The following is a 57,671-nucleotide window of genomic DNA, read 5'->3' on the forward strand; positions in this document are numbered from 1 at the left end:
TTTTGCTCTAATGATTCTGTACCTCCTTGTGCTAATTTGCCTAAAGGCTCTAATGCATGAGCCAAAGCTAATGACAACGCGGGGTGCTGTTGGCGTATTGTGTCGCTACTCGCATCTAATGCCATTAATGTTGCGTTATCCAACAACAGCATTTGTTGGCCATATAAGTCTCGGAATAAACCTGAGGTAGTAAATACAATGTCACGACGCACGCGATTTTGTAATGATTGATGTTTTAAGCCTTTAACTAAACCGCGGGCATTCCAAACTGGCTCTAAGCCAAGCATGTCTAAGCCAAATGCAATCATCACGCCTTCATCTCGCACTACGTCCGATGCTCACAAGATAACCGCTTCTTTTTTATCGGCTTGCTGGCTATTATTTTCTCGGGCAGCTTGCGCCATTTCTTGACCTAATTGCCAAGCTAATCGGCTCGGAATTAACGAGCTATCTAATGCGTAGAAATTACGCCCTGTCGGCAAACTAGCTGGACTGCGGATAGGATCATTGCCTTGTCCCGGTTCTATAAAGCCACCATTTAAACCGTTTAACAAAGCCTTCATTTCCGCTTGTGGAGAGGCAACTAATTTGTTTTTAAGCTCTGGCTTGTTTTGGTCTTGCTCAGTCTTTTTATCCAACATAGATGACAGCATCATCTCAACCGCATCCGGTTGCCAATCTTGACCAAAAACATGTAATCCCAATGGCATAAAGCGTTCTTGTAAATCCGTTAAGTAATGACCAACCTCATGTACCAACATATCATCGTCGACTTGCTCAAAGCTGATACCCATCACAGCTAGTTCCGCCGACATGGCTTGCGCGAGCTCATCTTTTAGTTCTAATGTTTCGACTTTATCTCTAATCTGTTTAACAAGACGCGCTTCTATAATTTCATTGCTGCCGTGATTCGCCTCAAAGCTTTCGACCAATTGACGTAATTGCAGCAATTCATCATATAACGGTGTACTAGCTAGTGGCGGGGTTAAGTGATCCACCATTACCGCTAAACCACGGCGTTTTGCTTGAATGCCTTCACCGACGCCGTCAACGATATATGGGTATATACCAGGGATATCACCGGCAATAACCCGTGAGTAATCATCAGGAGCTAAGCCTACCGAACGGCGTGGTAAAAATTCATACGTAGAATGACGACCTAAATGCACCAAGGCATCCGCTTTAAACTCGTCGCGTAAATAATGATAAAACGCCAAATATTGGTGTGGTGGTGGAAATGCGAGATTAGCATGCAATAACTCTTCATTAATCTCCCATCCACGTGGCGGCTGTGGACCAATAAATACATTGCCAAATTGCATACCCGGCAATAGTAATTGACCTTGGTATGTCATCACTTGTCCCGGTGCTTGTCCCCAACCACCTAGGCCCTCAATGCCGGTTTTGCGAATAGCGGTTATGGTTTGCTCGGCATTTTGCATACAAGGTGTAAACGCCAACGCCTGAATGGCTTGCTCGTAACACTGTTCAAGTGTTTCAAGTAATGCTAACGCACGCACACGTCCGGGATGGTCAACGCCTTCCAATAAGTGGTGCATTTCTTCTATCGTATGATGTAAGGCTTCTTCAGCCAATTCGCGCTGTTTAGCTTGGATAGCTTGGCTGATCTGTTGATGCATTAAACCAAACGGCCCTTGCTCCATTTCTTGTTGAATGGTTTGTGGCAGGGTTTTGTACCAATTTGCATATTGCTCACTTGGCATTGTCGCAATGCGCTGGCTCATTTTTTCAAGTGCGGCAGCATCACGCGGTAAATTAACCCCACGCGCTTGCATTAAATCTAACAAAGCGTCCTGACTTGGCGGAAGCTCACCTGTGTTATAACCAGCCGCTTTTAATTGCTGCAAAATTTGCCAAATAGAAGCTGGCACATCTAAGTTATCTGCACCGATATTGTGACGCCCAGGTGGATGGTTGTAGTAAATAATGGCCACGCGCTTGCTCTCATTATCTGTACTCGCTAGCTTGTGCCAGCGACTTAATCGTGTCAAAACGCTAGTGATACCAGTTTGTTCTGGCACAACACCTTGTACTTGAATGCCTGAGTACTTATCAGCATAAGCTTCGCCTAGTGTTGCTAATGCCAAAGGTTGGCTTGCGCCTTGTAATTCAGGCATGGCGACTTGATAATAAACTTTATCCTGCGCTAATCCATCAGATGACAATTGCCATTCAACAGCAGTTCGATCACGAATTTTAATCGCTTTGATCACAGGTACATTTAATTCAGTTAAAAGTTCGGTGACTTGCTCACGCCCTTCACCTCCACCTAGAACAAAATCTTGTAAAACGATAATACCGGCTAACTTATCTTTAATAACACTAAGTTGCTCAACCGCCTGAACTGTCGCGTTACCCCTGTAAGCCAACGCCGTCAGGCATTGCAAATCAAACTCACTACTGGCTTGCTGACAGATTTGTCGAATAAGACTGGCATCGGCAGGACGCCCACCGCCGGCATGATCAATTATCGCTATTACTGGCTGTTTGCTGTTGAGAGTAGCAACCAATTGCTTATCTAACGCCGAAAAATAAGTTTGCTCATGGTACCAACGTAATTGTGGAGTCGGTTCGGGACCCTCTATCGGCAGAGGATAGCCAAGCTGAGTTGATAGCCAAGCGAATAATCTAGCTGTATTTTCAGCGCCACCCGCTTGCCAATAGCCACGAGCCTGTAACCATTTCGCTTGATTAGGATAGCTTTGTTTTTGTTTAGCTAAATCACTGAGAAAGTCTTGTCCTGGTAATTGCTTGGCTATGGATCTCAGTTGCTCATCACTATCAAAAACCTTAGCTTGTTTAAAACGACTTAAGGCAACCAGCCTATGATCACTATTAAAAATAAGGTTATCTTTACCTGAACTTTGGATAAGCGCTTGCAACGGGGTAACGGAACTACCATATAAGCCAACGCCAATCACAGCCAAACTATTATTAACTAAGCTTTGTTGCTCTGTAGGCGGCAAAGCAGCAAACTGAATATCACTACGTGCTTTTACTGTAATGGCTAATTGATTAGGGTTTTGAAGATGCAGCAAACGCGAAGCTTCGGCAATGGTTTCAGCGTTACGCTGCGAGGTTAACAGCAGTAAATAGTTTTCGTTGGCAGCAGACCAAGCAGTTTGGCAAACCAATAAGCTAAACAGCAAAAATAGACGCATTGTATTCTCTAGCTAATATTAAACAATCAGTGAGAATAACGAGCACGCGCGCAACTACCACTAGCCACAGCCAGCCGCAATAAGACGATAGCCAATCAAGTATTCTCGCTTGATCGATAGGAAAATTGTCTCTTGTGTCATGTATCTGGCTTATATTGGCGAGCAATAAATACAGTTGCGAGTACAGCTCCGGATTTTTTCTGATGATTTTTAAATCACAAGAAATACCGGATTCCATGATGCGACATAAGATAATCATTAATAAAAGAACATGCCACCACAAGAATTTGCAGGGTGTTTTACAGACCTAACTAATCAATGTCAAATGAATTAGCGTGAGCTTGTTGGTACAAAGGCGAGACTTGTAATATCGCGTCGTTAATCGACTGCATAACATCGGGGTGGCGAGATAAATATTGCTTTGAAATATATAGCCCAAATGGTTTTTCTACTTCTACTATTTTTAAATAGTTTGTTAAATCCACTCCTTGAGCTAGCGCCGCGTTTTCAAATACCACCTCAGCTAACAATATTGCATGAATTCGCTTTTTATTTAGCATTAGCAACAATGAGTCAATTGAGCTTGGGCTTGCAGCTACCTTGTATTGGTTTTTTAACAACCATTTATGGGTATTGGTATTAAGGTAGGTGCCAATTTTAGCTTGCGACTTAAACTCGGCATCATTAGGTTTTAAATCGGCATTTTTCAAAAGAAACCAACACCAACGGTTAACCACCAAGGGTTGGGAAAATACGGCAAACCTGTCTCGCTCGTTATTTTGTGATGCGAGGAAAAAGCCATCAGCGCGCTGAGCCTTCACTGAATATAACGCTCGCCCATAATCTGTTGTCGCCGTTATCTCGTACGGCAAACCCGCTTTATCCAATGCTTGACTCACTAACTCAATGCCAATGCCTTGACTTTGCCCAGAATATTGATAGGTATAAGGGGGAAAATGCGGAAAAATTAATTTTAGCGGTTCTTGTGCCACTGTAGGTATTAAAGCGCCTGTAATCATTAGGCAAAATATAATGGAAGCTGTTAAAAGCGTCTTCACTGCGTTGCGCCTCCACCACATTGTGGATTATTTCAATAAATTAAATAAGCAAAGCAGTTAAACAGTAATTTGTCCAATTTACGCAAAAAGAAAGCGGCAAATTGCCGCTTTCTTACAAGGTTTCAATACAAATTCGCATCACCGCGTTTTTACTCTTGAATAAACTTAACAGTACCTGGGTTTAGAACTGTGCTTAATCTGTTTATGTAAAGACGGTTTGTTTCCGTATCAATAATCTCAACGCCTGGGTTAGCAGGGTTTGCGACACTAACCCATAAGAAATCTGCATTATCTAAAGTGATATACGAAATATTTTCTGTCCCCGTGTTAGCAACATTAACTTCGCTAATAATCCCTGTCGTTGGTGAAAATTCATATAATGAGTTTGGTTTTTGATATCCAGTATCAGTAAAGAAATAGCCTTTATTATTATTAACAATGACACTACCTCGAATCACTGCACTTATATTATTAGCAATATCATCGGCTGAAAGCACTTCTCTAAGCGAGTAATCATTGACATTAATCGCTTCGATTTTACTTAATGAAATATCAGTTGAGCTATAAGAGTTGCGAGACGTAATATAAACCTCGCTTCCATAAGCGGTAACACTGTCTTCCAATGGATTAAAACCTGTTAAAGGAACACCTTTAACACTATCTGTATCATCCGCATTAGTTTCAATTTCAGTATCAGTATTCACGTCAAATACGGCTACATATGCTGTTTGTGCTGCCCATGCATCGTCTAATCGTTGCATGGCAATAAATAACTTATCTCCGTGGATAGTAGCAGCAGAAGGTCTAGGTGTACCACTTGAGTTATTTTCAACATAACTAGATAAATCTAACTCACCTGTTTTAAAATCTGTCGCTGTCGTAGCTTTAGGGTTTACGATCCAAACTTTACCTGAGCCATAACGGATTACGTAAGCTTTTTCAGCACTCGCAAAGACCAGGGCGTACGGGTTACTACTTTCTGTATCTCCACTATCTTGAGTTGTAAACTGCCATACTTGATCTGCGGGTTGATTGGCGTCGTACTTACCTATGGTATCTATGGTCCAACGACCAATATGATAAACTTCAGACATATAGGTTTGAACACTATAGTCAGATTTGCTTTTTACGTAATAACTGCTTGTAACTGATTCAAGAGCCGGATCAAGAAAAGCCACTTCAGACGACGAGTTATCAGGTGATTTAGTTTGTACTACAGCATTTGCAGGTTTTCTAACTGGCGTTGTATCGACAGGCTCTTCTGAATCATTAATCGCTTGCTCTAGCTCTTCAATTGTTTTGATTAATTCATCAATAGATTTCGATTGCTCGCCAATTAATGCCGCTTGCTCATCAATAGATTTTGTAAGTGCATTGATTTCGCCTGATTCATCATTTTCATTACACCCAACGAGTACAAATGACAACGCCAATATTGAACAAAGTAATTTAAAATTAAGTTTCATAGTTAGTCTCTGTATGAAAGTTTAAGGAATATATTGCGCCCTTCTGAAGGGCGATTAGCTAAATCTTTGTATTTGTCACTAAAAACATTTTTAGCAAGCAGGCTCAAATTGACCTTTTTAAAACGATAGTTTGCTGAAAAATCAAACGTGTTACTGTCCGCGGGGTTACCATTGCCAAAGCCGGAAGTGGAATTATCTGATAAATTTGGCCGATTAAAATGCATGTCACGATTGGTAAATGCATCGAAACGAAAATTCAAATCTGCAGCAGCACGCCAAATCAAGCTGGTACTAAATTGTTTGCCATATGTACCGGGTAATTTATTGCCATCAAATGCGACAAGGTCTGATTCAATCTCACTATCAATCAGGCTAAGTTTAGCCATAGCGGTGAACTGAGGCGAAAACGTCCAACTGGAATCGAGCTCAACTCCCACGACTTCAGCACTGCTAACATTACGGAAGGATCCAACACCTTCTGAAGAAAAAATAGGCACAATAGAGTTAGATAAATTGCGGTGATATAAAGATAAATTTACGTTTGAATTAGCATTTGACCATTTGGTATTAAGGGATATCGTATTTGATAGTTCAGGGGTTAATTCATCGTTACCCTTCATTTGTCCACGATCACCAAATAACTCATACATGCTAGGCATTCTTAACCCGCGACTGAAAGACGCATTGAACAAATAATTGTTAAAACGAAAATTACTACCAAACTCACCACTTGAGTATTGTTCACTTGACTCGACACGGCCTTGTTCGTCTGCTCGTCTTGGCATATTTTTATCTTTATTGTGGCTAGAAGTTACTGCGCTGTATAAAGAAAGTTCACCGTCTGTACTAGTCCACTCAATCCGACCACCAAGCTCTAAGCTATTGCGTTCGGCTTTAATATCACACGCACCAATTCCTCCGCATTTAACGACAGTACCGCGTAAAGTTTCTGAACCAAAGCGATAGTGGGAAAAATTAATATGCGGAGTTATTAACAATTGATTAATTGAAATAGGTAATCTTGAAAATGCGCCTAACGACTGGTTTTCATAGAGAAATAGATCATTTTTATTTACATGAGGTGAATCATAAAATAGCTCTTCACGCTTTAGCCAATTAACGCCAGAAATTAGATTTTTAATCAGATTATGTTGAAAGCTAGTTTCATAATACAAACCGAGTCGTTGGCTTTTGCTATCTAACTTTCTATTGTTTACAGGGTTGTTATTTTGGTAATTAGGAATTGATTTTGATTTATCATCCCATTGAGTCGTCAATCTAAACTCATGTACCCCAAGGTTAAATTCATCGGACAAACTAATCGAGTACTGACTAAACTCATTGTTTTTAATTTTTTCTTCATTAGGGGAATTGGGATCGGTAAACGGCTGCGGTACAATAGTCGAATAGTCGTTATCAGTACGTAAAGCGTCAATGTTGAATGAAACTTGATGCTTGCTGAATTGCGAGTGCAGCGATAGTGTCGCCTGTTTATAACCAAACGACCCTACTTTTGTCGATAACCGATAACCGCTACCTGATTCTCGCAAAGTATTGATACGAATCACGCCACCAATGGGTGTTGAAGCAAAGCCGAGTGATTCGTTTTTAGCAACTTCAATTGACTCGATCTGTTCAAGTGGCACCATATTCAAGTCAAAACCACCAAACTGTTCATCATTGATTAGTAAGCCATCAACATAAACTTGTACCTGTTTACTAGAAGAGCCTCTAATTGAAACAGAAACGGGGTTACCCACCCCAGTAACACTATTAAGCTGAATACCATTTACATTTTGTAATACATCTGTGAGCGTTTGCGCCGTATTAACAAACTCAGCTCGGTTTATAGATTGATAGTTTAAGGATTGATAGGTATTAACTTCGCTAATTTCTATATGCTCAACATCATCGGAGCTATCTTGCGCATTAATCGCGTTCGTAAGCAATACAAAGCAGCTAAATAACGCAACTCGATAAAGTTTACAAATATTGTTAGGTTTTATATTCATCAAATTCGACGAATACTAGACTGGCGTTTGCCAGCCTGTATCCGCCCTCCGCAAATCAGGTTTATATATTAGGCTGGTATCGGGCTTATCACTCTGTGATTTACCGTTGCGGGGGCAGCGTTGGATTTTCACCAACTTCCCATTTAACCTTTGCAAAGCTTAACAACCTCAAAGGTACCTAATACTTAATTACAATTTAAAAATTTGTACACTCAGCACTTATAGCTGAGATTTTTACCGCTAAATCTAGTTGTACACCTGCCGAGCGATATCTATCTTTGAACATAAGTTGTCAATTTCGCCTAATACTCGACGAGTCATGCGATGCAATTTATCTGAGTTAACCTCAAAAATTAGCTTGTTTTTGGCTGCTGGAATTTTAGGCCACTGTGCCCAATTAACAGCATCTGGATTTGGCTCCCCGTCTGACATAGGTTGGATAATGACTTGCGGCTTTAACGCCACTACTTGCTCTAAACCTATTTGAGGGTAATCGCCAATCAAACCAGTAAAAACATTTTGCCCGCCACATAATGTCACATGGTGCTGAGGCCAAGCTGAATTTGCCACTGTGGTTAAGGGGCGCGACCACAACTCGTAGAATACTTTTACCGGCTTTTTAGCCGAGTATTTTTGCCGAAGCGCGGCAAGCTGTGTTAAGTATTCATCCGCGATTTGTTTTGCCCGCTGCGGCTTGCCAACAATATCACCAAATTCGATCAACTCTTTGGCGACGTTTTCCAGATCGCCCGTATGTGAATACACAATATTTAAACCGAGTTGTTGCAAGCGTTGTAAATCATCAGAAGGATTACCCGAATGCCAAGCAAAGATCACATCAGGTTTATAGGCTAAGATATTTTCAATTTTAAGACGCGCATAGTTGCCTACTAGCGGTATCGACTTAGCTTCTTCTGGATAATCGGAATGGGCAGTAGCGCCAACAATGCGCTGCCCAACACCTAAATCAAACAGCATTTCAACAATGTGTGGCGCTAGTACAACATACCTTTGCTCTGATTTATCGGCATAGGATGAAAACGCCATAAAACTCAGGGCCAGTAACCACAGCTTTTGAAATTTAACGGAAAAAACACTCATTTTAACTTTACCAACCATTTACCAATCAATGCCTTTTTGCACTTTAATGCCAGCTTCAAATGCGTGTTTAATTGATTGTACTTCCGATACCGTATCAGCCATTTCAATAATACGACGGTGACAAGCACGACCCGTGATCACCACATGTTGATCGGCTGGGCGATTGGCAAGGGTATCGATAACCTCGTCTAAATCGATATAACCATAATTAGTCATGTAGGTAATTTCATCCAAAAGCACGACATTCACACTAGGATCGGATAATAGCTTTTTAGCATCTTGCCACACAGCTTGAGCTGCTGCTGTGTCTTTTTCTTTATCTTGAGTTTCCCAAGTGAAGCCCGTAGCCATAACATAAAAAGGTACGCCATGTTGTTCTAATAAATTGCGCTCGCCACAATCCCACGTACCTTTTATAAATTGCACTACACCGACATTTAAACCATGACCAACCGAACGCGCCGCCATACCAAAACCGGCGGTTGACTTGCCTTTACCATTACCAGTTACGACCAGTAACAAGCCTTTATCTTCGGTAGCTTTGGCGATTTTAGCGTCAACTTTCTCTTTAACTTTTTGTTGACGTTCTTTGTGTTTTTGCTTTTTAGTTTGTTCGCGTGTGGCGTCAGTTTGCGTATCTAGTTCTTTTTGTTCAGTCATGTCTGTACTCACTACAATTCTGTTAAATATCGATATGACTACTTCTTTATAAAGGTTTTTTGCAGGTGTAAAACCTGCCCTACAAAGAAATTGTCAACAACTCATGTCAATCGGTGTACCACTGATTCACTATCTGTTTTATTTTATTTATATCTAAATGTTGCTCACTTGCTTTCGCTAACCGTGCGATTGCCTTCTCTTCCTGTTCATCAATGCCGACGTCATTGGTGACGGTTGCCCCAGCCCATTTAGCAATCAACGCCAATGCAGCCGCTTGATCGAAAATGCCATGAGTGTAACTGCCAGCAATTTGCTTATCTTCACTTAGCCATCCTTGATCCGTTGAGCTGGTAGACGGGTTTTCATTTTGTAAGTCTACTAACGCGTGTTGTGGCAGCGAGAAATGACTTTCACCGGCATGAATTTCATAACCTTTAACGTTAGCGCTTTGCCCATCAATACACAAAGTACCTGAGACATTTTTTAGTGTTTTTTGTGCAGCTAACACTGTGTCCATTGGAATGTAACCAAGGCCATTAGCTTGCTCTGGTGCTTTGCTCTCAATCGCTAGTGGATCGGCTATGGTTTGCCCCAGCATTTGATACCCGCCGCAAATACCCCAAACTTTACCGCCGTATCTTAAATGCTTAGCAATATCTTTATCCCAACCTTGTGAACGTAAAAACATCAAATCACTGATCACGTTTTTGCTGCCCGGTAATACAATTAAATCTGCGGCAGGTAGCGGTGTTTGTTCCTGTTCTGATTTGGGATAAATAAACTGTAAATCGATTTCTGGATGCACGCGCATCGCGTCAAAATCATTGTGATTACTCATGCGTGGCAAAACAGGCACAATGACTTTTAATTTGGTTTTGGTTATCACTTGTTCCGTGCTGACAGCATCTTCCGCTGCTATTGTTAAACCATGCAAATAAGGTAATACGCCCAGTACAGGTTTGCCGGTTTTCTGCTCAAGCCAATCTAAACCAGGCTCTAGCAATTTAATATCACCACGAAACCGATTGATCACAAAACCTACAACGCGGTTTTGCTCAGAAGGTGACAATAAGGCTAACGTGCCAACCAAATGGGCAAACACGCCACCTTTGTCTATATCGGCAATAATAATGACCGGACAATCAACGGCTTCAGCAAAACCCATATTGGCGATATCACCTTCGCGCAAATTGATTTCAGCTGGGCTGCCAGCCCCTTCGACCACAATGTAATCATATTGCTCTGATAATCGTTGATGAGAATCAAGCACAGCTTGCATGGCTACTTTTTTATAATCATGATATTGCTTGGCTTCCATGGCACTTATGGCTTTACCATGAATTATGACTTGCGCGCCGGTATCACTATTAGGTTTCAGTAAAATAGGATTAAAGTCAGTGTGGCATTCTACTTTTGCCGCTTTAGCTTGTACTGCTTGCGCTCGGCCTATTTCACCACCACACGCGGTAACTGCACTATTTAACGCCATGTTTTGCGGCTTAAATGGAGCGACTTTAAACGATTGCTCAACCAATACACGGCATAATGCAGCAACTAAAGTACTTTTACCCGCATCAGAAGTCGTGCCTTGCACCATTATTGTTTTAGCTGGCGTTTTAGCTGGCACCTTTTGCTCCTTGTTTTTTATTAATCAATGAATGACTAAGCTCTGAATGACCAAGCACTGAATGATTAAGCACGGAATTGTTAAGCGCTGTCGGTTTCGTACCGATAGCCTTCACCCTGACAAATGGCTTACAGTCTGGATGCACTGTCACACTTAATTCAGTAAAACTGGCGTAATCAATAACTAATTGCGAATACAGTTTGGCATTTCGCCAATCCAAATCAAGAATATGACTTAGGATCATACGAATGACGCCACCATGCACCACCAATAAAGCGTGCGAACATTCGCTTTGTTGTAATTTAGCCAAAACCTTATGCCATGCGTTAATTATTCGAGTATGAAAACTTTGCAAGGTTTCGGCTTGCGGTAATACTGTCTCGGCTGGATTTTGCCAAAAGTTTTCGAGCTCTTGCCATTTTGCTGAATCAGCAGGGATAGATTCAAAAGCCACGCCGTCATAACAACCAAAATCCATCTCGGCTAAATCGTCAATAACCTCAAGCTGCATTTTATTTTCGTTATCACAATTCACCTGTTTAACGACTTGCTCAGCGACAGATAAACAACGCTTTTTGGGTGAGCTAAACAAACGGCAACGCTCAAAAGCCGCTGGCTTTTGTTCATCTTGTTCTACTTGTCTGGCTTGGCTTAACCGCAGCATAATTTGCTGGTTCAAGTGTTCTGCCGCTTCTGGTTGCGCGGCAATATCAGTTGCACCATATAAACCGGCTGCACCATCAACTTTTGGATGGCGCACCAAAGTAATTTGAATTTTACGTGGTTTGGCTTGGGCTTGAGCTTGAGCTTGTTGTGTAAGTACAGTTGTTTGCGTCATACCCTAGCCTTTGCCTTTTTCTAGGCTGTTTTTTAAATCTAAGGGTAATCCCGCACTGACTAACGTCACTCGCTCGGCTATTTTAGCGATAGCTTGATTAAGCCAGCCGGCGTAATCAACAAATAAACGCGACACTTGTCCCATCGGCACGACGCCTAACCCGACTTCATTAGCCACTAATACGACATCGCCTTTAGTGTTTGCTAGTGCTGATACCAGACTATCAATAGACTGTTGCAAATGCTGCTGTTTGGCTTGATACGTAGCGTTTTCATCTAAAGCAAAAATTTGGTTGTTTAACCATAGGGTTAAACAATCAACTAGCACTAAATTTTCAGTATGCAATTCGCAAATTAATTCAGCTAAATTTAAAGGGCATTCCACCGTGTACCAATTTTGTTTTAACGTATCTTGCTGTCTATCTTGCGTATGCTTATCAATGCGCGCTTGCATTTCCTCGTCGAAAGCTTGGCATGTAGCTACGTACAATACAGCCTTCGTTTTAGAACTAGATTGCCTATCGCCGATACATTGTTCAGCAAAGCTGGATTTACCAGATCTGGCGCCACCAAGCACTAAATGGATCACAAACGCTCTCCTATCGCTAACCATTGCGGATCTTGAATACCGACTTGGAAAACAAAAGCGATGCATACCAAGTAAATAATGATTTCCGCTAGTTGTTGTGCTGCACCTAAACAATCGCCGGTATAGCCACCTAATCGCGCATTGAGCCAAGCTTTAAATACACCGCGAAACAGCCATAAGGTGACAAACAATACAGCCAGTAAACCGATTATATTGCTAGCGAAAAGTGGCGAACTACATAATAGAGTAAGTGGCACACAACCGACTAACATCAACAGCAATAGATCAGATTTGCGTTGTTGATTAGCCAAAGGTTTGCTTTTACTTTGATCGCTATCGGCAACATAAGGCATATCAAATATTAAGCTGGCCGCTATCGCGCGGGATAATGGATAGGCCACCAATACGGCAATAATTAACAAACCGCTGGCTGCTAAGTAATACCAAGCCGTTAGCTTAATCAACACAGCTAAGATCAGAGTTAGCGTGCCGTACGTACCTAAGCGGCTATCTTTCATAATGGATAAGCGTTTTTCTACTGTCATGCCGCCACCAATGCCATCGGCCATATCAGCTAAACCGTCTTCATGAAACGCGCCAGTCAGTAATACGCTAAAAACAAAGGTCAATAATAATGCCATTAGCATTGGCAATATTTGACTAAATAACCAATAAACCGCGATAACCAAAATCGCTAGTACACAGCCAACCAGTGAAAAATAGCGACAGCTCTGATTAAGTAATTCAGGAGAATAATAAGTTGATTTAGGCACAGGAATGCGACTAAAAAAACTTAGCGCTAAAAAAAATAGATTAACTTGATGCTTAAGCAATTTAATCATAGCCAAGACTTAAACTGTCACTCCGGCGTCGGCAAAACTCGCCATATGCGAATAAAAATGACAAGCCGATTTCAGCAAAGGTACAGCCAACGCTGCGCCTGTTCCTTCGCCCAAACGCAATTGCAGAGACAATAAAGGCTTAGCATTAAGTTCCGTTAAACATAATTGGTGAGCTTGCTCTTGAGATTGATGGGCAAAAATAAAATAATCAGTAACCTGTTTATCCATTTTACTTGCGACTAAAGCCGCGACAGACACAATAAAGCCATCAACTAAAATTGGAATTTGCTTCTCGGCAGCCGCTAACATAGCACCAACAATTTGCACTATTTCAAAGCCACCGACTTCGGCTAACAGCTTGGTAATGTCTGTATTACCTGTGGTTTTCACTCTGTCTATTGCTTGCTGCACAAGCTTTTGTTTTAGGTTTAATTGCTCGGTACTAATACCAGTACCTAGGCCGACAACTGCTTGCGCATCATTATCGGTAAGTAAAGCTAATAAAGCCGACGCTGAGCTAGTATTGCCTATGCCCATTTCACCAAACAAAATTAAGTCGCAACCGTTATCGATAAGCGATAACGCAAGATTTGCTCCAAGCGCTAAGCCTTGTTCAACTTGCGTTGTCGCCATGGCTGGTTGCGTAGATAAATCAAATGTTGTTTGCCCTAAGCGTTGTTGATGAAAATTAGGGTTATCAGTCGCCACCTCAGACAAAATACCGCAATCCACGACATGTAAATCAATTTGATTTGCAGCGCAAAAGCAATTTATCGCGGCACCTCCAGCTAAAAAATTCAACACCATTTGGCCTGTTACCGCACTTGGCGCAATACTGACACCTTGCTCAGCAATGCCATGATCGCCAGCAAAAACCACGGCTGTCGGTTTGGTAATAGTCACTTGTTTTTGTAACACACCCGCTTTGTTACTAGCGATTAAAGCTAATTTAGCGGCGACATCTTCTAATTGACCTAGCGCACCAAGCGGTTTGGTTTTTTGATCAATATGAGATTGAATATCTGCACTGTAAGATAAATCCAAAGGTTTAATGGGTGTCATAGTGAAAGTCATATATTTAAATCTCTTTTAATCCTAGGTTGACTATAAGCTGTGCTACAAACAGCGTTACATTCGACGCCCTACATTCGACGCATAAGTGCTAAAAAGAAAATACTGCCAACGGCTGATGTCACCACACCAATCGGTATTTCTTGTCCACCTAATACACTACGGGCAAAAACATCGACCCATACCAGAAAACAACCGCCGACCAAGGCCGATGCAACCACAAGCTTGGCAGTGGTATAACCGACAAATGCGCGCACCACATGCGGCACCATTAAGCCGACAAATCCAATACCGCCACCATAAGCCACAACAACCGCAGTTATCGCCGTGCAAACCAGCAACACACAAATGCGTAAAGTGTCCACGGGAACCCCCAAAGTACGCGCGCTTTCATCACTTAACAGTAAGGCGTCTAACTGGCGAGAAAAAACCACGGCCAAGCCAATACCCAAACCCACTACAGGCGCGATAATGTAAATAGCCTGCATATCTGCTCTGGATAAGCTGCCCATCATCCAAAAAATAACGCGATTCGATGAGAAAGCATCGCCTAAATACAAGATAAAACTGGTAATAGAACTGAGTAAAAACGACACGGCGACACCAGCTAACAATAAGTGCTCAATACGCCGCCAGTTATTATTAAAAACCACGCCTATCACCACCACAACGGCGAACAAACTGCCTAAAAATGCGGCAATAGGTAAACTAATGGCAGCCAACCAGCCTTCGGCTGGGATCAAGGTTGAAATGGTTGCCCCTAACCCTGCACCGGCGACTATGCCAAAAAGGTATGGATCGGCTAATGGGTTACGCGTTACGTTTTGCATTAACGCACCGGTTACCGCTAGGCCTGCTCCCGCCAGAAAACCCATAATGACTCGAGGTAAACGGATCTGCCAAAGAATGGTGTCATAAATAGGTTGCTCACAACCTACAGTGACACACTGCCAAACGGCGGCGTAACCAAAATCGGCCACACCTATGCCCAGTGAAGCCAGCACACTCCCTAAAGAGCCAAAAAGGATCAGCACAAAAATCAAACGGCGATTGGCTAACGTTTTAACCATGCTTTGCACCTGTCATTTGACGATCGTTAATTTTATTAGGCGCAAAAGTAACACGAGGGCAAGCAAGATGTGGGTTTTGATCAACAATACAATCTAGGCGAAATACTTGCTTTAAACGCTTAGCGGTTAAAACATTATTTGGCGTATCATCGGCAACCACTTGGCCTTGGTTTAGTAATATCAATCGGTCGCAGTATTGCGCCGCTAAATTGAGATCGTGAATTGCTAACAACAATGTTCGCCCTGTGTTTTTAGCCAAGCCTATTAATTGATGCTGATAGTAAATGTCTAAATGATTGGTTGGTTCGTCCATGATCAATATTGGTGACTGCTGAACTATAGCCCGCGCTATTAAGGTTCGCTGCTGCTCACCGCCGGATAAGGTCGCATAGGCTTGATGCTGTTTGTCTAGCAAGTCAACTTGCTGAAGTGCTCGATTGATTAAATTAATATCCGCTTCGGTATCGGATTCAAACAAGGCTTTATGCGGCAATAGCCCCATACGTACCACGTCATATACGCTTAAATTAAAAATGGAGACATTGGTTTGCGCGACAACAGCAATGGTTTTAGCCAATTGATTACGGCTTAATTGCGTTATAGGTTTGCCAGTTAAACTTATATTGCCAGCAAAGTTACGATGTTCGCCATACAAGCATTTTAACAGTGAGGTTTTCCCTGCGCCGTTAGGCCCTACCACGCCAACGGTTTCACCTTTGCTTAAGGTAAAGCTAACCCCAGACAACACCGACTTGCGGTCGACTTGCCAATCTAGGTTATCTACTTTTATCAGGTGCGATACTTTCACTTATTCAAACCAGTATTAGGCTTTAAGCAAAGTCCGTATTACTTAAAACAAATTCAATTTCGGTTATAAAACCGAAAATCAACATACTTAACAAGAAATGCAGGAAGATGTGAATAAACAGCAGAAGGTACAGCTAATCATAGCCGAATTGCCAATATTCAATCGCGTTACCCGCACGACTAATAGTATTTTCCTCTTAAATGACAAGAGCATATGGGTTACCTATAGTTATATCCTGCTCTATCTGTAATCACAGGCTATTGGTATGTTAACCATCTATCGCCCTTCGACTGCTTCGCGCTCAGGGTGATTTATTTTTCGTCACTTCATGGAGGTGTTTTAAATTTAGGCCGGTATCCTGACTTAATACGATAACCTAATTCACTAACCTTCCCACTTTCATTAAAAGCAGTGGCTGTGCTTATTGCGGTCAATAAAACACTAAGTAAACAGCGTATTTCACAGTTGCGGGAACAGTTGCAGAATTTAGTAGTTGAAACCTTGCCAACTACCAGCACTGCATTCCCATTTAAGCCCATCTTTTTTAAAAAACAGGCACCTAAAATAGAATGGCGCGCAGTATAGCAGCTACTGTGCAATAACCAAGTGAGTAAATCTAATTTGATATTTGAGCAATGCTAAATTTAGCGGTCCCTCAAAAATAACAAAAATCAAAAATAACGCTTAGAAATTGCTACCTAAATCAGATTATACCAGCGGTGACCAACCACGCGCCTCAACCAAATAGGCGTAACATTTGGTCTTTTGGTAATCCATATTATTTAAGGGTAATTTAAAACTGATTATTGCAAAATCGCTTAGCTAATCGTACAGTCAATAACAATACGCTGAACTTAATGTACGCGTATAACTCGCCTAACAAAAACATAGCTAACAATCCGTCGACCTAAAAATGGACCTACTATCGATGAGCACACAGCCAATCGACAAGCATCGCCTGCTTCATGCTTTGCAAAATAGTTTAATATTTGGCGAACTACCGCCGTCATTAATCGAAGATTTAGCGCAAAAAATGCAAATTTTCGCAATTGCTGGCGGCGAAACCCTTTATCAACAGGGCCAACCATCAGACTCGTTAGCTATAGTGATTAGTGGCCGTTTTAAAGTTCAACAAACTGATAATAATGGCGAGGTGACTCACTTAGGAGAAGTCCATTCTGGTCGCTGTGTCGGTGAGCTGGGCCTTATTCTAAATCAAGCGCGAGCGGCAAACGTTATTGCCAGTCGCGACTCTTCGGTAGCAAGCCTAAGTAAAACAGATTTTGAACGCCTATTGTGTGCTCACCCAATTGAATTTAATCGGGCTATTACCCGTCGAGTTTATGAATTTAGTCTACATCATAATCAACGCCCTCCCAGTATAGGGGCGACTAATTTTGCATTAGTGCCATTAACAGCCGGCTTAAATATAAAAGCACTTGCAAACAAGCTTGCTAAGCAAATGGCGCAAAATGGCTTAGTTCATTACTTCTCGGCTGAAGAAGGTCAAGACTTTCACTCGGTTGACGGGGCTTGTATCCACTCTAGCCACCGCTTTAACGATTTAGAACAAACACACGACTATTTATTACTGGAAACAGAATACCAACTATCAGCTTGGTTTTTACTCGCCATTAGACAAGCCGATCATATTATTTTAGTGGCCGACAGTACAACGACACCGCAGCAACTAACCCTAGCAGACGATATTTTAACTGTTATACAAACCTCAGATGTTAAGCAAAGCTTAGTGCTATTGCACGACGAAACCGCTGAACACGCCAATGTCGATCGCCACTGGCCACAAATTTTCAAATTAGATGGTATATACCCTATTCGCTTAAATAAAGAAGCTGAAATAGCTAGATTAGTTCGCTTTTTAACCGGAACTGCCATTGGTTTAGTGTTAGGTGGTGGTGGGGCACGTGGCTTAGCTCACGTTGGGGTTATACAAGCATTAGAAGAAGCAAATATCCCCATCGACATCATATGTGGTAATAGCATGGGGGCATTGATCGGCGCTCAGTATGCGTTGAGTACACCCTCTAGTGAATTAATCTCCAGTACGCGCAAACTGATTTCCGGTGGTGAACGTCCAACATTACCGATTTTTTCGTTACTGGCTGGCAAAAAAATCAAAGCCGGTTTACAACAAATGTTTGGCGATCTTGAAATTAACAGCCTGTGGCAACCTTTTTTTGCAGTCTCTTGCAACCTGAGTAAAGCTAAAATTCATACTCACGATTCTGGCCCTGTGTGGCATGCCATATTAGCCAGCAACTCACCAGCTGGGATCCTGCCCCCCGTTATTCAAAACGGTGAACTCTTTGTTGACGCAGCCTTGTTAGACAATGTGCCAGTCAAGCCCATGCGCGACAAGCTTGGCTTTGGCACTTTGATAGCGGTAGACGTAGATGTACAAGAAGAGCTTAAAATCGCTAACGAAATTAATACGTTTTCGCCTTGGCGTACATTAGCTCAGTACTTCAATAAAAAACGAAACAGCCAGTTACCGAATATCATGGAAATTTTACAACGTTCTGGACATTTAGGCGGGCTAGCTAAACGAGAAACATCAATTGCCATGGCTGATTATTATTTGCAACCGCCAGTGTCACAGTTTCGACTGATGGCCTACAACAAAGGCCGGCGCATTGCAGATGCTGGTTATCAATATGCCAAACAACATATTGCAGATATTAAAAACACCATCTCTAAAAAATCGTAAAAAGGATATCGATTTGTTAACGCTTGCCACATCACAAGCTAACCGTAAAAGTAAAAAATTACCTTTATCGTTAGCGCAACAGCAAATTTGGTTAGATCAACAGCTACACCCTCAAAGCCCACATTTAACCACGGGCGGATTGGGCTTTATTAATGGACCGCTAGAGCTATCACTTTTTGAGCAAACCGTAGCCAAAATGGTTAACGAAAACGATGGGTTACGGCTTTTACCATTAACTGACGGCACGCAAATATTAATAGAACACTGGCAAGAAGACTTGCTCGAATACCATGATTTTAGTCAGCAAGAAGATAGCGAACAGGCGATTGTGCAATGGTGGGATAATACTTATCCGTCTGCTATTCCACTAGATGGTATACACAAACCTTGGCATATCTATTTAATTAAATCGACACCAGAGCGCTATTGTATCGCCATGAAATACCACCACATCATGATAGATGGCTTTAGTACCGCATTAGCCATGAATACCATGAGTGTCATATACACAGAACTGGCAAGAGCAAAATTAAAAATTACCGAGGAGCCCCTACCACTACCGGCTATTTACGCAAACGGACAAACCCAATATCAGCAATATATTACGGAATCACAAGCCTACTTGCAGTCAAAAGCTTGCGCTGCCGATGAAAAGTATTGGTTAAATTTGTTTAAGCAATTACCTGAACCATTATTGGAAGCCAAGTACCAATGCAACAACAAAGCCCAAGGTAGTTTACCTAACGCATTTAATCATTATCATCACATTGCGGTGCAGGATTATCACTTTTTTCAAGAAACGGCTAAAAATCAAAAAGCCACCACTTATCACCTTTTTATTGTCGCCATTTGTATCTATTTTTCGCGTATATACAATAAACAAGAAGTCGTGATCGGCGTACCCGTTTTAAACCGTAGTGGCAAAAAGTATAAATCGACCTTAGGCATGTTTGTGGTGATTATGCCGCTTAAAGTTTACGTTGAGCCAGACGCCACAACCGAATCATTGATTGAACAAGTTGTTGCGACTTTACGCGCGAGTTATCGCCATGCCCGCTACCCTGCCAGCATGCTAGGTCAAAAACTGGGCATGGTAGCCAGTGGAAAAGATAGATTTTTCGATATTACGGTGTCATTTGAAGCCACTAACTATAGTGCGCATTACCTAAACGCACCAACCAGCGAACCTAGGCATACTTTTGGCGATTAAGCTCGTTACCCATTATCAATTGCCATCTGTGAGTTTCATGAAAATGAACCCACTGAACTCGTGGTATCAGGTAGTGAAGAATATTTTTGTCAAAAAGAAACAACCGCGTTAGGCCAACATATTCAACGCTTACTTACGCAAATGTGTAAGCAGCCAAGCCTGCCTTATACCAAACTCAACTTAATCAACCCCGAAGATCTTGCCTTACCTAACCAAGATGATTTAAAGCCCAACGAAACCATCATCAGTTCGTTTTTACAACAGGTAGAAAACGTTCCAAACAACCCAGCTATCATTTGGCAACAAGATCAAAAGATTAACCAACTAAGCTATTTAGCGCTCAACCAACAAGCTGATCAGGTGGCTTTGGCGTTACAACAACACAATATACAGCCAGCCGATATCATTGCAGTTAAATTACCGCGAACGGCACAAACGCTTGTCGCCTATATTGCCATACTAAAAATGGGGGCTGTCTTGATGCCGATGGATCCGGATTTGCCCGCATCGCGGACTCATCAACAGCTAACCAATAGCCGTGCAAAACTCATTTTTTTAGAGACGACAGCAAGTGAACAAAATGACAACCAAGAACCCAATGTTCAAGATATAAACCAAGCACAAACTCAGCAAAAGCCGATAATAACCATTACTTTTTCGCAGTTGTTAGCATGGTGTCAAGAAACTCACCAAACAAGCAGTATCAATACCTTGCCACGTCAGCAAGATCTTGCTTATGTTATGTATACCTCAGGCTCAACAGGTTTACCAAAAGGCATATGCGTTAGCCATCAAGCATTGATAAGCCGAATTAATTGGTTAAAAAGCACACTTGAATATAGTGCTCAAGACACTTGGCTACAATCGATTCAGCTGAGCTTTGATCCCGCATTAATCGAAGTCTTTTTACCTTTATGCTCTGGTGCTAAGGTCGCGCTTGCAGGACCAGGAAAAATTGCACCGAATGAGTTAGCCAAATTAGTCCATGACTTTACGGCCACTAGCATAATATTTGTTCCCACTACATTAAATTATTTTAATCAAGCGGCGACTGAATTTGCCAATTTACCCTTGCGTGTAGCCATTAGTGGCGGCGAGGTTTTGCAACAAACTCAAGTAGACCAATTTCACAAATTAACCAACGCCAAATTATTTAATTTATATGGCCCAACCGAGGCCTGTATTTTTGCAACCAGCTACCTAACACAAGCTAATGCGCCCTATAAAGCGGTGCCAATTGGCAAACCGGTTGCAAACACCAGCATTTATATATTAGACGTTCACGGTATGCCACTGCCAAACGGCTGTATAGGTGAAATTGCAATAGCGGGTATTGGGCTTGCTAACGGATATATTAACGACGAAATAAATACAGACGCACGTTTTGTTAAAGCTCAATTTAACCCAAGTACGATCTTGTATCTGTCAGGTGATAAAGGCTTTATCAATGAGCAAGGTAACCTAGAATATGTAGCGCGTATTGATCAGCAAATTAAGTTACGTGGTCAAAGGATCGAGCCTAAAGAAATAGCATTAACGCTTGTGAAACACAGCTTAGTCACCACGGCTGCGGTTAAGCTAATTGACAATACATTGCACGCTTGGGTTGTATCACCCAATACACTTAGCCAACAGCAAATAAACCTTGTAAAACAAGCGCTACACCAAGCATTACCCGCGTATATGGTGCCACAGTTTATCCATCAACTTAGCAGTATTCCCAAACAAACAAGTGGCAAGATAAATTACGCTCAACTTACGCCAGTTACAAAACCTACAACCAACTGCACTGCACCACTTGCTCCTTTGCCAGCCCATTCTTTGCCAAACCATTCTCTGCCAAATAACAAAACCCAAGTAATTTTACTTAAGCTGGTTCGGCAAATACTCAGTAACAACAACATCAATGAAAACGATCACTTGTTTGATGCCGGAGCCGATTCACTCGCCTGCTTACAACTAATAAGCGAAATAAAAACCCATACAGGTAAAAACATCTCGTTTTCGATTTTGCTTGAGCATCCTACTGTGGTTTCGCTGGCCTCTGTGCTTGAAACATTGCAGCCACCCACCTGTATTAATTTAACTTTTAATCCGCAAGGCAAAACTCTATTTATTGCCGCATCGAGCCACAACGATGTGCTGCGTTTGACTAATTTAGCGAAAGCTTTAGGAGCTGAATATTCGGTTTACGTGCTGCAACCACCATTAACAATGGAGCCCAACAATCCGTCATCCGCTTTAACGGTTGAAAGCATAGCCAAGCACTATGCATCGGTTATTAGTCAGTACAATTTTACTCAGCCAATAACCTTAGCCGGTTTCTCGGTTGGAGGGGTTTATGCTTTAGAAACTTGCCGCCATTTATTAAACAGTAAAATAGTCGTTGAGCATTTATTTTTAATTGATACCACCTATCCTGTGCTGCCCAATATGTCGGTATTAATTTGTAAACTTTTTAACAAATTCGCGCAGCTAGTTCGACGTTTTCAACAGCCTATTATTCCTGTTTACATGCGCAATTTAGTTAATGATCCGGGATTAAGAACCCAAATTATTGGGCTTAAATCGTATCGACCTTTACCCATCAATCTGTCGACAACCCTGATCCAATCTAAACAATTACTATGGTTTCATCGATTGACTTTATCTTTTTGGGTAAAACTGTGTGCGCAAAAGCTATCGACATCATTAGTTGCGGGCAAACACAACACGTTATTTTTACCGACTCAGGTAAAGGGAGTAGCGCAAGCCATAAAACAGGCGATAACCAAAGCCAATAAGCCTATGTCGCAGACTATTTAAACAATAATACTACGGCTTGTTGACGCACTTGTTAAAACAACAAATTACTCTATGATATTGATTATTAGTTGTACTAATTAACCACCAATCTCGCCTAAAAATTTGGAGCTAACATGAAGGATGATCAAGCAAGTTCCACCGCTTTGTCTGTATTACAAGGTATAATCTATGTGTCAAACAAACCGCAATTTGCCAATTTAGTTTCAACTGAAACGGCAAATGCCGGAAAAAAAATCCTCGCGGCCACCCGTCAAGGTCAAAAGCGCTTAAAGCAATTAAGTAACCCGCTGTTCGTTGCTGCAGTCCCCTTGATGGAAAAACTCATGATGCCAGGGATCACCTTACATTATGCGTTGCGTAAAAAATATATTGAAGATACCGTGCTCAATGCCATTAATGACGGCTGTACGCAAGTACTCAATTTAGGGGCGGGGTTTGACACGTTAGCTTATCGCTTTTCAAAGCAATACCCTAACATCAACTTTATTGAACTGGATCACCCCGCGACTCAGCAATTAAAAAGCCAAGCACTAGCAGTTGACAATTCTGCCACTGACAATTTACATCTTATTTCGGTTGATTTTACCCACCAAACACTGGCGCAAGTATTAGAACAAGCAAACTGTTTTTACCCCGACAAACCAACCATTTGCATTATTGAAGGGGTGTTAATGTACTTAACCCCTGAACAAATTTACGATTTATTTTTAGCGATTTCAGGTCAAATTAAAGCACCAACCAGTATTGTATTTACCGCAGTCGAGCCAGCATCAGCTAATAAAGGTTCTTATGGCCCACTGCTAAATATTTATCTAAAAATCAAAGGTGAACCGTTAAATTGGCTGTGCAACCGCCAAGACTTGCCGACATTTATGCAAAAAACGTATTTTGAAATCGATCATATAGCCAATTTTGAGGCTTTTAAAAGTAAATATGTGCCAGAGCATAATGGCGATATGCATCGCAATGAATACATAGCATTAGTCACCAAAAGGACTTAACAATATGCCTGTTAAAGTACAATTGGCCACCACAACCGAATTAATAGACAAGGTATTTCAGTTAAGACATCAAGTTTTTGTCGAAGAAGAAGGTTTGCTAGAACCGACGGAAGATAAGCGGATCATGGATCGATACGACGCTTATCCAAGTACAACGCAAATGATCGCCATTCAAGACGATACACCGGTTGGCTGTTTTCGGCTGTCTCTTGATTCACAACAAGGTGTACCTGCCGACAATTATTTTAACTTTAGGCCGCTGTTACCCGCCGATGCCGTCATCATGCATACAGGGTTATTTTGTTTGTTATCTGACTACCGAACAAATGGCTTGGCTATGTCTTTAATCCTAATGAGCGCCTACTTTGCCCATTCTAATGGGGTGACGCATGTTGTTGCACCAATCAACCCCAAGATAGCTAGGTTACTGTCTCGTATTGGATTTACTCAAGTGGCAGACGAATTTACTGATCCGCATTTGAATGCTCAAGTTCGCCCTATGATGCTGAACATGAAAGATCTCAATGACTTTTTTCTGAATTTTATCAACAAGAACCAACTACATGATTTTCTAATGGATTATGAACGTTGGTTTTACCGTGAAGGCGACACTGTGGTACAAGGCGGTACACCAGGAAATGAAGCCTTCATTATCATTGAGGGTCAAGTCGAAGTCAGAGTGCCGAGCACAACATATAAGATCGCCCAATTGGGGCAAGGTGATATGTTTGGTGAGTTAGCCTTGATAACCGACGAAGTTCGCTCTGCCGATATTGTGGCCACATCCGAAGTGCAAATGATGGTTATGTCTAAACAGGTGTTTATTGATCGCTTTATTAATCAACCAGAACATGCATTAAAACTGATGCAACTGTTAGGCAAAAGAACGCAAAATTTAATACTGCAACTAAGAGCTAAACAAGCTGTGGTAGATTAATTATTTGTATTTATTCAGCGTAATAAAATTGAAAAGCCATAGGTCGTTTCATATCTGCACAGAAAGTAATTAATCTACCTGATTTTGATAAAAACAGCCGTTTAAAAGCGTAAAATTTTCGTGGGCGAGCATTTATGCTTGCAGAGCCTGCAAACCTTTCTGTTCAAATGAGCAAGATGTCAGAATTTTGTACCCGAAAAACTCTAAGCCCTGCATCCATACAGGCACCAAAAGTAGGAACTTGTTAACCCAGTCTCGCCAACAAAATATCGCTTTAGATGGGTATATAGTCAAAGCGATCGGGTTTTAGGGGAAGCCGTCAAGCTTCGAGACCCCATGAGCATATGCTCTATTATGTGATTGGGGCGAGTAAGCGCAGACAATGAACCATAAAATCTGAGCGAGAAGACTATAGCAAAACTTGATTTAAATTTGAAAATCATAACTGATTTTCATAAACACACTGCGTTGATCTTGCTCAATATCAATTCGCTGCTCTTTTTGCTCAGCTTTATCCGCGTAGCCTAAATAGAAAACAGTTTTAGGATCAGGCTCATAAGCGTAAATTAGCTGGGTGCTAATACGTTTATTTAAATCATCAACCTCTTCGTTGTATAAATCAATATTACGGGTTAAATCGGATTGGGTAACCACCAAACGCAAAGAGTTATCCAAATTAAATTGCACATTTAAGCGAAAATCGAGTTTATTAACATCGTACAATTCACCTAATTCAACATCTAACACCTCACGGGTATATTTGGTTGAACCCGTTATATGCTCACCTAAGCGCCAATTAGAGCCAAACTCCATTTTAGTTCTATCTGCTGGACGGGTATTTTTTACATCAATCGCATCACCTAGCGTCCAGCGCGTCCAAACTCGAATATTCTTGATGGGATCAATTCTGCCATACAAATTTAAATAGGTTAACGCAAAGACTTCTCCATCCCAGTAGGCATCTTTGCTAATAACCCCAGCCTTAGCGTGTAATTGTTTGGGGCCATCCACCCATACATGGGCTTCATATTCATTTTCTAACTCAATTCCCGTTTGCTTTTCTTTAGTGCGATCCCAATCTCCATGGATCCCCCAACGTGTCCATGGGCTGCCTTTTTTACCGAACCACCATCGACCGCCACCGAATAACACCCTATCGTAACCCACTTTACCAATCGAGCTTAAATCCGCTCTAAAGTCCGTATCATAATCAATATAACGACCAACTAAATCATAGTTAGTTTGTAAGTATTTGTATTCCAAATTAATTGCATCGCCATTTTGTTCAACTGGAATATGAGCTAAAGGATCGTTGGGTTTAGGCGGTTGTTGCCCTTGAGGTGGCTTGTGGCCTTCTGGGGATAAAAGTGGCTTGCCTTCTTTTTCTAGCTTAGTTTTACGAAAAGCTAACGTATTATCTGAACGAGAATAGGCATATTGATATTTAAAACGATGTTCATTGACAGGTTGGTATACACCATCAAGCGAAACCACGCTATTTTTGTAGCCAGTATCATTCTCGCGTTGAGTCATTAACACGCCCATATTACTGCGCTGATCGAGATTATGCTGGTAACGTGCCACTAAGTTATTAGAGGCGACCTCATTGTCACTTTCGTCTTTTAAGTTAGCTTGCCAAGAGCCTTGACTGCGTGGCACGATAAATTGACTACTGGTGTCATTAGCCAGCAAAACTCCATAATTACTATTACCCTGCTTACCGGTAAACTTTACCCCGTAATCGGGTGCCACTAAATTTCGTGTATGGACTAAAGACATGCGAGAAGTGGAAAAGTAATCACTGCCATCTAAAAAGAAATCACGGTTTTCACGATACGTCGGAGAGAAGCTACTATTAACTGTGATTTGTTCAGCATCTGCTGACGCTTGTGAAAAATCAGGATTTAACGCAACATTTAATATATTGTCCTGCGTTATCCCCCAACGCATACTCAAGCTTAAGTCGGTTTCAATACTTGTATCAGGCCAACTCGCCATCACCGTAGGATCAGCATCCGTTACTTCACGAGTCTGCACTTTTTTGGCTGTAATACTAGGGACTAACTCAATATCACTACCGGGGGTAATATCTTTAAAACCACGGTACTTAGGTATTTGACACAAAAAGCAGGTGTTGCCTCGTTCTTTTGCTTGTGAGTTTATGTTAATACGGCTATCACGTGGCATAATTCGGGTAATTTCTATACCCCATTCTAAATCACTATTTTTAGATGATGAAAAGCGTAGCGCAGAAAACGGGATCGCAAACTCAACATCATAACCCTGTTGATGCTTATAACCTGCGCCCTGCCAAACGGCATTCCAAGCGCCATTGGTTCGGCCTCGTGTTTCATCACGTAATCGATCCCACTGAACCCCATAAGGGTTGAGAGAGAATTGAAATGCCTGTTGTTGCTGATTAAATGTGTCTAGCGTAATAGTCACATGATCATCATTGCCGATACTGTCACGGCGCTTATATTCTGCCCTGATCAACTCAGGATTAAAGTCTTGTGCTTTTACGCCAACAAACAGAGATTGACCATTTTGAAATATAAACGCTTGAGTACGCACTTGGGCTTGGGTGTTATCGGTTGGATACGTCACCACGTCGACATCGACAAGTAAAGCTTGCTGCCAACTTGATTCAGAAAGCTGGCCGTCTATCTCGATAGACGATGGTAAATAAGGTATTGAATTAACTGCTGTGCCTTGCGCTGCATACGCCACTTTAATCCAACCCAAACACAACAAAACGCAGGCTAATACCGCTTTACGACTCACAAACAACCCCACTTGCGCCCTCATTTATATGACAAATATACAAATACTGCGCAGTTTAACCAAAATTGATATGTTTTGCTGCTAGTGAGGTCATTTTTTACTTTGGTTAACGAATTGTAACAAACATCCGATGTTTGAATATTATGATACAACAGCAAATAGATATGGCGCTCTCAATGTATAAAACTAAAAAGCCCAAGTGCGGCAACACTCGGGCTATAGTCTTCTCGCTCAGGCCTTATGGTTCATTGTCAGCGCTTACTCACCCCAATCACATAATAGAGCATATGCTCATGGGGATTCGAAGCTTGACGGCTTCCCCTAAAACCTGATCGCTTTGACTATGTTTTTTAAACAAGCAAGTATAGCAATAGGTTTTAAGGTTTTTTGCTGCGTCTAATTTCAGCTTTACGTACCGCTTTACGAATACGATTAGCTTTGATTCGCTCCACTTTATTGTTACGTGCAACCTCTTTTCTCATTTCAATTGGCCGCATTTTTACCATTTGACGTAGGTAATTGATCTCTTTAGTTTCAAGTTCAGCCCAACCACCCAAAGGTAAATTGCGTGGAAGGCGTAACTGACCGTAGCGAATACGAGTTAATCGACTCACTGTACAGTCTACCGCTTCCCACATGCGGCGAACTTCGCGGTTACGCCCTTCTGATAAGGTCACATGATACCAACGGTTTAAACCTTCACCACCTTGACGCGACACTTTGGTAAATTTGGCGGGGCCATCTTCTAATTGCACACCCATGCGTAATTTTTGCACGATACCATCGGTAACCTCACCAAATACGCGTGCAGCATATTCTCGCTCGACTTCATGTGATGGGTGCATTAATCGATTGGCTAATTCACCGTCTGTGGTAAATAACAATAAGCCACTGGTGTTAATATCTAAGCGACCGACTGCTATCCAGCGGCCACCGTTTAAACGCGGTAAGCGGTCAAACACGGTTTTATCATGATCAGGATCGGAACGGCTGCAAATTTCACCTTCAGGCTTGTTGTAAATTAACACTCGGCAAGGAATAGATTCAGCCGTGCTAAATTTAATTTGGTTACCGTCAACGCGTAAAACATCGCCTTCGCCAACGCGTGCACCGAGCTGGGCAACTTCACCATTGACACTCACGCGCCCTTCTGCAATAACGCGTTCCATTTCACGACGAGAGCCAACACCGGCTCTAGCCAGTACTTTCTGTAGTTTCTCTGACATCGGATTCTCCCGAATCGGATTGATTTTCGTTAGTCGGTCCAGTTTCAGGTAAGTCGTCTATAAAAGGAGACTCATTACCTAAATTAAAGGATGCGGGTGCCACTTCAGGCAGTGGCGGTAATTCTTCTAATGACGCTAGGCCAAAATAATCTAAAAAAACAGGCGTTGTCGCAAATAATGCTGGACGCCCGGGTATTTCTTTGTGGCCAATCACTTTGATCCAGCCACGTTCTTGCAAGGTTCGAATAATACTAGAGCTAACCGCAACCCCACGCACTTCTTCAATTTCACCTCGGGTAATGGGTTGTCGATAAGCGATTAACGACAAGGTTTCTAGCATGGCACGCGAATATTTGGGGGCTTTTTCTGTCCATAATTTAGATAACCATGGGCTGAGTTCACTACGGGTTTGAAAACGAAAACCCGACGCCACTTTAATTAACTCAATACCTCGACCTTCGTAGTGATTTTGTAAATCTTTAATCAAGCCGTTAACCATACGCACAGACAAATCAAATTCATCTAAAACCGTACTACGTAAATTATCGATAGACATAGGTTTGCCAGCTGCAAAAATAGCGGCTTCAATAATTTGCGTATAATGTTGCTTTTGTTTTTTAGTGGCCACGCGCTTTCACTTACTTATCCGCTTTTAAAAAGATTCCAACAAACCGCGCTGGGCCAATACACGTTCAACCGTATCAACCGTCGTTTGTGTTTGCGTATCAATCTCTAAATTGACTTTAGCACCTAGGCTTAACTTATCAAAATTAGTGATTTTCAAAGTTTCAGGGATCAGGTGCACCCAAAATTTGCCCTCAGCCACCTTGCCTATGGTTAAACTACAACCATTTAAGCCAATATAACCTTTATGAAAAACATATTTTTGCCACACCTCTGGCACGGAAAACTCAATCGCTATTTCCCCGTCGTTTTCTAAAAGCTGTTCTACTTTAGCTTGAGTATGAACATGACCAGATAAATGATGGCCGCCAATTTCATCGCCAAACTTGGCCGCTCGTTCAATATTAACCCAATCGCCGGCGTTTAAATCCGCTAAATTGGTTAAACGTAAGGTTTCTGGAATAACGTCAAAAGCTAAACTCACAGATTGACTTTCAAGCTTATGTTCAATCTCAACAATAGTTAAACAGGCACCGTTAATCGCCACACTAGCACCAGTTTCTACTCCTCTTGCTTGTTCATCGGTCAACTCAAGAATAAATTGCTTGCCGTAGGGCTTTGATTCTACAGCAACAAGTTGGGTTTCAAACTTAACAATGCCAGTAAACATGCTTTCTCTTAATATTTCGTAATTACGCTTATCATTTACGCTAAGAGCCGTTAAACTGCGCGGCCGATTAACTAAAGATTGTGGATTCTAAATTTATGGCCGTATTTGTGCAAGCTAAGCGTATCATTCAGCTAGCTTGGCCGATTGTGATCACGCAGTTAGCTCTATCCGGAATGGTCACTATCGATACCATTATGGCGGCGCGCTATAGCTCGGTTGATATGGCAGCTGTCGGCACATCTTTAGGTTTATGGTATCCCATTTCTCTTTTTGCTTTAGGTGTATTAGCTGGCTTAGGCCCAATATTTTCACGTGATTACGGTGCGCGTAATAAACGTACCGGCAATAGCCACTTTAGTAATGCCTTAGTAATAACCACGGGGCTGGTTGCTTTTACAGCTCTGCTAATGCTTTTTAAAACGCCTCTATTAGCGCCGTTAGCGTTTGACCCTGCCATGCTAACGATAATGCATGATTACCTGTTTTACTTAACGCTAGGGCTACCTGGGTTTTGTTTCTTTATTTTGTATCGAGTATTAAACGAATCCATGGGCAATACTCGATTATTAATGTGGCTACAACTAGCAGCATTAGCATTGAATATTCCGCTCAATTGGATGTTTATATTTGGTGAGTTTGGCGCGCCTGAATTAGGCGGTGCCGGCGCAGGCATTTCAACCACCCTACTTAACTACCTGTTGTTTTTTGTGATTTGGTATATCAGTAATAAACATGCCAATTGCCGCCCTTATATTAAGCGTGCCAGCATAAAATTTGTCACCGTTAAAAAATTACAAGAGTTACTCAAACTTGGTTTGCCTGTTGGTGTGACCATGTTTTTAGAAGTAGCATTGTTTGGCGCTGTCGCGCTAGCGATTGGTCGCTACGGCCCAGAGGCTGCTGCTGCACATCAGGTTGCAATTAACTTTGCCAGTATGATGTGGATGATACCGCTGAGTTTAAGTATTGCCACCAGTGTTGTAATAGGCCAATCGATGGGCGCTAAAAGCCCATTGCAAGCCATACAAGCAACCAAAGCGGGTGTATATATAGCGGTATGCTTTGCCGCAGTAACCGCGACCATCACCATAGTCGGTCGGCATTATGTATCATTAATATACACACAGGATGTTGCCGTGGTTGAAATTGCCACCGCATTACTAATTTGGGCCGCTATTTTTCAGTTGTCTGATGCAACGCAATGTGTCACCTTGGGGTCACTACGCGGTTTTAAAGATACACAAAAGCCTATGTGGTTTACCATATTTTCCTACTGGGTTATTGGCTTTCCCGCTGGTTGGATATTTGCAGAAACCACTTGGTTCTGGCATGAGCCATTAGGCTTGCATGGCTACTGGATTGGCTTATTGACGAGTTTGTCCTGTGCCGCCATTTTATTAAGCTTACGACTAAAACGAATTATCTATAAAATTCGTCGGATTAGTCGTTTCCGCCATTCGCCTCGCGTTCGCTAAAGTGCTATGATCGCGCGCAGTGCAGTTATACTAATACTCGATTTGTACCCAATTACTATTCGATTTGATTTATTTATAGGAACACACCCATGAGCCTAGCTGATAAGGTTTTAGCCGTTAATGATGATTTGCCGATCCGTACTGATAACCCTGTACACAGTGGTAAAGTGCGCTCAGTATACTGGCTAACTGAAGCTGATAGCCGCCGTTTAATCCAAGAAAAAGGCTATAATGTTCGCCCCGATGCACCACTTGCCATTATGGTTATTAGCGATCGTATTTCAGCATTTGACTGTATTTGGCACGGTGAAGGCGGTATGCGTGGTGTTCCGGGTAAAGGCGCTGCATTAAACGCGGTTTCTAATCATTGGTTTAAACTATTTAAAGACAACGGCTTGGCCGATAGCCATATTCTTGATATTCCTCACCCGTTTGTTTGGATAGTGCAAAAAGCTAAACCGGTCAAAATCGAAGCCATTTGCCGTCAATACATTACCGGATCTATGTGGCGTGCCTATAGCAAAGGCGAACGTGATTTTTGTGGTATTCAATTACCAGAAGGCTTAGAGAAAGACCAAAAGCTCGCTGAATTACTGATTACTCCGTCAACCAAAGGGATATTAAAAGGCATCCCTAACGTGCCAGAAGTTGACGATGTCAATATTACCCGCGATGACATTGTTAATAACTATGCCGACTTCAACTTCGCAAGCCCAAGCGATATTGATTTGTACGAAAAGTTATTAAAAGAAGGCTTTAATGTAATTAGCGATGCATTAGCCGAAATTGATCAAGTGTTTGTTGATACGAAATTTGAGTTTGGTTATGTCGAAGACGCTAACGGCAATGAAAAACTCATCTACATGGATGAAGTGGGAACGCCTGATTCATCACGAATTTGGGATGGCCCAAGCTATCGTGAAGGCAAAGTTGTAGAAAATTCAAAAGAAGGTTTTCGTCAATTACTGCTAAACCATTTCCCAGATCCGGATATTTTATTAAACAAAGACCGCATGGACGAGCGCTCAGCTTTAGCACGAGATAATGCACTGCCGACCGAAGTGTTGATGAAGGTATCAGAAACTTATGTGTCTATCGCAGAAAAAATTACAGGCGAAAAGCTAGTATTGTCTGACAATCCTAAAGCCGAAATTATTGCAGTACTGCGTGACCAATATGGCTTAATTGATTAATGGCAATGGATTAGTGATTTAATCACAAAATAAGCCGTTGCAAAACGGCTTATCCCATCTTATTCAAACCACCTAAAATAGGAAAAACCATGTTAGCGCCTGTTCATGATTTATTACTTGATCTACAAAAACTAACCAAGTGTCCGAAAGTGAGTTTAGCGCTAGAAGCTGAATTAACGGACTGTTTGTTAATTGAATTCAGCCATATTGATAATGGCCTAGAGTATTTAATTACCTTGGAGATCCCACAAGAAAGTTTTAACGATGCGGAACTTGATCAAATTAGCGATGCATTTTTTGCTGAATTAGATACGCAAAAACAGCTACATGCTAATGAAGAAGGCGGCTGCCAGTAGTTAAAGCTTGCTACCATTTTATAAACTGCAAGCTGTTGCCATTCAAACACACTAATTTGGTGTGTTTGAAACAAAGAACAAAAATACGGTAATGCGCTTCGTGGTAAGAAGCGCACATTATTTAAAAATCCAATATTAGGGTTGAGCTTGCAACACAGGATCAGCTTGACCGACTTTAAACGTTTCATGGAAACGCGGCATATTTTGTTCGTGCCATTCTCCACCCGCATCCCATATATGGAACCACTTGGGTTGTTGATGGTCCCAACTCCAAATTTCAATTTGCGAAACCATTTCACGAAGCAACCAAGGCTTTTGCGCGGCTAAATCATTGTGCTCACCCGGATCGGTTTGCACATTAAATAATTGCCACGGGCCTTCTTTACTGGTTCGCACGACCTTGTAATCACCTAAACGACCCGAGGTTTCGCTAAAGCCTTTTTGGTGACGCATCGCGTAAATCATTTTGGTGTCGTGAGTCGGCTTACCCGCTTGTATTTTCGGCCAAACATTATAGCCGTCTAAGTCTTTGCCTTCGGGTATTTTGGCGTTACCTAAGGCGGCAAACATAGGATAGAAATCTAAAGCTGAAACCGGATGATGAAAGGTATTGCCACCCTTAATTTCTTTTGGCCAATGGAACATCATAGGTACACGAATACCGCCTTCATAGGCACTACCCTTACCTCGGCGTAATGGATAGTTGTTAGCGCCTTTAATGGTTTTACCACCATTATCACTTAAAAACACAATCAGCGTATTATCATATTCACCAGTACGTTTTAGCGTATCGACTAATTTACCAACGCCGCGATCAACCGCATAAACCATGCCCGCATAAATTTTCCGATTTTTGTCGGTAATATTAGGGAACAAAGCCATGTCTTCTTCTTTCGCTTCTAACGGTGTATGCGGCGCGTTATAAGCGAGATATAAGAAGAATGGTTTATCTTTTTTACTGGCTTTTTCGACAAAGGTAGACGCTTCACGCGATAAGCCATCAGTTAAATATTCAGGCTCTCGTACTTCTTGACCGTTATATTCAAGCGGCCAGTAATACATATTAACGTTATGCTTACCACGCTTAACTAGACGCTCATATTCTGGCTCGTATTTTTCCGGAAAGTAATAATGCCCGCCCGCTAAAAAACCATAAAACTCATCAAAGCCACGTACATTCGGGTGATGATCAGCATGTTCACCTAAGTGCCATTTTCCAATAGCTCCAGTGTAATAGCCGGCGTTTTGCAACACCTTACTAATAAAAGTTTCTTCCTTAGGTAAACCTTGGTTGGAGCCCTTACGCGGTAAATTAAATTGCGCGCCGTATTCATGCGGATAGCGGCCTGTCATGAGCGCGGCTCGACTCGGGCCACAAAATGGATGCGCTACATAGGCCGAAGTAAATATAGTTCCACCGTAAGCTAGTTGATCAAGATTGGGGGTTTTTAGATCAGGTGAGTTATTAAAACCAACATCAGCATAGCCATGATCATCAGTTAAAATAACAATGATATTGGGTCGTTCGTCTTTCGTAACTGCACCGTTATTGGCAACATTTGCGCTATTAACATCTTGCGCACACCCCACTAAGCTTAACCCTGCTAGTACAGATAAGCTCAACAACACGTTTTTACATTTCATAAGCTGTTCTCTGCTCAATAAAATAAAGGATTTACAGAATAAATTAGAGTCAGTTTTTGGCACTGACTCTTAAATTACTGAATAAGGAATTAATGCGGCAGTATATTTTGCATTTGATGACGGAAGCGCTCGATAGTTGGATCATCAACACGCACTAACTCTTGCTCCATCATTATCACTAACTCTTTTAACTTAGCTTTGTATTTTGGATCTTTTGCAAGGTTATTTAATTCAACCGGATCGTTTTTCAGGTCATATAATTCATCACGGCTATCACCTGGGTACCAAACAAATTTAAAGTCAGGCGTTCTTATTGCTCGAATACCGTGCCAAGAGCCGTTGTACCATTCATATGCATACAAGTGCTTATCGACTTTGCCAGCATCCGCTACATCACCTTTTTCCATTAAATCAGTTAAATTACGACCATCAACTGCACCGTCATTCGGTAAGCTCATCCAATCCGCTAACGTTGGCGTAACATCAATTAACGAAACCTGACGCTCAACAACACGTGGGGCGATATCTGGGTTACGAACCAATAACGGAATACGCATTAATTCATCGTAAGCATATGGACCTTTATCGTATAAATTGTGCTCGCCTAGCATTGAACCTTGATCACCCACCACGACAATATGCAAGTCCTCATAAACACCTTCGTCCTTCGCGGTTTGAATAATATCGCCAATAGCTCGGTCGATCATGGCAATAGCACCATAGTAGAAGGTACGCATTTTTCGCCATTCTTCGTCATTTAAATGAGTTACATCATGCCATGGCCAGTAAGGCTCTTCTTGCGACATAGGTTTATTAACACGCTCTGCCATATGGTTGGCAGGAACTTTCGCTGTTTTATGGTCGTACATACTGGCGTAAGGCTCAGGTACGCGATAAGGTGGATGAGGTTGACTGAAGCTGATCACACCAAAAAATGGGCGACCGTCTTTTTTAGCCTTTTTAATAAATTTTTGTGCATTTTTAACCTTACTATACGCTTCTGTATCTTCATACGTGCCAGGTAAGGTCTGAAAATATTGATGCTTTTCACCATTTTCGTGGGTGAAGCCCTGTTTAAATTTTTCTACGTCTTGACGCATACCGTAAGGTGTCCATTGACGTAATGCTTGCTTACCGACATGCTCTTTACCGTAAGTAAATTCTGCGCCACGTAAAGCCGGTCCGTGGTAGCCTAAATGCCATTTACCGACATAGCCAACGTTATAACCATTGTCTGAAGCACGGCGGATAATACCACCTTCTGACATGCTTAAGGCATGAACACGTGAATGGAATAATTCAACATTGTCATCCAACCCTGTTCTGTGTCCCCAACGCCCAGTAAAGAAAGCCGCACGTGAAGGTGAACATAAGCCAGTGGTTGTCATTGCATTATCAAACCGCGTTGATTGTGCTGCTAGGGCATCGATATTAGGGGTATTTACAGGACCGCCTCGGTAAGAAAAGGTATCAAAACGCATGTCATCAAACATAAGCACAATGACATTCGGTTTTTTAGCGGTTTGAGAGGTACTGACAGTAGGAGACGAAGCTTGAGTACCTGTCATTGAACATGATGCTATGCTGATGCTACAAACAGCTGCAATGCTGCCCGCAATCAATTTTTTTAACATTTTTGTGTGCTCCAGTATTAACTACTTATAAATGTAGCAAGCCTTCACCTTTTCACTAAACTGCTAGTGCATAACCGTTTAAGCGAAAAAGAGGCAAAACAGCGAAATATCGAGTAACGCTGTTTTGCCTACCAAGCACAGCAAAAACAAAGGTGAACAATCGCTTGCTCACATTTCTATTTAAACCGATTTTGGCCTTAGACTCAACAACTAATTAACATTAATTGTTATTTTTATAAAGATATGATGTTTAAGCAAGTGCGGCGTATGTAAAATTGCGTAAAACATACGCCTAAAAAGGTGGGGTTAAAGTGTTTTAACTGATTTTCGCTCGACTAAACTAGGCATAAATAGATGCGTTTTAGGCGTGGCATCTTTTCCTTTGGTCGTTAAAGCAACAGACAACTCAGCCGCATATTTAGCCATTTCACTAATGGGATAATGAATAGTCGTCAAGGTAGGTCGGCTGGTCTGACAAAAATAAAGGTCGTCAAATCCAATAACCGATACATCTTCAGGTACGCGTATACCCATATCTTGTAACTCATTGATAGCACCAACCGCCATTAGATCGTTGTAGGCAATAATAGCGGTAAACTTTGCATCGCTTTCGACTAATTGACGAGCTAGCAATCGTCCTTCATCAATCGTGCCGATAGGATCGAATAAAATATTTTGTTCAGGGATGCTTATTCCGGCTTTTTCACAGGCTTCGAGTACCCCTGTTAATCGATCTTTTGGGTCGGCAATTTTTCGAGAGTGAGAAATAACCGCAATATCTTTATGCCCGCTGTCGATAAGGTACTTCGCTGCCAAGCGGCCACCTGAAACATTATCTAGCCAGACACAACGCTCAGCGATTTCAGGAATAAAACGATTGATAATAACCAGACCAGGAATACGCTCAGCAAGTTGGATAAGCTCATCATCTTCGACAAAATTAGTATGAATAATGATGTTGTCACAACCTTGCTCACTAAAAGAATAAATGGCTTCTTGTACTCTTTCATACTCGTCAAATGAGTTAGCGATAAGAATTTTATAGCGAATTTTAGAAGCGGCTTCTTCAACACCAACGCAGATAGGACCATGAAATGCACCCGCAATATTTGGTGTGATCAGCCCTATCATTTCAGTACGATTACAAGCTAATGCACGCGCGTTGGTGTTGGGGCGGTAACCCATTTCTTCAACTATCTTTTTAACATGCGCTTGGCATTTTTTACCAACACGCCCTTTACCACTTAGTACACGGGAAACAGTTGACGTTGAAACACCGGCTTTTTCGGCAACATCTTTAAGCGTAACGACCATTTAGCACTAAACCTTAACTCAAACTTATTTTGAGCAATATAAAGGCATGCGCAAAAATGCGCAATCACTTGCTCAAAAATATCAAATGAATAGGCAAAATTCTTCGGGCTAATTACAAAGAGACTAATTAAAAAAAGAAAGGGTTAATCTGCTGTGCGATTTTTTTTGTAGCGTTTATCGTAGGTTTTAGCAACTTCAATACAAAGATCTAATTGATGCTCATAGCGGGTATTTTCATCAACACCAAAATGATTTTTTATTGCTTCTTCTATTAAAATTGCCCGATTAGAATCGGTTTGCGCATCCATCCAATTAATCAGCCATGGCGGTAACTTAACATAGATACCTTTCTTTTTTTCTGATTCGGATTTACTCGGGCGGCCGACTTTTTTCATCTAGGACTTATACTGAATTAAATTGCAGGCGAGTATATACAGATTTAAACTTTAGACAATGGTTTTTAACGTATATACGTTTATTTTTTAAGCAAACGATTCAAAATAATACGAATTAAACTGGGCTTGATAATAAAGCAACTTTATAATCACCAAATGAAAACACCTGATTACATACTCGCGTTTCGCCAGCAATTCCCACTGTTAGTTAATAACCCAGAATTAATCTATCTGGATAACGCGGCGACGACCCAAAAACCTCAATGTTTATTAGATAGTATTTCACACTTTTATAGCTACTTGAACGCCAATACCCATCGTGCCAATCACCAGTTGGCCAGCAGTGCCACCCAACAATTTGAGTTGGCACGAGAACAAGTTCAGCATTTTATTAATGCTAAACACTCAAAAGAAATAATTTGGACTAAAGGCACCACTGAGAGCATTAATTTGCTGGCACAAGTTTTATCACAATGCGATCTACTTAAAACAAAAGGAAAAGAGATCCTTGTTAGCCAGTTTGAGCATCACGCGAACCTCATCCCCTGGCAACAAGTTTGTCAATCATTAGGCTTAACGCTAACCGTTGTTGAAGTCGAAAACATGGACGCCAATAGCATAATAAAGCGTTTTGCACAGCACATAACAGAAGACACGGCTCTCGTAGCCTGCACTCATGTTTCCAATGCTTTAGGTGTTCGTTTACCTGTAGAGCAAATTGTTGAGTTAGCCAAGTCACACAATGCTTTTAGTTTGATAGATGGTGCACAAGCGATCAATCATCATCCAATCGATGTGCAAGTTTTAGATTGTGACTTTTATGTATTTTCAGCCCACAAAATGTATGGCGCAACTGGGCTTGGTGTCCTGTATGGTAAACAAGCCATTTTAGAACAACTTCCTCCCTATCAATTTGGTGGTGAAATGGTTAGCCAAGCGCAATTCCACACGGCCACTTTCAATCAGTTACCGCATAAATTTGAAGCCGGAACCAGTAATACCGAAGCTGTCGTTGCCTTTGGTGCGTTATTAGACTGGTTGACTGAACAAAACAGAGACAAGCTACATCACTATGAACAGCAATTAAGCCAATATCTGTATAAACAACTACAACAGCTGGATTTTGTACAAATAATTAGCCCAAAGACAGCCACTGGCTCCATCGCATTTAATCTAATTGATTGGCACCCTGCTGATGTTGGTGAATTACTGTCACAGATGAATATAGCGGTCCGAGTGGGTCACCATTGCGCTCAGCCATTAATGACAAAGTTAGGTTTAAGTAACGGCTGTATACGAGCTTCCATTGCCGCATACAATACAGTAGAAGAGATAAATAAACTCATCACCGGCTTACAACAAATAAAAGAGTTTGAATAATTTATGGGGTCTATACAAAACAATATTGGCCAGATGCAAGCCCAATTTTCCCAATTTAATCAGTGGGAAGATAGGTATCGCTTTATCATGAAAAGTGGAAAAAATTTAGCGCCCTACCCAGCTGACAAGCTTAATGACGACTACTTAATAGACGGTTGTGAAAGCCGCGTATGGTTAAATTGGAAAATACAAGATAACAAATTATTCATTCAGGCAACGAGCGAAGCACGCATTGTTAAAGGGCTATTATGGATCTTAATTACGCCAATTGACCAACAACCTTTAACTGAAATAGCCGAGCTTGATTTAGCAGCTTACTTTCAAAGTTTAGGTTTAACTAAACACTTAAGTCCAAGTCGTGGCAATGGCCTGCTCACCATAGCCAAGCATATACAACAAATAGCACAACAAGCTTAAGTGTCAATTTACAAATATCCTTTGTTTTATAGTCAAAGCGATCGAGTTTTAGGGGAAGCTGTCAAGCTTCGAGTCCCCATGAGCATATGCTCTATTATGTGATTGGGGCGAGTAAGCGCTGACAATGAACCATAAAACTTGAGCGAGAAGACTATATCTCCAATTAAGGCGCTGCTACAATGCAGCGCAATTTAATTCAAACAACTGTTGTCACAATTAGAATTAATCAATTGCCACAACACCCTAAAACGGAAAACTTTACATGCGTACCAGCCAGTATGTTTTATCAACTTTAAAAGAAACCCCATCAGATGCCGAAGTCATTAGCCATCAGCTAATGCTACGAGCCGGTATGATCCGTAAATTAGCATCGGGTTTATACACTTGGTTACCCAGTGGTTTAAAAGTATTACGTAAAGTCGAGCGAATTGTTCGTGAAGAAATGGACAAAGCCGGCGCACTAGAAGTGTTAATGCCTGTTGTCCAACCTGCCGATTTATGGGAAGAGTCGGGTCGCTGGGAGCAATTTGGTCCCGAGCTATTGCGTATTAACGACAGACACGAACGCCCATTTGCTTTGGGTCCAACGCATGAAGAAGTGATTTCAGAATTAGTGCGCAAAGAAATTAATAGCTACAAACAGTTGCCGATTAATTTATATCAAATTCAAACTAAATTCCGTGACGAAGTCAGACCACGTTTTGGTGTGATGCGAGCTCGTGAATTTACTATGAAAGATGCCTACTCGTTCCATCTTTCACAGGACTGTTTGCAAAAAACCTACGATGCGATGTTCCAAGCTTACTGTAACGTATTTGACCGCTTAGGCTTAGAATATCGCGCGGTAATCGCCGATACTGGCTCTATTGGTGGCAGCGTTTCACACGAATTCCATGTACTCGCTGAGTCAGGCGAAGACGCCATTGTGTTCAGCGATGGTAGTGATTATGCAGCGAATATAGAAAAAGCCGAGTGCTTAATGCCAAGCATTGAACGCCCTGCTCCGTCTGCCGATGTTGCAAAAGTCGCGACGCCAAATGCCCATTCAATAGAAGAAGTCAGTGCATTCTTAAAAGTGGATGCGCAGCAAACCGTAAAAACATTATTGGTTCAGGGTGTTAACGAAGAAGGTGAAGCCAGTGGCGTTGTTGCACTTGTTTTACGCGGTGATCATGAATTAAATGAAGTTAAAGCTGAAAAAATTGCCGGTGTGTTTGCCCCGTTAACTTTTGCCACCGAAGAACAAATAAAACAAACCGCTAATTGCGAAGCGGGATCAATTGGTCCACAAGGTTTATCTTGCCCTGTTATCGTTGACCGTAGCGCAAGTGTATTAGCCGACTTTGTTTGTGGCGCTAATGAAACTGGCTTCCACCTAACGGGAGTCAACTGGTTACGAGATATTGAAACCTTCGAGGTTGCGGACATTCGCAATATCCAAGAAGGTGACTTAAGCCCATGCGGTCAAGGTAAAGTGTCGATAAAGCGCGGTATCGAAGTCGGACATATTTTCCAACTAGGTACAAAATACTCAGAAGCGATGAATGTTGGTGTGTTAACTGAGTCGGGTAAACACGAAGTATTAACCATGGGTTGTTACGGTATTGGTGTGTCACGCATTGTAGCTGCAGCAATTGAGCAGAATAACGATAAATGGGGTATCAAATGGCCACAAGCGATTGCACCTTTCCAAGTCGTTGTGTTGCCAATGAATATGCACAAATCACATCGCATACCCGATATTGCAGAAAAGATATATGCTGATCTACAAGCAAAAGGGATCGAAGTTATCTTTGATGACAGAAAAGAGCGCCCAGGTGTCATGTTTGCTGATTGGGAACTAGTAGGTGTAAGCCATACTATTGTCATTGGCGAACGTAACCTAGATGAAGGTATTGTCGAGTACAAATGCCGCACAACAGGTGAAAAGCAAAGCGTTAAAATTGACGAAATCGTCGACTTTGTGAGCGCTAAAATTGCCTAACAAATAACAGAAATAAGCTCGTACGAGGTTGTTTAAATACTTAAAAGGGTGCTAATTAGCACCTTTTTTATTTCAAAACGTCCTTTTGCAGCTTATTGTTATGTGTATATTTACGAATATTCCATGAGCTCAACAGGAGCGCCATTTACTTCGATAAAAGCAACACGCAAACCATCACTTGGAGAGTTAGGCTTAATAATAACCTTCTTCCCTTCAAGCTCTTCATCTAAATTATCTACCACGAATGCTACGTGGGGTACTGTTTTAACCAACTCTGGATAAGGGGCATCCTTCCAGTAACGCTGCCACTGAATCCCATAAGGATTATTTTCATGATCAGATACCGTCATTTTTAGATGAGGTAAGTCGATTTCACCTTCAAAACTCTCTGTTACGGGAATTCCCACATGATTAAACTTCATAATTTAAATATTCACCTAACTTTGAGATACACATAACGCCGCCATCACCCGCCGCAGGTAATTGGCGACTTTTTTGCGGAACGCAAAAAAGGTGCGAATTGCCGGAGGTCGGGTGCATGGCCTTGTTATGTTTTGCTTATTTGAACTAGCCTATCAAACATGTGTGTTTTAGGGCCATATTTTTGATGTAGCGAAATCTCAAAAGACTCTATTGAAACTAACGCTCCAACAATGATTTCATCTGACTTCCAATACCCGCACCGATCGTATTCTGCGAGCTCGCCATTGAAGTCAATCTCGACTATATCCCATATTTCATCACAGGAATCGGCGCGCTCTCCAATAAAAACGACCTTTCCCTGATGTACCTTTCGTTCAATCTCTCCAGAAAAATAATTATCCCACCACTTTTCGGAACCAACCTTTCCATACTTCTGAATATATTCAGGATAATCAGCAATCAGATCTTCATTGACGCCATTCGCCCAAGTAGTAGGCTGATTTTTTAAGTCAAATATCAATGACATTGCGCGATCTCAAAAAACAGTCATGATAGAACGACCCATTACTGAGTCGTCCCCAAATTTAATCAAAGAAAAAAATTTAATCAGACACCCATAAAAAAATTTAATCAGACACCCATTATTTAATAAACTCCCCTTATTGACAAACCCTAAAAATGAATTAAATTTAACTGTATATAACATCAGTTATTTGATTGATTTGGCAGGTAGAAAATGGCAACCGCACGACGCTCGCAAATTTGTTTAGAGGAAACCCAATATTATCACTGCATATCACGCTGTGTGCGCCGCGCGTTTTTATGCGGCAATGACAAATTCACCACTAAAAACTTTGACCATCGTAAAGGCTGGATAGTCAAGCGCATCAAACAACTAGCCAGTATCTTTGCCATTGATATTGCGGCTTATGCCGTTATGAGCAACCACTATCATCTCGTACTGCATGTTAACCGCGAAAAAGCTTTAGCATGGGAAGACCAAACCGTATTAAAACAATGGACATTACTGTGTAAACCTAAACCTGTTGTTGAGCGCTGGTTAACAGGCAAAATTTAATCAGACACCCATTATTTAATAAACTCCCCTTATTGACAAACCCTAAAAATAAATTAAATTTAACTGTATATAACATCAGTTATTTGATTGATTTGGCAGGTAGACAATGGCAACCGCACGACGCTCGCAAATTTGTAAAAATTTAATCAGACACCCATTATTTAATAAAGTCCCCTTATTGACAAACCCTAAAAATGAATTAGATTTAACTGTATATAACATCAGTTGTTTGATTAATTTGGCAGGTAGACAATGGCAACCGCACGACGCTCGCAAATTTGTTTAGAGGAAACCCAATATTATCACTGCATATCACGCTGTGTGCGCCGCGCGTTTTTGTGTGGCAACGACAAATTCACCACCAAAAACTTTGACCATCGCAAAGGTTGGATAGTCAAGCGCATCAAACAACTTGCCAGTATCTTTGCCATTGATATTGCGGCTTATGCCGTTATGAGCAACCACTATCATGTTGTACTGCATGTTAACCGCGATAAAGCCTTAACATGGGATGACCAAACCGTATTAAAACAATGGACATTACTATGTAAACCTAAACCCGTTGTTGAGCGCTGGCTATCAGGCAATATCATTAGCCAATCTGATAACCTCATTATTCAACAATGTGTTACCGAATACCGCCAACGATTAATGGATATCAGTTGGTTTATGCGCTTTTTAAATGAACATGTTGCAAGGTTAGCCAATGAAGAAGACAACTGTACAGGCCGATTTTGGGAAGGACGGTTTAAATCACAAGCCTTGTTAGATGAAACTGCATTACTGGCGTGTATGGCTTACGTGGATTTAAATCCCATTCGCGCTAATATCACTGATTCCTTAGAAACGTCTGATTACACCTCCATTCAAGAACGCATGGGTTTACAACCTGAACCACAAACCAACCCAATACCAGCAAGCGAAAATGACCTAAACGACAATCAGCAAAACGAAAAACTACAGCACGACAACACAAGTACTCCACTGCAAGACAGGCTGGCATCTATACCTTTAGCGCCACTGCAACGTTTTGCTGGTAATAGCCATATCGAAAACAACAAACAGGCCATTCAACATGAACTGATAAACTATTTGGCATTGGTTGATTGGACGAGTCGACAAATACACCCAAACAAACGCGGCAAGGTCGCAGCTGAGCATCCCAGTATATTAACCACACTCAATATCACAGAAGATAATTGGCTCGCCTTTTCCAACCAAATAGAACAAGACTTTAGCCAAGCCATTGGTACCGAATCACGCTTACACAGTTTTGGACGTTCATTACATAAGAAACGCCATCGAGGTTTGGGTAAAGCTAAACGCTATTACGCCATTCCCGCAGCATTGACATCAGCTTGAATACCGCCGAAAAAGCGTACTATTAATCTCACCATCCCGTGTTTATTCACGGTGCTTGCACTTGTACAAGTTTAAGCAATTTCCACTACTAACCCTAAACTTGGGTGATTTTTCAAACCATTATCAAACAAAAGTGAAGCAAACTGGCTGAATGGCGATGTGTTAACTATTCAACCAAGTCGTTGATCTATTTTTAAGATGGGTGTCTGATTTATTTTCCTCCATTATTAAACAACAATGAAGAAAATAGGTTAAATGGCAATTTGTGTTAGTTATTCAATACAAGTCGCTGGTTTATTTTAGGATGGGTGTCTAGTTAAATTATCTAGTTAAATTAATTATTTTCGTTTACAAAAATATCTTAAAAAAAGAGACTGATAACCTCAATTTTCGATTTACAAAGCGCCAGATTTCTGTGCCTGTAGTTATTAGCCAACAAGAAGCAATATCAATAATCAACTTGATGTCTGGAAAATATCAATTAATTTGCAGTTTATTATTTGGTGCTGGTCTCAGGATTAATGAAGCACTTAGATTAAGGATCAAAGATCTGGATTTTAATAACCAATCTATATTCGTTTTTCGGGGAAAAGGCAACAAAGATAGATGTACTTTACTACCGCTAACACTCGCGCCTAAGCTTAAAAATCAAATAAATTACGCAACTCGCTTACACCATAAAGATCTTTCCGATGGGTATGGTTTAACGTCGTTACCTATTAGCTTAATAAAAAAATATGGTAATGCAGCTAAAGATTTAAGCTGGCAGTATCTATTTGCCTCTTCAACCAGATGCATGCACCCGCAAGACGGTTATATTTGTCGTCATCATATTCATGAGTCTGCTTTTCGAAAGCAATTGCGCAAAGCCGTTCTTGCAAGCGGAATTAATAAACGAGTAACTGCCCATACTTTCAAGCATTCCTTTGCCACTGAGCTTTTACGCAACGGTGCTGATATTAGAACGGTTCAGGAGTTACTTGGCCATAACGATGTTCGAACCACAGAAATTTATACTCACGTAATTGGCAGTAAATTCGGCTATGCTAAAAGCCCATTGGATTTGGGCTAGATAGCAGATAATTAAACAGACACTAAGGGGGAATTCGCGATCAACAACAAACTAATGCAATTCTTGTAAGCTGTCTTTACCCGCTTGTGTTGGCTTAGGGGTTGGCAAGCTAAATGTGCTGAGTTCGGCAGGGCGACCCACGCCATACCCTTGTGCGTAATGGATCCCCATACTGGACACAGCCTCTAATATTTCTTCAGATTCGACAAATTCGGCAATGGTCTTCATGCCCATGACATTGCTGATTTCATGTATCGAACGGACAATTTCCTTATCACGTAAGTTAGAGGTCATTTCTTTAACAAATCCACCATCTATCTTCACATACTCAGCTGGCAGGTTTTGTAAGTAACTATATGAAGAAAAGCCTTTACCAAAATCGTCAAGAGCAAACACAAAACCGTGCTCTTTGAGTTGTTCGATTAACCCCGCTGCCGTACTTAAATTCGACACAGCGGCGGTTTCAGTTATTTCAAAACATATCGCTTGCGGTGGAAAACCAGCGCGATCATGTAAGCTAATAATGTAGCCAATTAAATCTTCATCCGTTAATGATTCGCCAGACAAATTAATTGAGAAGGTCACGCTATTCCACAGTTCTGGTCGAGCTGACAACCAACGGAAAACATTTTTTATCACCCAGCGGTCAATTTTCGGTGTTAAGCGAAAACGTTCCGCTGCCGGTAAAAATAAACCCGGCGACAATAAACCTTCTTTTTCGTCATTCATTCTTAATAATATTTCATAATGAATGCGTTCTTTGCTATTTACGTCGGTAGCACTAATGGGTTGAAAATATAACTGGAATCTATCATTAACTAAGGCGTCATTAATTCGAGTCGCCCAACGCGGAGCCTGATGATGTGAATTTAAACTTTCATTACTAATATCAAAAACGCGAATATTATTTTGTCCGGCATTTTTTGCCATATAACAGGCAACATCGGCTTCTCGACGAATTTCTGCTATTTCTTGGCTAGTCGAGACGATCTGCGTAACACCTAGGCTAGCGCCAATTGAGTAGATTTTCCCACCCCATATAAAGCGGTAATCTTTAATCTGGTCGACAATTTTTTCAAACAAAAGCATGGAACTTTCAACGGTCACGTTGTGGAGAATGATCCCAAACTCATCACCACCTATGCGCGCGCACACGTCTGTTTTTCGAATTTGGGTTTTTATTACAGAACCCACTTCATATAGCAACTGATCACCGGCCGCATGGCCTGCGCTATCGTTAATCAACTTAAAGCGATCCAGATCTATCTGACACAATACGTGCGTGCTACCGAGTTGCTTGGCTTCGGCAAAAGCGAGCTGTAGTGCTTCTTCATATTTATGACGATTGAGCAGTTTGGTGACGGCATCATAGCTTGCTTGAAAATCTAACTTACGTCGTAAACGTTCAGCCTGAGTCATGTCTCTGAGTACAAGCACTGAACCTATAATTTTTTCATTTTCGTCGCGTAGCAAGGTTATGTGCTTTTCAATAAATAAAGTATCAATGCCACGGTTTATTTTATGGGTAATTCGACTGAGACTGGTTGAGGTTCCTGCACTAAGCACTTCCTGCATAATAGTTTTTAAGTTGTTTGCATCTTCCATTTCTGTAAATGGCAAAACTTCAGCCACATGCAAACCGCGAACTTCATCCAAATTTTTATTCAACAAGTAACAAGCGGATGAATTCATAAAACTAATGTCGCCATCCAAATCAGTAGTGATCACCGCATCGCCAATAGATTTTAAAATTACCCGATTAAATTCTTTGGCTGAGAACAAATCTTTAAACATTTTATTTAATGATAATGCCAGATCCCCAATCTCATCTTTGCAATCAACATCTATTGCACTAACAAAACCCTGTTCGGGTTTGATACTCGTTACCTGATGACTCAGGCTGGCAATGGGTTTAAGAAAATTTTTCTCTAGCGCGTAAAGTAAACCTATCAAAACCGCAACTATGACAGCTAATAATAAAAACGCATAGTTATACAAGGCTGAATTGTCTTGTGCGTCTGGCGATAGTAAAGGAGGAAAGTCTAACTCAACGTATCCATTACCTAAATAGTCTTCAAATACTAAATACTTAGGTGCAGTAGCAATTAAAAAAGAAAATGAACGCCAGTTAGATAAGTTACCTTGCCCACTTACATCGATTGCGTCTGTGAAGCGTGCGGTAAAATGAACTTTTGTTTGTTGGTACCAAGCGTCGTCAATAAACGTCGCATATAAATAAAACTGATTATTACCCAGTGGTTGAATAGTTGTTAACGCCGGCGTATTGGCAATTTGCGAAACACCAAACGATACATTAATCGATTTACTGTTGATCCAGTTTTGTAATTTGTCTTTGCTGACTGTGATTTGGCTATCACTGGAGGCAAGAATGGCGCCTTGATTATCGAAAACAATCCCGATATCAGACAGCTTGCTAGATAACATGACTGGCGATTGATAGCGATTATATAACTCAGCGTTTGCTTTCGCTGCATTAATAAAATATTCGACCAAAAGCTCAGAAGCGGTCTGATTAGACGCTACTGCTCGACTTTGTTGTTCGGTCTGCCATTGTCCCAATGTATGTTTAGTTGCCAATACGAAGGCAACGACGACAACAATCATCGCAACAGCGGCAAAGATTAAAAACCTTTGCGTTAATTTCATTGTATTAGCTAACCCACTACCCTAAATAACTCTCGTTAGTGTTTCTATTTATTATTAATGTAAGAGTATATTGGTTAGTCATTAACCGTTAAAACCGACCCATAGTCAAGTAAATTTTATACCTCTTGACTGGCTAAACGCACCAATTAGCAACCTTTAAACGCACTCAAACAATGCAAATATTTAACATGCGTGAAACAATTGCATTATCGTTGTGATAAAATACCTTGCGCACCTGAAGTTATTGAATTTTCCATCCCAAGATGGTGCACTCGTATCCATAAATACAAATGACATAAACAAAGAGGTTAAGTCATGAAGTTAGTTACTGCGATAATAAAACCGCACAAACTGGACGACGTTAGGGAGGCGTTGTCTGCAATTGAAGTAAAAGGAATAACAGCAACAGAAGTAAAAGGCTTTGGTCGTCAACGCGGACACGTAGAGCTATACCGTGGTGCTGAATACAGTATAGATTTTGTGCCCAAAACAAAATTAGAAATTGCTGTTACAAACGAGCGAGTCGATGAGGTCATTGATGTAGTCATGAAAGCGGCCAATACCAGCACCATAGGTGATGGTAAAGTTTTCGTCACCAATTTAGAGCAAGCTTTCCGCATTCGTACCGGTGAAGCTGGCGAAGAAGCACTATAAGGACGCATGATAAAATATGAAAAAACTTCTTTTATCTTTGACCTTACTTCTACCTAGCATGGCTTTTGCTGACTCATTGGACACTGGCGATACCGCTTGGATCTTAACTGCTAGTGCGCTGGTGTTGTTTATGACATTACCAGGGCTAGCTTTGTTTTATGGCGGCTTAGTTCGCAGTAAAAACGTTTTATCTGTATTAATGCAATGTTTTGCGATCGCCTGTATGGCTTCGTTGCTTTGGCTTATTTTTGGCTATAGTTTGTCGTTTGGTGAGGGCAATGCTTTCATTGGTGACTTGTCAAAAGTTTTCCTACAAGGAGTCGAAAAGGACACATTAGCGGGCACCATACCTGAACCCCTATTTTTCGCCTTTCAAATGACATTCGCCATTATTACCCCTGCGTTAATGGTCGGCGGATTTGCAGAACGAATGAAATTCTCTTCTGTATTATTATTCTCTGCTGCATGGTTAATTTTAGTTTACTTCCCTGTCTGCCACTGGGTTTGGGGTGGCGGCTGGTTAGGCAGCATGGGACTATTAGATTTTGCTGGTGGTACCGTGGTACATATTACTGCTGGGGTTGGTGCTTTGGTGGCCGCGATTGTAATTAAAAACCGTCATGGCTATCCAAGTGCGAGCATGATGCCCCATAATCTAACCATGACATTAACTGGCGCTGGTATGCTTTGGGTTGGCTGGTTTGGTTTTAATGGTGGTTCGGCACTTGCTGCTAATGGCGACGCAGCCATGGCAATAACCGTGACTCATATATCAGCCGCAGCCGGCTCTTTAGCTTGGATGGTGATGGAGTGGGTTAAACATGGCAAACCCTCGGTACTAGGTATAGTAACCGGTATGGTAGCGGGTTTAGGAACAATCACCCCAGCTTCTGGGTTTGTCGGCCCTGCTGGCGCTTTAGTTATTGGCATTAGTGCAGGCATTGTATGCTTTTACGCCACCATTTGGATTAAGCAAAAAATCCAAATTGACGATTCGTTAGATGTGTTTCCGGTGCATGGTGTCGGTGGTATTTTAGGTACCCTACTGGCTGGTATATTTTGCTCGCCTAATTTAGGTATATTTAGTGGCTATGGTTTTGCTGATGGTATTGACTCAATTGGATCACAGCTTGGTGTACAAGCCATTGGTGTAGTCGCTACTGGCCTATATACCGCTGTCGTTAGCTATATTCTGTTGTTAGTTGTCGGTAAATTAACCAAAGGTATTCGTGTTGAACATGAAGATGAAATCCAAGGTTTGGATATAGTCAGTCATGATGAACGAGGTTATAACTTATAGATAGACAGCTTTGATGTTTAAGGTTGGTGAGTCAAACCAACCTTAAACTTTTGCTACATTGACAATTTGACTAACTTGTATTGCAGCCGTGGTCTGGTTTTGCTCTGAAAATAGCACGTTAAATTTCACGTCATAATCGAGCAGCAACACGGAATAGGTTTTATCGTCGACTTTATGCTTTTTATAAGCAGGGCGAGGGTCTTGGCTCAAGACTTGTTTAATCAATTCAAATTCATAATCAAAATCACGACTAAAACGCCGTAAAAAGTCCAACGCCAATGGCGTAAAGGTTACATTGTTTATCTGTTCTGGTTTGCCATTCACAAAGCCTGCTGCTGTATTCTGTATGCTGTCCACATACTCAACATAGGGTTTGATATCCAGAATTGGCGTACCATCCACTAAATCTAATCCTTGAATATGTAAACTAATTTGCTCTTTGCCAATATCGACACTTTTAAGCTCTACTACGGATAAACCAATGGGATTTGGCCTAAAAGGTGATCGGCTAGCAAACACGCCGATTTTGTCATTTCCACCTAATCGTGGCGGACGCACACTAGCTTGCCATTTGTTATCAGGTACTTGGTCAAATACAAATTGCAACCAAATATGGCTAAACCCTGACAATCCTTTAACCGCATTAGGATCACTATACTCAGAATATAATTGAATAATACCCTTAGCTTGCTTGACTAAATTAGGTTGGCGAGGAACAGCAAATTTTTCCTTATATGGCGAGCACACTACGCCAATCGGTCTAAAATGGAATTCGTTTTTCATTACAAAATTAAATGGTAAAATAGCTAGCAATAAAACACAGCAACAAGGTTATCTCGTGCAATCTCAAGTTCAACTTGCCATCGTTCAACAGCATAAAACAGGAAAAATGGTTTCTGTCGCCACGATTAAAAACAAAGTAGCGAGTCAAATCCCCTTACCTTTTATTACTAAAGAAGTTAGTTTATACAAAACTAACCCTAGCGCTTATGTAGAGCAACATAACCACCTTGTGGGACAAGCTGCCCCCTCACAGCCTATTGAAAATAAAACTAATGAAACAAATAACCAAGAGCAAAAAATATCAGCGCTAGAGCAACGCGTTGCCCAACTAGAACAAACGGTAGCCAGTTTAGTCGAAAAGCTAGCGGCCACAGACAAATAACCTAAGGTTAATCTTGCTCCATAACAGGGGTTAGTTGAGCTAAAAATGTACCGAGATCAGGCGCTAGTACTCGGCTCGGTTCCTTACCTACCGGTTCTAATACCACTTCACCCGTTTCGTTCAATATCGAAATAATCAACATATCATCATCGGTGACCGCAATAAAACTGCTTGGCCGTTGTTTTAATTTTCGTTTCATTAAATGATGAGCTATCAGGTTTTCTTGTAATCGCTCAAAGTCTTCTTCATTCCATGGCTGAATAATTTCAAGCCAATTGCCATCAAATTGCGCCGACAAATTTCCACTAAATTGACGGCAAAACAACTCGACAACTGAAGGGTGTAAGTCAAATTCCAATGCTTGATTGATATTATTTAAATCAATCGTGCTTGAGCGAGCTACCGGTTGCCAGCTAATTAACTCGCCATCTTTCGCTTGCCCGACTTCACATGGGCTCGGATAATCACAGTCATGTTCTATCTGGGGTAAGCAGCCTTGCGACGCACGCCAATTATCTGTCCATATTTGACTAAACTGTTCAATATTAATTTTCTTCATGTTATTTGCACTAGATTCAGACATATCAATTTATTTTTACTAGAATAGACGGCTTTGTTAGCCGCGTATTAAGCACCATGCCAAAGAACAACACAAGTCATTTACTCGATCAGCTTACTTTAGGTAAAAACACCGAATATAAATCAAGCTATGATCCTAGCCTACTCGACACGGTTCCGCGTAGTCTAACTCGACAAACCTTGGGGATCGACGAACAACACCTGCCTTTTGTCGGTGTCGATATTTGGACCGGGTATGAAGTCTCTTGGTTAAATAATAAAGGTAAGCCTCAAGTTGCCATTGCCGAGTTCAATTTTCAATTTGACTCAGATGTTTTAGTTGAATCCAAGTCATTCAAACTATATTTAAATAGTTTTAATCAATCTCGCTTTGAAAATTGGCAACAAGTACAAAGTGTAATGACACAAGACCTAACACAGGCCTCTGGCAAACCCGTGCAAGTTAGCTTATTTAGCCTTGATGATTATACCAATAAAGGTTTATGCCGCCCCGCGCAAAATCACAGTGTTAATCTTGATCAGTTAGATATCGACATTGATATTTATGACTATGAACCCAACTTATTAAAACCGCTGGATAAACCGTTAAACGTTAGCGAAACACTCGTTAGTCATCTACTCAAATCTAACTGTTTAGTTACCGGACAACCCGATTGGGCAAGTGTCGTCATCGAATATTCAGGCCAAGCACTCGATCACGAGAGTGTATTAAAATATTTGATTAGCTTTCGAGGCCACAATGAGTTTCATGAACACTGTGTTGAACGAATTTATGTCGATATTAATAATTTAATTAAACCCGAGCGTTTAATGGTTTATGCTAGATATACCCGTCGAGGGGGTCTTGATATTAACCCTTTACGAAGTTCGACTAAAATTAACGCCCCTTTTGAGCGCTTAGTTAGGCAGTAAAAATAATAAAATATCAAAATTAGGATTTATCACCTAAAATAACATACGCAAATCTGTAATATCCGTAGCCATTGCAGGGTATTGTGTGTTAGTGTGCAGCTGAATTAATTTCAATTAAATTAGATACAGCGTCAAGGAATCTAGTTTACGTGTCCGAACAAATCGAGTTACTTAAAAAGAAAGTTCTTAAGAGCCAAAAAGCGAACAAACTTCTCGAACGCAGTTACAAGGCGCAATTTGAAACGCTGACCCAACTAATCAGCCGCCTGTCACAAGTATGCAAGGGAATTGACATAGAGTTAGATAATAAACTAGCTCAGTTACGTGCGCTTATTGCCCAAGGAAAAGATTTTGAAAATGTCGAATCTTTTATCCAAGAGCTACTTGGTATATTAAGCCAACATAGCAAAAAAGTTAGTCAAGATATGACGTCAACTAAATCATCGATTGTTGACGCCACTAAAAATTTGCAAAAAGTAAAAGGTCTACCCAAAGATCTCAAACGCGAATTAGAAGAACTAATTGAAGAAACCACTAGCGATACCGATTCTATACTGCACTTTATCCCGCAGATCGATCGTCTTGTTAGGTTGTACAATAAATCGTTAGAATTAGCTAAACTCGATGCGATCCCAACCGGTGGTTTGCTTAATGCATTTGCCAATGGCAACGGGGTAAAAGAAGTTGAGACAATCGATGTTGTAGAATTGCAAAAAACCATCAGTAATGAATTACTGAATATATTGAGTAATTTGGCGTTTTCAGGTGACTCATCCAACCGCATAGAAAAAATACGCGACGATTTAACTAAGCCGATTACTCCCAAAACCTTAGTTGATTGTTGTGTCGAAGTGATCCGCATTATTGTGGGTAACATCACCGAAGAAAGGCAATCTGCGCAAAACTTTTTACTGACATTAAACGAAGCGCTGACCTCGGTACACGATGCAGTATCTAATTCCCTCAGTGGCGCAAAGAAAACCACTAGTAATAAAAAGCAGCTGAATGACAAGTTAAAACATAACTTAGAGTTAATTAGCCAAGACGTATCTGCTGCTACCAACTTAGATTCACTCAAAGTTAAAGTCACAGAGCGCATTGGCGATATAGCCGAAGCGCTTGCTCAGAAAGAGAGCATTGAACAAGAAGAGCAAACGCTATTATTGACTAACTTAAGTCAGATGCAATCCAAGCTATCTGAATTAGAAAGTGAAGCTGAAACCTATAAAACAAAATTATCGGAACAAAGATTCAAGTCGTTACAAGATGCCTTAACCAAGTTGCCTAATCGAGCTGCATTTGATGAAAGGTTAGATATCGAATTCACCCGTTGGCAACGATACAACCATAATTTATGTTTAGCCGTTATTGATATTGATCACTTTAAATCGATCAATGATAACTTCGGCCACTCTGCTGGCGATAGAACCTTACAAGTTATTGCGATGGCGTTGCGTAAATTTTTACGCCAAACAGACTTTATTGCCCGCTTTGGTGGAGAAGAATTTGTCGTATTGTTCCCTGAATCGAAACTCAATGACATTATCCCTAAATTGGAATCTATCAGAGAACAGATAAAACGTATTCCATTTAAGTTTAAGGATAAAAACTTAAATGCCACCATTTCAATAGGTGCAACCCAGTTTAAAAAAGGTGACACGCCATTGGGTGCTTTCGACAGAGCTGACGAAGCTTTGTACAAAGCTAAACGAACCGGTCGCGATAAAGTCGTCACCACTGGGTAAAATGACTCATTAGTGATATAAAAAGGTTGTCTTATACAACCTTTTTTTCGTTATGCTTTGTTAAATTTGGCTCAATTTTCAATACCTCTATCAATAACTCTATCAATACTTTCGATTGTTAAATTTACATTAATTCAACAACTTATTGCCTTCTCGCTACACTTTGTTTAAAAACTTCGGCTATAGTTATAACTAAGGCTAATAATGCCTACTGTCTTATTTCAAAGAGGAAATCTATGACATCATTTCAAGTTAATCCCGTCGGTTCCATGGATCTTCTATCACAATTAGAAGTTGATAAGTTAACCAAGTCTTCAGACCATTCACTTTATTCTCTTTTCCGTAATTGCGCATTAGCCGTACTCAATGTAGGCAGTAACACAGATGATAGTGAAAAAATTTACAGTGCTTATAGTGACTTTGATATTAAAGTTATTCGCCGTGAACGCGGTGTTAAATTAGAACTCATTAACCCACCTGAACATGCATTTGTTGACGGTGAATTGATAGCAGGGATCCGCGAATTATTATTTGCGGTACTGCGTGATATTCTCTATACCGATGTCAAACGCAGTATCAGCCAACAATCAACTGACGATACCACTCACCTAACCCATTTTGTGTTTGATGTTTTGCGCAATGCAGGCTCTTTACGAACAGCGGTAGACCCGAACATGGTTGTTTGTTGGGGTGGCCACTCGATTCGAGAATTCGAATATCAATACACGAAAGAAGTCGGCTATCAAATGGGGCTACGCAGCTTAAATATATGTACAGGTTGTGGCCCAGGAGCCATGAAAGGCCCGATGAAAGGCGCCACTATTGGACACTTAAAACAACGTGTAAGCAATGGTCGTTACTTAGGTTTAACCGAGCCCTCAATAATTGCTGCTGAACCACCTAACCCAATTGTTAATGAGTTAGTGATACTGCCAGATATTGAAAAACGCTTAGAAGCTTTTGTGCGTGTTGCGCATGGCATTGTCATTTTTCCAGGGGGCGTCGGCACTGCGGAAGAATTACTGTATATTTTAGGAATTTTACTCAATCCAGCCAATGCCCATCAGTCGTTACCTGTTATCTTAACTGGACCAAAAGAAAGTGAAGCTTACTTTAATAGCATTGATAGTTTTATTAAACAAACATTAGGTGAAGAAGCGCAACGTCGCTATACCATAGTGGTAGACGATCCAGAGAAAGTAGCGCATATTATGCGCACGGAAATGCATGCAGTGAGACAATACCGTAAATCAATTGGCGATGCGTATCATTTCAATTGGGCGTTGAAAATTGATCCGGCATTTCAAAAACCATTTTATCCAACCCATGAAAATGTCGAGCAGTTAAATTTAAATTATGATCAAGACAAAGCCTCATTAGCGGCAAACTTACGGCGTGCATTTTCTGCAATTGTTGCAGGTAACGTCAAAGAGGAAGGCGTTAATCAAATCAAAAAACACGGACCTTTTAAAATACACGGTGACAAACAAATTATGGCATTAATGGATACCCTATTAAAAGATTTTGTAGAACAAGGTAGAATGAAACTTCCAGGCACTGTCTACAAACCTTGCTATCAGGTTATTTGCGAATAATAGGAATATAAATGCCCACTATCTTAATTACTGGGGCCAATCGTGGGATTGGCCTTGAATTTGTTCGTCACTATCTAGCCCAACCCAATAACCGAGTTATCGCAACTTGTCGCCAGCCTGATGCAGCAAGCGAATTAAACAAATTAGCGCATACAAATAAACATCTTAACGTTGTTCCCCTAGACATCAGCAACCCTAAAAGTATTCAACAATTACAAAAGGAGCTTGCCAATCAACCCATTGATTTACTCATTAACAATGCGGGTATGTATGGTCCAAAGGGGTTGCCACGAGAAAGCGTATCGACTCAAGATTGGCTTAACGTATTTCAAGTCAATAGTATTGCACCATTCATGGTTACTAACGCGTTACTTGATAACTTAAAACAGGTTAAAAATGCAAAAATTGCCTACTTGACCAGTAAAATGGGCAGTATGACAGATAACAATTCTGGTGGTAGCTACATTTATCGTTCTTCAAAAGCCGCCTTAAATGCCGTGATTAAAAGCCTATCTATAGATTTAAGACCTGACAATATTCAAGTTGTGGCTCTTCACCCTGGGTGGGTAAAAACAGAAATGGGTGGGCCAAATGCACTAATTACTACGCAAGAGTCAGTAGCCGGATTAACCCAAGTTATCGAAAATCTGACAAGTGAACAGTCAGGTCAGTTTATTAACTTTGATGGAACCTCAATCCCTTGGTAAAAATAGTACATGGATGTTTCATCAAATTAATTTAATGAAGTATAAAGTTGCTGTATCTGTTGGGTTAGCCTTAGGGCTATACTTGGTTTTTGGGTTTTGCGTATTAACTTTGGTTAACGATGACCAAAGCCAAATGCAATTTGAAGACCGTCAAGCCTATAACAAAAAGGTTATTTCACGCTTAAACACGTTACAGCCAAAAGACGAGATCATTAAATTAATGGGGCCGCCTGATATTACCGAAGCCAAAAAAACAGCTAGTGGCATAATACAAATATTATTTTATCGTACACAGCACATAAAACAGGATGG

General features: G+C 41.1%; 47 protein-coding genes, 1 pseudogene and 3 riboswitches (2 of these 51 running past the window's edge). Of the genes and pseudogenes, 22 read left to right on the forward strand and 26 right to left on the reverse strand.

The window, feature by feature from the left end:
• The 13 genes and pseudogenes from C2869_RS22735 to C2869_RS01565 form a co-directional block, all read right to left on the reverse strand.
• Window positions 1-3,182 (reverse strand): annotated as a pseudogene (locus tag C2869_RS22735) (cobaltochelatase subunit CobN); it reaches 1,273 nt to the left of the window's first position.
• A 119-nt stretch (window positions 3,183-3,301) separates the two neighbouring features.
• A riboswitch (cobalamin riboswitch) is annotated at window positions 3,302-3,479 on the reverse strand.
• Window positions 3,480-3,493: 14 nt separating this feature from the next.
• Entirely contained in the window at window positions 3,494-4,174 is a 681-nt protein-coding gene (locus C2869_RS01510) for a substrate-binding periplasmic protein (RefSeq protein WP_159083978.1), read from the reverse strand.
• A 215-nt stretch (window positions 4,175-4,389) separates the two neighbouring features.
• On the reverse strand, window positions 4,390-5,706 hold the full coding sequence (locus C2869_RS01515) for a hypothetical protein (RefSeq protein ID WP_108601278.1): 1,317 nt from the start codon (window positions 5,704-5,706) through the stop codon (window positions 4,390-4,392).
• Window positions 5,707-5,708: 2 nt separating this feature from the next.
• Window positions 5,709-7,655 carry a TonB-dependent receptor gene (locus C2869_RS01520; protein ID WP_159083979.1) on the reverse strand — a complete coding sequence of 649 codons (1,947 nt, stop codon included), beginning with the start codon at window positions 7,653-7,655 and terminating at the stop codon, window positions 5,709-5,711.
• 117 nt (window positions 7,656-7,772) lie between these two features.
• Window positions 7,773-7,915, reverse strand: a riboswitch (cobalamin riboswitch).
• Between the two features lie 49 nt (window positions 7,916-7,964).
• On the reverse strand, window positions 7,965-8,819 hold the full coding sequence (locus tag C2869_RS01525) for a cobalamin-binding protein (RefSeq protein WP_159083980.1): 855 nt from the start codon (window positions 8,817-8,819) through the stop codon (window positions 7,965-7,967).
• Between the two features lie 18 nt (window positions 8,820-8,837).
• Window positions 8,838-9,479: a cob(I)yrinic acid a,c-diamide adenosyltransferase gene (gene cobO / locus C2869_RS01530; protein ID WP_108601281.1), complete on the reverse strand. Its 642-nt coding sequence runs from the start codon at window positions 9,477-9,479 to the stop codon at window positions 8,838-8,840.
• A 106-nt stretch (window positions 9,480-9,585) separates the two neighbouring features.
• Complete coding sequence (locus C2869_RS01535) at window positions 9,586-11,076, reverse strand: cobyric acid synthase (RefSeq protein WP_108604915.1); 1,491 nt, start codon at window positions 11,074-11,076, stop codon at window positions 9,586-9,588.
• 19 nt (window positions 11,077-11,095) lie between these two features.
• Window positions 11,096-11,944 (reverse strand): histidine phosphatase family protein, encoded by an 849-nt coding sequence (locus tag C2869_RS01540; protein ID WP_108601282.1) that lies wholly within the window; start codon window positions 11,942-11,944, stop codon window positions 11,096-11,098.
• A 3-nt stretch (window positions 11,945-11,947) separates the two neighbouring features.
• Complete coding sequence (gene cobU / locus C2869_RS01545; RefSeq protein ID WP_199915615.1) at window positions 11,948-12,532, reverse strand: bifunctional adenosylcobinamide kinase/adenosylcobinamide-phosphate guanylyltransferase; 585 nt, start codon at window positions 12,530-12,532, stop codon at window positions 11,948-11,950.
• The gene (locus C2869_RS01550; RefSeq protein ID WP_108601284.1) at window positions 12,529-13,374 is read right to left on the reverse strand and encodes an adenosylcobinamide-GDP ribazoletransferase; all 846 of its coding nucleotides are present in this window, start codon (window positions 13,372-13,374) and stop codon (window positions 12,529-12,531) included. The genes cobU and C2869_RS01550 overlap by 4 nt, the downstream gene beginning before the upstream one ends.
• Before the next feature lie 9 nt (window positions 13,375-13,383).
• A complete protein-coding gene (gene cobT, locus C2869_RS01555) occupies window positions 13,384-14,448 on the reverse strand; it encodes a nicotinate-nucleotide--dimethylbenzimidazole phosphoribosyltransferase (RefSeq protein ID WP_228710734.1) in 1,065 nt (354 codons plus the stop codon).
• A 68-nt stretch (window positions 14,449-14,516) separates the two neighbouring features.
• Window positions 14,517-15,515, reverse strand: a complete 999-nt coding sequence (locus tag C2869_RS01560) for a FecCD family ABC transporter permease (protein ID WP_108601286.1) — start codon at window positions 15,513-15,515, stop codon at window positions 14,517-14,519.
• Window positions 15,508-16,323, reverse strand: a complete 816-nt coding sequence (locus C2869_RS01565) for an ABC transporter ATP-binding protein (protein ID WP_108601287.1) — start codon at window positions 16,321-16,323, stop codon at window positions 15,508-15,510. The genes C2869_RS01560 and C2869_RS01565 overlap by 8 nt, the downstream gene beginning before the upstream one ends.
• A gap of 331 nt (window positions 16,324-16,654) precedes the next feature.
• Window positions 16,655-16,901, reverse strand: a riboswitch (cobalamin riboswitch).
• Between the two features lie 350 nt (window positions 16,902-17,251).
• Between C2869_RS01565 and C2869_RS01570 the strand changes: the two genes are divergently transcribed.
• The 5 genes from C2869_RS01570 to C2869_RS01590 all read left to right on the forward strand — a co-directional run bounded on the left by C2869_RS01570 (window position 17,252) and on the right by C2869_RS01590 (window position 25,004).
• Window positions 17,252-19,051, forward strand: coding sequence for a cyclic nucleotide-binding and patatin-like phospholipase domain-containing protein (locus C2869_RS01570; protein ID WP_159083981.1), 1,800 nt, complete (start codon window positions 17,252-17,254; stop codon window positions 19,049-19,051).
• Between the two features lie 13 nt (window positions 19,052-19,064).
• Entirely contained in the window at window positions 19,065-20,261 is a 1,197-nt protein-coding gene (locus C2869_RS01575; RefSeq protein WP_159083982.1) for a condensation domain-containing protein, read from the forward strand.
• A gap of 60 nt (window positions 20,262-20,321) precedes the next feature.
• Window positions 20,322-23,066, forward strand: coding sequence for an amino acid adenylation domain-containing protein (locus tag C2869_RS01580; protein WP_108601290.1), 2,745 nt, complete (start codon window positions 20,322-20,324; stop codon window positions 23,064-23,066).
• Window positions 23,067-23,179: 113 nt separating this feature from the next.
• Window positions 23,180-24,067, forward strand: coding sequence for a class I SAM-dependent methyltransferase (locus C2869_RS01585; RefSeq protein ID WP_108601291.1), 888 nt, complete (start codon window positions 23,180-23,182; stop codon window positions 24,065-24,067).
• Between the two features lie 4 nt (window positions 24,068-24,071).
• On the forward strand, window positions 24,072-25,004 hold the full coding sequence (locus tag C2869_RS01590) for an N-acyl amino acid synthase FeeM domain-containing protein (protein ID WP_108601292.1): 933 nt from the start codon (window positions 24,072-24,074) through the stop codon (window positions 25,002-25,004).
• Window positions 25,005-25,430: 426 nt separating this feature from the next.
• Here C2869_RS01590 and C2869_RS01595 read toward each other — a convergent pair whose 3' ends face one another.
• The 4 genes from C2869_RS01595 to C2869_RS01610 form a co-directional block, all read right to left on the reverse strand.
• Entirely contained in the window at window positions 25,431-27,788 is a 2,358-nt protein-coding gene (locus C2869_RS01595; RefSeq protein WP_159083983.1) for a carbohydrate binding family 9 domain-containing protein, read from the reverse strand.
• A gap of 377 nt (window positions 27,789-28,165) precedes the next feature.
• Window positions 28,166-29,014 (reverse strand): 23S rRNA pseudouridine(2605) synthase RluB, encoded by an 849-nt coding sequence (rluB, locus tag C2869_RS01600; RefSeq protein WP_108601294.1) that lies wholly within the window; start codon window positions 29,012-29,014, stop codon window positions 28,166-28,168.
• A complete protein-coding gene (gene scpB, locus C2869_RS01605) occupies window positions 28,983-29,642 on the reverse strand; it encodes an SMC-Scp complex subunit ScpB (RefSeq protein ID WP_228710735.1) in 660 nt (219 codons plus the stop codon). Before scpB ends, rluB begins: the two co-directional genes overlap by 32 nt.
• Before the next feature lie 24 nt (window positions 29,643-29,666).
• Entirely contained in the window at window positions 29,667-30,308 is a 642-nt protein-coding gene (locus tag C2869_RS01610) for a riboflavin synthase subunit alpha (RefSeq protein WP_108601295.1), read from the reverse strand.
• Window positions 30,309-30,388: 80 nt separating this feature from the next.
• Here C2869_RS01610 and C2869_RS01615 point away from each other — a divergent pair, with 80 nt between their 5' ends.
• From C2869_RS01615 to C2869_RS01625, 3 genes are all read left to right on the forward strand, one after another.
• Complete coding sequence (locus C2869_RS01615) at window positions 30,389-31,783, forward strand: MATE family efflux transporter (RefSeq protein ID WP_108601296.1); 1,395 nt, start codon at window positions 30,389-30,391, stop codon at window positions 31,781-31,783.
• Window positions 31,784-31,872: 89 nt separating this feature from the next.
• Entirely contained in the window at window positions 31,873-32,976 is a 1,104-nt protein-coding gene (locus C2869_RS01620; protein ID WP_108601297.1) for a phosphoribosylaminoimidazolesuccinocarboxamide synthase, read from the forward strand.
• Window positions 32,977-33,065: 89 nt separating this feature from the next.
• Entirely contained in the window at window positions 33,066-33,332 is a 267-nt protein-coding gene (locus C2869_RS01625) for a hypothetical protein (protein ID WP_108601298.1), read from the forward strand.
• A 135-nt stretch (window positions 33,333-33,467) separates the two neighbouring features.
• Here C2869_RS01625 and C2869_RS01630 read toward each other — a convergent pair whose 3' ends face one another.
• The 4 genes from C2869_RS01630 to C2869_RS01645 form a co-directional block, all read right to left on the reverse strand.
• Complete coding sequence (locus C2869_RS01630; RefSeq protein WP_108601299.1) at window positions 33,468-34,976, reverse strand: sulfatase-like hydrolase/transferase; 1,509 nt, start codon at window positions 34,974-34,976, stop codon at window positions 33,468-33,470.
• 89 nt (window positions 34,977-35,065) lie between these two features.
• Window positions 35,066-36,610 (reverse strand): sulfatase-like hydrolase/transferase, encoded by a 1,545-nt coding sequence (locus C2869_RS01635; RefSeq protein ID WP_108601300.1) that lies wholly within the window; start codon window positions 36,608-36,610, stop codon window positions 35,066-35,068.
• A gap of 306 nt (window positions 36,611-36,916) precedes the next feature.
• Entirely contained in the window at window positions 36,917-37,924 is a 1,008-nt protein-coding gene (locus tag C2869_RS01640; RefSeq protein WP_108601301.1) for a LacI family DNA-binding transcriptional regulator, read from the reverse strand.
• A 143-nt stretch (window positions 37,925-38,067) separates the two neighbouring features.
• Entirely contained in the window at window positions 38,068-38,319 is a 252-nt protein-coding gene (locus tag C2869_RS01645; protein ID WP_108601302.1) for a hypothetical protein, read from the reverse strand.
• Window positions 38,320-38,475: 156 nt separating this feature from the next.
• Between C2869_RS01645 and C2869_RS01650 the strand changes: the two genes are divergently transcribed.
• From C2869_RS01650 to C2869_RS01660, 3 genes are all read left to right on the forward strand, one after another.
• Window positions 38,476-39,699 carry an aminotransferase class V-fold PLP-dependent enzyme gene (locus C2869_RS01650; RefSeq protein ID WP_108601303.1) on the forward strand — a complete coding sequence of 408 codons (1,224 nt, stop codon included), beginning with the start codon at window positions 38,476-38,478 and terminating at the stop codon, window positions 39,697-39,699.
• A gap of 3 nt (window positions 39,700-39,702) precedes the next feature.
• Window positions 39,703-40,116, forward strand: a complete 414-nt coding sequence (locus tag C2869_RS01655) for a SufE family protein (RefSeq protein WP_108601304.1) — start codon at window positions 39,703-39,705, stop codon at window positions 40,114-40,116.
• Window positions 40,117-40,378: 262 nt separating this feature from the next.
• Entirely contained in the window at window positions 40,379-42,100 is a 1,722-nt protein-coding gene (locus tag C2869_RS01660) for a proline--tRNA ligase (protein ID WP_108601305.1), read from the forward strand.
• Between the two features lie 110 nt (window positions 42,101-42,210).
• Here the strand turns inward: C2869_RS01660 and C2869_RS01665 are convergent, their stop codons facing one another.
• Together C2869_RS01665 and C2869_RS01670 are read right to left on the reverse strand one after the other, a co-directional pair.
• Complete coding sequence (locus C2869_RS01665; protein ID WP_108601306.1) at window positions 42,211-42,522, reverse strand: VOC family protein; 312 nt, start codon at window positions 42,520-42,522, stop codon at window positions 42,211-42,213.
• 125 nt (window positions 42,523-42,647) lie between these two features.
• The gene (locus tag C2869_RS01670; RefSeq protein ID WP_159083984.1) at window positions 42,648-43,049 is read right to left on the reverse strand and encodes a hypothetical protein; all 402 of its coding nucleotides are present in this window, start codon (window positions 43,047-43,049) and stop codon (window positions 42,648-42,650) included.
• Window positions 43,050-43,259: 210 nt separating this feature from the next.
• Between C2869_RS01670 and C2869_RS01675 the strand changes: the two genes are divergently transcribed.
• The 3 genes from C2869_RS01675 to C2869_RS01690 all read left to right on the forward strand — a co-directional run bounded on the left by C2869_RS01675 (window position 43,260) and on the right by C2869_RS01690 (window position 46,035).
• Complete coding sequence (locus tag C2869_RS01675; protein WP_108601308.1) at window positions 43,260-43,601, forward strand: transposase; 342 nt, start codon at window positions 43,260-43,262, stop codon at window positions 43,599-43,601.
• 252 nt (window positions 43,602-43,853) lie between these two features.
• The gene (locus tag C2869_RS01685) at window positions 43,854-44,963 is read left to right on the forward strand and encodes a transposase (RefSeq protein ID WP_159083985.1); all 1,110 of its coding nucleotides are present in this window, start codon (window positions 43,854-43,856) and stop codon (window positions 44,961-44,963) included.
• A gap of 340 nt (window positions 44,964-45,303) precedes the next feature.
• The gene (locus C2869_RS01690; RefSeq protein ID WP_228710810.1) at window positions 45,304-46,035 is read left to right on the forward strand and encodes an integron integrase; all 732 of its coding nucleotides are present in this window, start codon (window positions 45,304-45,306) and stop codon (window positions 46,033-46,035) included.
• Window positions 46,036-46,086: 51 nt separating this feature from the next.
• Here the strand turns inward: C2869_RS01690 and C2869_RS01695 are convergent, their stop codons facing one another.
• Complete coding sequence (locus C2869_RS01695) at window positions 46,087-48,702, reverse strand: EAL domain-containing protein (protein ID WP_108601312.1); 2,616 nt, start codon at window positions 48,700-48,702, stop codon at window positions 46,087-46,089.
• 315 nt (window positions 48,703-49,017) lie between these two features.
• Between C2869_RS01695 and C2869_RS01700 the strand changes: the two genes are divergently transcribed.
• Together C2869_RS01700 and C2869_RS01705 are read left to right on the forward strand one after the other, a co-directional pair.
• Window positions 49,018-49,356 (forward strand): P-II family nitrogen regulator, encoded by a 339-nt coding sequence (locus C2869_RS01700; RefSeq protein WP_108601313.1) that lies wholly within the window; start codon window positions 49,018-49,020, stop codon window positions 49,354-49,356.
• A gap of 16 nt (window positions 49,357-49,372) precedes the next feature.
• Window positions 49,373-50,656, forward strand: coding sequence for an ammonium transporter (locus tag C2869_RS01705; protein WP_108601314.1), 1,284 nt, complete (start codon window positions 49,373-49,375; stop codon window positions 50,654-50,656).
• A 42-nt stretch (window positions 50,657-50,698) separates the two neighbouring features.
• On the opposite strand, the gene tsaA is transcribed toward C2869_RS01705, so the two are convergent.
• Complete coding sequence (gene tsaA, locus C2869_RS01710) at window positions 50,699-51,439, reverse strand: tRNA (N6-threonylcarbamoyladenosine(37)-N6)-methyltransferase TrmO (protein WP_108601315.1); 741 nt, start codon at window positions 51,437-51,439, stop codon at window positions 50,699-50,701.
• Between the two features lie 55 nt (window positions 51,440-51,494).
• Here tsaA and C2869_RS01715 point away from each other — a divergent pair, with 55 nt between their 5' ends.
• Window positions 51,495-51,821 (forward strand): hypothetical protein, encoded by a 327-nt coding sequence (locus C2869_RS01715; RefSeq protein ID WP_108601316.1) that lies wholly within the window; start codon window positions 51,495-51,497, stop codon window positions 51,819-51,821.
• A 7-nt stretch (window positions 51,822-51,828) separates the two neighbouring features.
• Here the strand turns inward: C2869_RS01715 and syd are convergent, their stop codons facing one another.
• Complete coding sequence (gene syd / locus C2869_RS01720; protein ID WP_108601317.1) at window positions 51,829-52,404, reverse strand: SecY-interacting protein; 576 nt, start codon at window positions 52,402-52,404, stop codon at window positions 51,829-51,831.
• 53 nt (window positions 52,405-52,457) lie between these two features.
• On the opposite strand from syd, the gene queF reads away from it, so the two are divergent.
• From queF to C2869_RS01745, 5 genes are all read left to right on the forward strand, one after another.
• Window positions 52,458-53,312, forward strand: coding sequence for an NADPH-dependent 7-cyano-7-deazaguanine reductase QueF (gene queF, locus C2869_RS01725; protein WP_108601318.1), 855 nt, complete (start codon window positions 52,458-52,460; stop codon window positions 53,310-53,312).
• Between the two features lie 149 nt (window positions 53,313-53,461).
• Window positions 53,462-55,057 carry a GGDEF domain-containing protein gene (locus C2869_RS01730; RefSeq protein WP_108601319.1) on the forward strand — a complete coding sequence of 532 codons (1,596 nt, stop codon included), beginning with the start codon at window positions 53,462-53,464 and terminating at the stop codon, window positions 55,055-55,057.
• A gap of 236 nt (window positions 55,058-55,293) precedes the next feature.
• Window positions 55,294-56,652 (forward strand): nucleotide 5'-monophosphate nucleosidase PpnN, encoded by a 1,359-nt coding sequence (gene ppnN, locus C2869_RS01735; RefSeq protein WP_108601320.1) that lies wholly within the window; start codon window positions 55,294-55,296, stop codon window positions 56,650-56,652.
• Window positions 56,653-56,663: 11 nt separating this feature from the next.
• Window positions 56,664-57,359 carry an SDR family oxidoreductase gene (locus C2869_RS01740; RefSeq protein WP_108601321.1) on the forward strand — a complete coding sequence of 232 codons (696 nt, stop codon included), beginning with the start codon at window positions 56,664-56,666 and terminating at the stop codon, window positions 57,357-57,359.
• A gap of 34 nt (window positions 57,360-57,393) precedes the next feature.
• Window positions 57,394-57,671, forward strand: the 5' portion of a protein-coding gene (locus C2869_RS01745) for a DUF3192 domain-containing protein (protein WP_108604917.1). It continues 100 nt past the right edge of the window; the window shows 278 of its 378 coding nt (coding positions 1-278); it begins with the start codon at window positions 57,394-57,396; its stop codon lies off the right edge, out of view.

The sequence above is a fragment of the Saccharobesus litoralis genome (assembly GCF_003063625.1).
Taxonomy (GTDB): Bacteria; Pseudomonadota; Gammaproteobacteria; order Enterobacterales; family Alteromonadaceae; genus Saccharobesus; species Saccharobesus litoralis.

What these genes read in the sequence shown, in the direction of transcription:
- C2869_RS01515 (WP_108601278.1), bottom strand. Translation starts at nt 5,706, where the DNA reads ATGAAACTTAATTTTAAATTACTTTGTTCAATATTGGCGTTGTCATTT.
- C2869_RS01525 (WP_159083980.1), bottom strand. Translation starts at nt 8,819, where the DNA reads ATGAGTGTTTTTTCCGTTAAATTTCAAAAGCTGTGGTTACTGGCCCTG.
- cobO (WP_108601281.1), bottom strand. Translation starts at nt 9,479, where the DNA reads ATGACTGAACAAAAAGAACTAGATACGCAAACTGACGCCACACGCGAA.
- C2869_RS01535 (WP_108604915.1), bottom strand. Translation starts at nt 11,076, where the DNA reads ATGGTGCAAGGCACGACTTCTGATGCGGGTAAAAGTACTTTAGTTGCT.
- C2869_RS01540 (WP_108601282.1), bottom strand. Translation starts at nt 11,944, where the DNA reads ATGACGCAAACAACTGTACTTACACAACAAGCTCAAGCTCAAGCCCAA.
- C2869_RS01550 (WP_108601284.1), bottom strand. Translation starts at nt 13,374, where the DNA reads ATGATTAAATTGCTTAAGCATCAAGTTAATCTATTTTTTTTAGCGCTA.
- cobT (WP_228710734.1), bottom strand. Translation starts at nt 14,448, where the DNA reads ATGACTTTCACTATGACACCCATTAAACCTTTGGATTTATCTTACAGT.
- C2869_RS01560 (WP_108601286.1), bottom strand. Translation starts at nt 15,515, where the DNA reads ATGGTTAAAACGTTAGCCAATCGCCGTTTGATTTTTGTGCTGATCCTT.
- C2869_RS01570 (WP_159083981.1), top strand. Translation starts at nt 17,252, where the DNA reads ATGAGCACACAGCCAATCGACAAGCATCGCCTGCTTCATGCTTTGCAA.
- C2869_RS01585 (WP_108601291.1), top strand. Translation starts at nt 23,180, where the DNA reads ATGAAGGATGATCAAGCAAGTTCCACCGCTTTGTCTGTATTACAAGGT.
- C2869_RS01590 (WP_108601292.1), top strand. Translation starts at nt 24,072, where the DNA reads ATGCCTGTTAAAGTACAATTGGCCACCACAACCGAATTAATAGACAAG.
- rluB (WP_108601294.1), bottom strand. Translation starts at nt 29,014, where the DNA reads ATGTCAGAGAAACTACAGAAAGTACTGGCTAGAGCCGGTGTTGGCTCT.
- C2869_RS01610 (WP_108601295.1), bottom strand. Translation starts at nt 30,308, where the DNA reads ATGTTTACTGGCATTGTTAAGTTTGAAACCCAACTTGTTGCTGTAGAA.
- C2869_RS01620 (WP_108601297.1), top strand. Translation starts at nt 31,873, where the DNA reads ATGAGCCTAGCTGATAAGGTTTTAGCCGTTAATGATGATTTGCCGATC.
- C2869_RS01625 (WP_108601298.1), top strand. Translation starts at nt 33,066, where the DNA reads ATGTTAGCGCCTGTTCATGATTTATTACTTGATCTACAAAAACTAACC.
- C2869_RS01630 (WP_108601299.1), bottom strand. Translation starts at nt 34,976, where the DNA reads ATGAAATGTAAAAACGTGTTGTTGAGCTTATCTGTACTAGCAGGGTTA.
- C2869_RS01635 (WP_108601300.1), bottom strand. Translation starts at nt 36,610, where the DNA reads ATGTTAAAAAAATTGATTGCGGGCAGCATTGCAGCTGTTTGTAGCATC.
- C2869_RS01640 (WP_108601301.1), bottom strand. Translation starts at nt 37,924, where the DNA reads ATGGTCGTTACGCTTAAAGATGTTGCCGAAAAAGCCGGTGTTTCAACG.
- C2869_RS01645 (WP_108601302.1), bottom strand. Translation starts at nt 38,319, where the DNA reads ATGAAAAAAGTCGGCCGCCCGAGTAAATCCGAATCAGAAAAAAAGAAA.
- C2869_RS01650 (WP_108601303.1), top strand. Translation starts at nt 38,476, where the DNA reads ATGAAAACACCTGATTACATACTCGCGTTTCGCCAGCAATTCCCACTG.
- C2869_RS01655 (WP_108601304.1), top strand. Translation starts at nt 39,703, where the DNA reads ATGGGGTCTATACAAAACAATATTGGCCAGATGCAAGCCCAATTTTCC.
- C2869_RS01660 (WP_108601305.1), top strand. Translation starts at nt 40,379, where the DNA reads ATGCGTACCAGCCAGTATGTTTTATCAACTTTAAAAGAAACCCCATCA.
- C2869_RS01665 (WP_108601306.1), bottom strand. Translation starts at nt 42,522, where the DNA reads ATGAAGTTTAATCATGTGGGAATTCCCGTAACAGAGAGTTTTGAAGGT.
- C2869_RS01670 (WP_159083984.1), bottom strand. Translation starts at nt 43,049, where the DNA reads ATGTCATTGATATTTGACTTAAAAAATCAGCCTACTACTTGGGCGAAT.
- C2869_RS01675 (WP_108601308.1), top strand. Translation starts at nt 43,260, where the DNA reads ATGGCAACCGCACGACGCTCGCAAATTTGTTTAGAGGAAACCCAATAT.
- C2869_RS01685 (WP_159083985.1), top strand. Translation starts at nt 43,854, where the DNA reads ATGGCAACCGCACGACGCTCGCAAATTTGTTTAGAGGAAACCCAATAT.
- C2869_RS01695 (WP_108601312.1), bottom strand. Translation starts at nt 48,702, where the DNA reads ATGAAATTAACGCAAAGGTTTTTAATCTTTGCCGCTGTTGCGATGATT.
- C2869_RS01700 (WP_108601313.1), top strand. Translation starts at nt 49,018, where the DNA reads ATGAAGTTAGTTACTGCGATAATAAAACCGCACAAACTGGACGACGTT.
- C2869_RS01705 (WP_108601314.1), top strand. Translation starts at nt 49,373, where the DNA reads ATGAAAAAACTTCTTTTATCTTTGACCTTACTTCTACCTAGCATGGCT.
- tsaA (WP_108601315.1), bottom strand. Translation starts at nt 51,439, where the DNA reads ATGAAAAACGAATTCCATTTTAGACCGATTGGCGTAGTGTGCTCGCCA.
- syd (WP_108601317.1), bottom strand. Translation starts at nt 52,404, where the DNA reads ATGTCTGAATCTAGTGCAAATAACATGAAGAAAATTAATATTGAACAG.
- queF (WP_108601318.1), top strand. Translation starts at nt 52,458, where the DNA reads ATGCCAAAGAACAACACAAGTCATTTACTCGATCAGCTTACTTTAGGT.
- ppnN (WP_108601320.1), top strand. Translation starts at nt 55,294, where the DNA reads ATGACATCATTTCAAGTTAATCCCGTCGGTTCCATGGATCTTCTATCA.
- C2869_RS01740 (WP_108601321.1), top strand. Translation starts at nt 56,664, where the DNA reads ATGCCCACTATCTTAATTACTGGGGCCAATCGTGGGATTGGCCTTGAA.